Below are 56,225 nucleotides of genomic sequence, written 5' to 3'. Positions count from 1 at the left end.
CGACTGGGCCCTGCGCCCGCTCGCACCCGAGGACTGCGACGAGCTGGGCCGGGTGCACATGGCCATCTGGCGCGACGCGTACGCCGACCTCATGCCGGCCGACTACCTGGCCGGGCTGAGTGACGAGCGCTGCGCGGACCGCTGGCGTGAGCGGGTCGCCCTGCCGCCGGACGCGCCCCAGCGCACCCTCGTGGTCGTCGATTCTGACGGCCGGCTCGCGGGTTTCGGCAGCGCCGGCCCCAGTCGCGACGAGGACGCACCCTCCGAGTGGGAGCTGTATGCCGTCAACCTCGCCCCGCACGCCCGTGGCACGGGCGTCGCCGGCCGCCTCGTCGACGAGCTCCTCGGCGACCGTGACGCGACCTTGTGGGTCATCGAGGGCAACGCGAGGGCCAGGGCCTTCTACACGCGGCGCGGGTTCGTCGACGAGGGCCGGCGCGAGCTGCACCCGCCGACCGGCACCCCGGAAATGCGGATGGTCCGCCGTCTCGCCTGACACGCGCAGGACAATCTGCGCATAACGGGCATAGGTCGCCGGCGGGCGAGCGTGACCTGTCTGACATGGGCGCGTGTCGCTGCACGAACTGCGTCAGGAGTGTCCGGAAATGTCCTCGGCGAGCCGTTACCGCGGATTGGGGATGCAGCACGGTCCGTGCGTATCGTGGGTCGCGGCCGAACGCGCTCGGCCCGTCCCCCTGCGTCACCGAAAGGCTTTTCCATGCCCCGCACCGCGACTCGTCGACGTGCTCTTGCCGCCGCGCTCGCCTGCGCTGCCATGCTCTCTGCCTGCACCGGCAACTCCGACGACGGCACCGCCGGGACCGGCGGCTCGGCGACCCCCGTGGTCGCGGCCGATGCCGCCGACACGACCGCCGCTTCCGCCGTCGGTGCCGCAGCGACGTCCTCGCTCGACGCCTCGGCCGCCGGTACGGCTGCTCGCAGCAAGGCCTTCGTCGGTGCCGCGCTGCAGTCGGCGAACGCGTACGCCAAGACGCTGCCCGGGCGCACCGCCGCGGAGAAGGCCGACGCCGAGCTCGCCACGACCGGCGTCAAGGTGCTCGCGCTGTCCCGGGCTGGAGACGCCCCGGCGCAGATCCTCGCCCAGACGACGCTGAAGAAGACCGGTGCGGCCGTCCTCGTGCTGCTCGTCGGTGGCCAGTCCGGTGCGCCGTTCAAGGCGGCCGCGGTCACCCCGATGCTCCCGGACGCCAAGCTCGACGCCCTCGACCCGACGTCCGACGGCTCTGCCGCCGTCGCCGACGGCACGGGCCTGAGCGCCAAGCCCGACGACGTCGTCTCGGCTTTCGCCGCATCGGTGAAGTACCCCGACCCGACGGCGACCAAGGTGCTGGCCGACGACCCGCTCTCGGAGCAGCTGCGCCAGTCGGCCCGCGCGCAGTCGCAGGCCCTTAACAACCAGGGTGCCTTCACCCAGGAGCACGAGCCCAAGGGCGTCATCGGCGGCCTGCGCCTCAAGGACGGCAACGGCGCCATCGTCTTCGCCCACCTCGTGCGCAATGACGCCATCGCCATGCGCACCCCCGTCAAGCTCACCCCGGCCAAGGACCTGACGCTCCTGACCGGCATCAAGCAGATCACGACCGAGGCCAACCTCACCTCCAACGAGATCGTCGCCATCGTCATCCCTGCGTCCGGACAGGCGCGCATCGTCGCCGCTTCGGACCAGCTCGTCGCCGGCTCGGGTCGGTGAGGCAGGATTGATCTATGAGTCACCAGCCATTCACCGCAGCAGCACTTCGCGGTGCCGTCGACCTGTCATCGCTCAAGCGTCCGGCCCAGCCGGCTGGCCCCGCATCCGGCGCGGCCTCCACCTCCGCGGACGGTGCTGGCCTCGTCATCGAGGGCACTGACGCCTCGATCCGTGACGTCATCGCGGCGTCCGACCGGCACCCCGTCGTCATGGTGCTGTGGTCGCCGCGGCTCCAGGAGTCGGCCGACTTCGTCACGACCTTCGGTGCGGTGGCCCGCCGCTACGCGGGCCGCTTCCAGCTCGTCACCGTCGACGTCGACGCGAACCCCACGATCCTGCAGGCCTTCCAGGTCCAGGCCGTGCCGGTGAGCTTCGCCTTCGTGCAGAGCCAACCCGTGCCGCTGTTCGAGGGCGCGCAGCCTGAGGCCCAGGTCACGGCCGTCATCGACCAGGTGCTCCAGCTCGCGGCGCAGCACGGGGTCACCGGCACCGTCACGGTCGGGGACGAGGCCGAGGCACCGGCCGACGAGGCCGAGCAGGAGCAGCCGCTGCCGCCACTGCACCAGAAGGCCTTCGACGCCATCGAGGCGGGCGACCTCGACGGGGCCGCCTCGGCCTACCGCGAGGCCCTCGCGCAGAGCCCTGCCGACACGGACGCCAAGCTGGGCCTCGCCCAGGTCGGGCTCATGCAGCGCACCCAGGGGGCCGACCTCCAGGCCGCCCGTGCCGCTGCGGCCGCCGCACCGACCGACGTCGACGCGCAGATCCTCGTCGCCGACCTCGACCTGCTCGGTGGTCACGTCGAGGACGCCTTCATGCGGCTCATCGACACGGTGCGCGTCACGGCCGACGCCGACCGCAACAAGGCGCGGGAGCACCTCGTCGAGCTCTTCGAGGTCATCGGCGTGACCGACGAGCGCGTCGCGAAGGCACGCAAGTCCCTGATGAGCGCCCTCTTCTGAGGGTCCGGACACGAAGCGGGTCATCCTCCACGTCGGAGGGTGGCCCGCGGTGCTGTGTGGGTGCCGTCGCGTGCCCGGCGGTGTCAGGTGGCCGACGTGGCGACGAGCGCGTCGGCCAGCCGGGTGACGACGTCGTCGGCCGTGGCATCGACCGGGTCAGTGCCGTCGACCCACAGGCCCCAGTGCGGCGTGGTGGGGTCGGCGCCGTCACGGACGACGACCACGTGGACCGGCTCGGGCTCCACGAGGTCGAGGAAGTCCTCGAGCCGGTCACCGAGCGCGTCCTCGGCGACGACCGCGTCGAGGCCCTCGAGCTGGTAGGTCTCGGCCACGGCCAGGGCCGCTGACCAGCGCAGCAGCCGACTCCGCAGCTGTTCCGACGTCGGCGGCTCGTCCCACCCGGGGACGGCGCCGCCCGTGACGGCCGCCTCGAGTGCCGCACCGTCGACGACGACGGCCCGTTGGAGACGAGCAGCCACGGCCGACGCCAGGGCGGCCCGAGCGTCGGCGCGGACCGCCGTCACGAGCACCAGCCGGCCCCGCGGACCAGACTCGTCGAGCTCGCTCATCCGCCGAGGGCCGCCGACACGACGTCCTTCGCCTCGGCCTGCACGCGGGCGAGGTGCTCGGCGCCCTGGAAGGACTCGGCGTAGATCTTGTAGACGTCCTCGGTGCCCGACGGGCGTGCGGCGAACCACGCGCTCTCGGTCGTCACCTTGAGACCGCCGATCTTGGCGCCGTTGCCCGGGGCCTCGGTCAGCTTGCCTGTGATCGGCTCTCCCGCAAGGGTCTCCGCCGTCACGTCGCTGGGGGAGAGGGCCCCGAGCTTGGCCTTCTCCTCACGCGACGCCGCCGCGTCGATGCGGGCGTATGCCGGGTCGCCGTGTCGCGCTGTCAGCTCGGCGTAGTGCTGGCTGGGCGTCCTGCCGGTCGCGGCGAGGATCTCGGACGCCAGGAGGGCGAGCAGGATGCCGTCCTTGTCGGTGGACCAGACCGTGCCGTCCTGGCGCAGGAAGCTCGCTCCGGCGGACTCCTCCCCGCCGAACCCGACCGAGCCGTCGAGCAGCCCGGGCACGAACCACTTGAAGCCCACGGGGACCTCCAGGAGCGTACGACCGAGGTCGGAGGCGACGCGGTCGATCATCGAGGAGGACACGAGGGTCTTGCCGATGGCGGTCGTCGCGGGCCAACCCGGTCGGGCCCCGCCGTAGAGGTACTGGATGGCCACGGCGAGGTAGTGGTTGGGGTTCATCAGGCCGGCGTCGGGCGTGACGATGCCGTGCCGGTCGGCGTCGGCGTCGTTGCCCGTCGAGATGTCGTAGGCGTCCTTGGCGTGGATGAGCGAAGCCATCGCGGACGGCGAGCTGCAGTCCATCCGGATCTTGCCGTCCCAGTCGAGGGTCATGAAGGCCCACTGCGGGTCGACGCGCGGGTTGACGACGGTGAGGTCGAGCCCGTGACGCTCGCCGATCTCGCCCCAGTAGGCGACGGACGCGCCACCCAGGGGGTCGGCTCCGATGCGCACGCCGGCCTCGCGGACCCGGGCGAGGTCGACGACGTTCGGCAGGTCGTCGACGTAGGTGCCCATGAAGTCGTAGGAACCGGCCTCGCCGCGGGCCTGCTCGAAGGCCACGCGGCGGACCTCGCGCAGCCCACCGCGGATGAGGTCGTTGGCGCGCTCGGCGATGACCGACGTCGCGTCGGTGTCGGCCGGGCCGCCGTGCGGCGGGTTGTACTTGAAGCCGCCGTCGGCCGGCGGGTTGTGCGACGGCGTGACGACGATGCCGTCGGCCAGTCCGGTGGCGCCCGAGGCCTTGCCGCGGTTGGCGCGGAGGATGGCGTGCGAGACGGCCGGGGTCGGGGTGAACCCGTCGCGGTCGTCGACGAGCACCTGCACACCGTTGGCCACGAGTACCTCGAGCGCCGAGCGCCAGGCGGGCTCGGACAGCGCGTGCGTGTCGCGGCCGATGAAGAGGGGCCCGTCGAAACCCTGCGAGACGCGGTAGTCGACGATGGCCTGCGTCGTGGCGAGGATGTGGTCCTCGTTGAAGGCCGTGCGCAGGCTCGACCCGCGGTGTCCCGACGTGCCGAACGCGACCTGCTGGTCGGGGTCGTCGACGTCGGGGTGACGGTCATAGTAGGCCCCGACGAGGGCGTCGACGTCGACGAGGTCCTCGGCCTGTGCGGGCTGACCGGCGCGCGGGTGGGTCATGAGGGGTCTCCGTTCGGGGTCGGGTCGGCGTCGCTGCTCGCGAGGGTCCCGGAGACGACGGCCGGGACGGAGGGCTCGTCGACGGGGACGAGCCAGACGGTTGACAGGCGCGGGACGGTGAGGTCGGCGGCATACGGCTGCTGGTGCCAGGCCTCCTCGCGCGCCTCGACGACGGTGCCGGTGCTGCTCGGGGCGTCGGGGTGGTAGCCGGCCGTGTCGAGGACGACCGTCCACCGCCCGCCGCGCGGCAGCCCGATGCGGTAGGACTGCTGCGTCTCGCCGCTGAAGTTCATGACGCACGCCACGACCGGGGCGTCGGTCGCTCGGTCGCCCGTGCCGAAGCGCAGCCACGAGAACGTGTTGTGGGCTGCGTCGTCGGCCTCGAGCCACTCGAAGCCCGAGCGGTCGGAGTCGAGCTCCCACAGCGCCCGGTTGCCGCGGTAGATGCCGTTGAGGTCCTTGACGAGGTTGTGCACGCGGTAGTGCAGCGGCTGCTCGAGCAACCACCAGTCGAGGCTGCGGCCCTCGGACCACTCGGACTCCTGGCCGAACTCGCAGCCCATGAAGAGCAGCTGCTTGCCGGGGTGGCACCAGAGGTAGGCGAGGAAGGCGCGAAGGGTCGCGACCTGCTCCTCGCGCGGGCCCCGCGACTTGCGCAGCAGCGAGCCCTTGCCGTGGACGACCTCGTCGTGGCTGATCGGCAGCACGAAGTTCTCGTCGAAGGCGTACATCAGGGAGAACGTGAGCTTGCCGTGGTGGTAGCTGCGGTAGATCGGCTCCTCGCCGAGGTACTTCAGCGAGTCGTTCATCCAGCCCATGTTCCACTTGAAGCCGAAGCCGAGACCGCCCTCGTTGGTCGGCTTCGTGACCCCGGGCCACGTCGTCGACTCCTCGGCGATCGTGACGATCCCGCCGACCCGCTTGTAGGCGGTGCCGTTCGTCTCCTTGAGCAGCTCGACGGCCTCGAGGTTCTCGCGCCCGCCGTCCTTGTTGGGCACCCAGGCCCCGGCGTCGCGGGCGTAGTCGAGGTAGAGCATCGACGCCACGCCGTCGACGCGGAGGCCGTCGAGGTGGAACTCCTCGAGCCAGTAGATGGCGTTGGCGACGAGGAAGTTGCGCACCTCGGGCCGGCCGTAGTCGAAGATGTTGGAGCCCCACTCGGGGTGCCAGCCCTTGCGGGGGTCCGGGTGCTCGTAGAGCGGCAGGCCGTCGAAGCGGGCGAGGGCCCACTCGTCGGTGGCGAAGTGCCCGGGCACCCAGTCGAGCAGGACCCCGATGCCGGCCCGGTGCAGCTCGTCGACGAGGAAGCGGAAGTCGTCGGGGCGGCCCCAGCGCGAGCTCGGGGCGTAGTAGCCGGTCACGTGGTAGCCCCACGACGGGACGTACGGGTGCTCCATGACGGGCAGGAACTCGACGTGAGTGAAGCCGAGGTCGCGCACGTAGTTGACGAGGTGCTCGGCGAGACCGCGGTAGCCGAGCTCCTGGCGCCACGAGCCGAGGTGGACCTCGTAGATGCTCATCGGCCCCTGGTGGGCGTTGCTCGTGCGGCGGCGCTCCATCCAGTCGTCGTCGCGCCAGTCGTAGTGGGTCTCGGTGACGATGGCCGCCTGCTTGGGCGCGACCTCCGTCATCCGCGCCATCGGGTCGCTCTTGAGCCGGACGAGCTCGTCGGGCCCGCGCACCGCGAACTGGTAGTTCATCCCCTCCTGGGCGCCGGGCAGGAAGAGCTCCCAGATGCCGCTCTCGCCGAGCGCCCGCATCGGGTGCGAGCGGCGGTCCCAGTCGTTGAAGTCGCCGATGACGTGGACGGCCTTGGCACGCGGCGCCCACACCGCGAACGACACGCCCCAGACGTCGCCGAGCGGGCCGGGGTAGTGGCGCACGTGCGCGCCGAGGACGGTCCACAGCTGCTCGTGGCGGCCCTCGTTGATGAGGTGGCGGTCGATCTCGCCGAGGGTCGGGGCGAAGCGGTAGGGGTCGTCCTGCTCGTGCTCCACGCCGTCGCCGTACTCGACGAGGAGGCGGTAGTCGTGGGTCGTGCCGAAGTCGGGCGAGGTCATCGACCAGATGCCGTCGCGGACGTGCTGCAGCTCGACCCGCTCGCCCGAGTCGAGACGGGCGCCGACCCGGGTCGCGAACGGGCGGTAGGCGGTGATCGTCAGGCCGCCGGGCCCGACGTGGTGTCCGAGCAGGTCGTGCGGCTGGCCGTTGCGGCCCTGGAGGAAGGCCGTGATGGCGGCGTCGTCGAGGGAGGGACCGTGGGCGGTCTCGGTGGTCATGGCGTGCCTTCCTCGGTGGTGAGTCGCTCGACGGCGCCGAGCGGGATCGGCAGCCACGAGGGCCGGTTGCGGGCCTCGTAGACGACCTCGTAGAGCGCCTTGTCGAGCTCGAGCGCGCGGGTCAGTGCCTGCGCGTCGGCGTCGAGTGCCCCTGCGACGGCGGCGTACCCGTCGAGGAAGGCGGCTCGGCAGGCTGCCGCCCAGGCGGTCGCGTCGACCGGTGACTCGGCCAGCGCCACCGAGCCCGCGGCGTAGTCGAAGGAGCGGAGCATGCCTGCGACGTCACGCGCCGTGAGGTCGGGGAGTACGCGTTCGGCGAGCGGGCGCAGCGGCTCACCCTCGAAGTCGAGGGCCACCCACCCGCGCTCGGGCACGTCGAGGACCTGGCCGAGGTGGTAGTCGCCGTGGATCCGCTGCAGCGACGGCCAGTGCACGTCGCGCACGGACGCGACGACGCGCTCGACGGCGCCCGAGCGGGAGGCGAGGTCGGGCACGAGGGCCACGGCGGCGGCATACCGCTGGCGCATCGACGCGACGACGGCCGCGCGCGCCTCGGGCGTCACCTCGTGCGTGCCGAGAGCGTGGGCGAGCGCCATGTGGATCTGGGCGGTGACGACGCCGAGGTCTCGGGCCCGGTCGGTGAAGTCCGTGCCCGACGCGGCGGCGACGAGTGCGACCCGCCACGCGTCCTCGACCCCGGGGATGAACTCCTGCGCGAAGGCGAGGTGCCCGTGCATCGTCGGGCCACCGGCCGGGGCGTCCCAGGCACCCGACAGGTGGCCGATGGCCATCGGGACACGGTCGGAGCCCTCCTCCGTCAGGGCGGACTGCACGACGACGTCGGGGTTGTCGCCGTCCTGGAGGGTGCGGAAGACCTTGACGATGACCGGCTCGGCCGGGCCGCCGTCAGGAGCGGTCATGCGGCAGATGACCGACGTGTTGGACTGCTCGCCGCTGAGCACCGTCGACGACGACACCGAGCCGTCGGCGTGGCCGGTCGAGGAGCCGGTGGCGAGCGCGTTGCTGCCGACCGAGGCCTGCGCCTCGTCGGAGGCGCCGCCGCCGAGGATCGTCGCCATGAGCTGGCCGACGTAGACCGGGTCGTGGGGTCCGTCGTAGACCCACCGTGTGCCGAGGACGCTGTGCTCCATCGTGCCGAGCAGCGCGTGCTCGGCGCCCTCCAGCGGGGCCGAACGGTAGGTGAGGGGCACCTGGTAGACCACGGCCGGGGCCACGGCCTCGTCGGCGAGGAGCAGCGTCTCGCAGCCCACCTCGCCCTCGGGGTCCTCGAAGCGGAACCCGCCGACGCGGCGCAGCTGCGGGACGTGGCCCTTGCCGTGGTACCACCGCTGGTGCGGCATCCACTCGGTGACCATCTCGGTCTTGGTCGGCACGATCGACGCGCCCTTGTGCACGATGGCCATCAGCCGCGGTCCTCCCCGCCCCGCACGCGGAGCCAGAAGAAGTCGCGCGAGCCGAGCGTCAGGGTGACCCGTCCGTCGCTCGCCACCCACGGGAAGCCGCTGCCGCCGAAGAGGTCGATGAGCTCGCGGCCGGCGAGCTCCTCCGGCAGCTGGATCGTCGCGGCCTGGGGGCGGCTCGAGAGGTTGTTGACGCAGAGCACGGCCTCGCCGGGCTCGTTGCCGTCGGCCTCCAGGGTGCGCGTGAACGCGAGGATGGACTCGTTGTCGGCCTCGACGACGGTGAAGTCGCCGAGCCCGAAGACCGGATGCCGTCCGCGGATCTGGAGCATCCCGCGCACCCAGTGCAGGAGCGAGGCCGAAGAGGCCATCTGCGCCTCGACGTTGATGTTGTTGTAGTGGTAGACGAGGCTGCTGATGACGGGCAGGTAGAGCTTGCCCGGGTCGACGCTCGAGAAGCCGGCGTTGCGGTCGGGGGTCCACTGCATCGGCGTGCGCACCGCGTCGCGGTCGGTGAGCCAGATGTTGTCGCCCATGCCGATCTCGTCGCCGTAGTAGAGGCACGGCGACCCCGGCAGCGAGAGGATCAGCGCGTGGATGAGCTCGATCTCGGGCCGTGAGTTGTCGAGCAGGGGAGCGAGCCGCCGGCGGATGCCGACGTTCGCACGCATCCGGGGGTCGGGGGCGTACCAGCCGTACATCGCGGCGCGCTCCTCGGGCGTCACCATCTCGAGCGTCAGCTCGTCGTGGTTGCGCAGGAACGTGCCCCACTGCGTGCCTGAGGGGATGGCCGGCGTGTCTGCGAGCACGTCGATGATCGGGGCGGCGGTCTCCTCGCGCAGCGAGTAGTAGAGCCGGGGCATGACCGGGAAGTGGAAGCACATCTGGCACTCCGGCGCCTCCTCGGTGCCGAAGTAGTCGACGACCTCGGCGGGCGGTTGGTTGGCCTCCGCGAGCAGGATCCGGCCGGGGTACTCGGCGTCGACCATGGCGCGCAGCTTGGCGAGGAACTCGTGCGTCCTCGGGAGGTTCTCGCAGTTCGTGCCCTCCTCCTCGAAGAGGTAGGGGACCGCGTCGAGACGGAAGCCGTCGATCCCGAGGTCCATCCAGAAGCGCACGATGTCGAACATCGCCTCCTGCACGGCCTCGTTCTCGAAGTTGAGGTCGGGCTGGTGGCTGAAGAAGCGGTGCCAGAAGAACTGTCGCCGCACCGGGTCGAAGGTCCAGTTCGACACCTCGGTGTCGACGAAGATGATGCGGGCGTCGTCGTAGCCGTCGTCGGTGTCGGACCAGACGTAGAAGTCGCCGTAGGGCCCGTCGGGCTCGGCACGGCTCGCCTGGAACCACGGGTGCTGGTCGCTCGTGTGGTTCATGACGAAGTCGGTGACGATGCGGATGCCGCGGGCGTGGGCCTGCGAGACGAGCTCGGTGAACTCCGGCAGCGTGCCGAACTCGGGCAGGACCGCCTTGTAGTCGGCGATGTCGTAGCCGCCGTCGCGCAGCGGAGACGCGTAGAAGGGCGGCAGCCAGAGGCAGTCGACCCCGAGCCACTGGAGGTAGTCGAGCCGGTTGATGAGACCGGTGAAGTCACCGGCGCCGGAGCCCTTCGAGTCGGCGAAGGCCCGGACGAGCACCTCGTAGAAGACTGCCTTCTTGAACCACTGCGGGTCGTGCTTGAGGCCGGGCTGGGACAGGTTGAGGCCCTGCATGCGTCAGTGGCTCCTCACGTGGATGATGTGGACGGGTTCGGAGTCGGGACCGAGCCGCACGAAGTTGTCCTGCCGCCACTCCCACGTCTGGTTCGTGATGTGGTCGTGCGCGTCGAACGTCGACCACGTGGCCATACCCAGTGCCTCCATGTCGAGGTGCACCCACGTCTCACGCGTGGCGTGCGGGTCGAGGTTGGCGATCACGAGGACGGTGTCGCGCTCGCCCGTGGCCCGGTCGACGACACGGGACTTGCTGAAGACCAGGACGTTCTCGTCGTCAGCCGCGTGGAAGCGCAGGTTGCGCAGCCAGTGCAGCGCGGGGTGCCAGCCGCGGATGTCGTTGAGCCGCTTGAGGTACCAGGCGAGCGAGCGGCTCTCGAGGGGGCCGCCCGGCTCGTAGAGGTACCACTGGCGGTCCTTGTACTCGTACTTCTCGTTGTCGAGCTGCTCCTCCGCCCCGGGACGCGCCACGTGCTCCATGAGCTCGTAGCCGGCGTAGATGCCGTAGGTCGGGGCCATCGTCGCGGCGACCGCGGCGCGCAGCTTCCACGCGGTCGGGCCGCCGTACTGCATGTAGGGGGTGAGGATGTCGTGCGTCGTCGGCCAGAAGGCCGGGCGCATGTACGCCGACCCGGTGTCCTCTCCCGCGAGCTCGGTGCCGTACTCCTCGAGCTCCCACTTCGCGTTGCGCCACGCGTAGTAGGTGTAGCTCTGTTGGAAGCCGGCCTTGGCGAGGTGGTGCATCATCGCCGGCTTGGTGAAGGCCTCGGACAGCCAGATGGTGTCGGGGTGGTCCTGCGCGACATCGGCGATCAGCCACTGCCAGAAGGCGACCGGCTTGGTGTGGGGGTTGTCGACGCGGAAGATGCGGACGCCGTGGTCGAGCCACACCTGGATGACCCGGCGCACCTCGGCGTAGGACCCGGCCGGGTCGTTGTCGAAGTTGAGCGGGTAGATGTCCTGGTACTTCTTCGGCGGGTTCTCGGCGTAGGCGATGGTGCCGTCGGCCCGCGTCGTGAAGAGGTCGGGGTGCGTCTGGACCCACGGGTGGTCGGGGGAGGCCTGCAACGCGATGTCGAGGGCCACCTCCATGCCGAGCCGTCGCGTCTCGGCGACGAAGTGGTCGAAGTCCTCGAACGTGCCGAGGTCGGGGTGGATCGCGTCGTGCCCGCCGTCGGGCGAGCCGATGGCATAAGGGGATCCGGGGTCGCCGGGCTGGGCCGTGAGGGTGTTGTTGCGGCCCTTGCGGGCCGTCGTCCCGATCGGGTGGATCGGCGTCAGGTAGACGACGTCGAAGCCCATGTCGGCGATGGCGGGCAGCCGCTCGGCCGCGGACCGGAACGTGCCCGACACCCACTCGCCGGTCTTCTCGTCGCGGTGGGCGCCCTCGGACCGGGGGAAGATCTCGTACCAGGCGCCGTAGAGCGCGCGCTCGCGCTCGACGAGCAGGGAGTATGCCGGTGACGCCGACACGAACTCCCGCAGCGGCACGAGGGCGGCGAGGCCGGCGATCTCCGGCGAGGTCGCCGCGCCGAAGCGGTGCGCGGCTGGGGCCCGGTTGTCGCCCAGGGCGACGACCCCCTTGTCGATCTCGGCGGCGTCGACGCCGAGGCCGCGGACGGCCGCGGCGAAGCGCTCGAGGACGCGGACGCCCTCGGCGCACATGAGGTCCTCGTCGACGCCGGCGGCGATCTTGATGCCGGCGTCGTGCACCCAGGTCGCGTAGGGGTCGGACCAGCCCTCGACGCGGTAGGTCCACCAGCCCTCGCGGTCGGCGACGACGGTGGCGGCCCACTCGGAGAGGCCGGGGTTGACGCTGTGCATGGCGAAGTAGTGGTCGGTGCCGTCGGGGTCGGTGAGCACGGCCGTCGCGTTGACGGCGTCGTGGCCCTCGCGGAAGACCTTGGCCCGGACGGTGAACTCCTCGCCGACGACCGACTTGGCCGGGCGGGTCCCGCCGTCGACGAGCGGACGCACGTCGCTCACGGGGATGCGTCCCATCGGGAGCGCGTCACCCGGCATGCCCTCGACGGTCGGCGGGGCGCTCACGGGGTGGTCGGGGGCGAGGTGGACGGCTCCTGCCTCGGTGTCGTCGACGAACGCGGTGTCTGCGGTCGGGGTGGCATCGTCGCGTCGTGGTGCTTGGGGGGCGGCGCTGCGCACACGGTTCGGCTTGCTGGAACGGGGCTTCTTCGCTGAGCCAGTCACGTGATCGACCGTATCGAAGTTGCAGCGTTTGGCCCATGACGCGCCGAGGCCCCGTCCGATGGGTGAAACCCCGCTGCAAGGGTTGCAAGAAGCCGTCATCGCGACCCCTATGCTGTCCCCTTGTGAAGGCCATCCGTCGCTTCAGCGTCCGTACCGTCCTGCCGAGCCGCATCGAGGGACTCGGCGTCCTCGCGAGCAACCTGCGCTGGTCCTGGCACCCGCCGACCCGCGACCTGTTCGAGAGCATCAGCGCCCGCAAGTGGGCCCAGGCCGGTGAGGACCCCGTCAAGCTCCTCTCCCGCCTGTCCTCCGACGAGCTGGCCGCGCTGGCCGCCGACGACGAGTTCGTCGGCAGCGTCGTGGCCGCCAACGAGGACCTGCACCACTACCTCTCCGACGAGCGTTGGTACCAGTCGTGGAGCCGCGAGCAGGAGGCCGCCGGCAAGGCCGCCCCGGCCGCGATCGCGTACTTCAGCCCGGAGTTCGGCATCACGTCCGTGCTGCCGCAGTACTCCGGCGGCCTCGGCATCCTCGCCGGCGACCACCTCAAGACCGCGTCGGACCTCGGCGTGCCGATCGTCGGCGTCGGGCTCTTCTACAAGACCGGCTACTTCAAGCAGTCGCTCAACCGCGACGGGTGGCAGGTCGAGACCTACCCGGTCCTCGACCCCGACGGCCTCCCGCTGTCGCTGCTGCGCGAGGAGGACGGCACGCCCGCCGTCGTCACGGTGAGCCTGCCCGCGGGCCGTCAGCTGCACGCCCACGTCTGGAAGGCGCAGGTCGGCCGCGTGCCCCTGCTGCTGCTCGACTCCGACGTGCCCGGCAACGACGAGCAGACCCGCAAGGTCACCGAGTCGCTCTACGGCGGCGGCGGCGACACCCGCCTCGAGCAGGAGCTGCTCCTCGGCATCGGTGGCGTTCGCGCCCTGCGTCTGTGGTCCCGCCTGTCCGGCGACCCGACGCCGGAGGTCTACCACACCAACGAGGGTCACGCCGGCTTCCTCGGCGTCGAGCGCATCACCGAGCTGGTCCGCGACCACGGCCTGACCTTCGACGAGGCCCTCGAAGCCGTGCGCGCGGCGACGGTCTTCACGACCCACACGCCCGTGCCCGCCGGCATCGACCGCTTCGACGCCGCGAAGATCAACCTCTTCTTCGGCGGCGCCAACGCCATCCCCGGCGTGCCGGTCGAGCGCCTGCTCGCCCTCGGCGCAGAGGACTACGAGGGCGGCCAGTCGGGCATCTTCAACATGGCTGTCATGGGCCTGCGTCTGGCGCAGCGCGCCAACGGTGTTTCCCAGCTGCACGGCGTCGTGAGCCGCGAGATGTTCGACGGCCTGTGGCCGGGCTTCGACGACGTCGAGGTCCCGATCTCCAGCATCACCAACGGTGTCCACGCCCCGACGTGGGTCGACCGGGCCGTCTACGACGTGGCCCGCAAGCACCTCGGCACGACCGACATCTCCGGCGAGAACGCCTGGGAGCGCATCGACGAGGTGCCCGCCGACGCCGTGTGGTCGACCAAGCGCGTCATGCGCGAGAAGCTCGTCGCCGACGCCCGACGACGCGTCAAGGCCTCGTGGCAGAAGCGTGGCGCGAGCGACGCCGAGCTCGGCTGGGTCGAGGACATCCTCGACCCCGACGTGCTGACGATCGGCTTCGCCCGGCGCGTGCCGACCTACAAGCGTCTGACCCTGATGCTGCGCGACCCCGAGCGCCTCAAGCGCCTCCTGCTCCACCCGGAGCGGCCGGTGCAGCTCGTCATCGCCGGCAAGTCGCACCCGGCCGACGAGACCGGCAAGCGCCTCATCCAGGAGATGGTCCGCTTTGCCGACGACCCCGAGGTGCGCCACCGCATCGTCTTCCTGCCCAACTACGACATCGCGATGGCCCAGCACCTCTACCCGGGCTGCGACGTCTGGCTCAACAACCCGTTGCGACCGTTCGAGGCGTGCGGCACGTCGGGCATGAAGGCGGCCCTCAACGGCGGCCTCAACCTCTCGATCCTCGACGGCTGGTGGGACGAGTGGTTCGACGGTCGCAACGGCTGGGCGATCCCGACCGCCGACGGCGTCGAGGACGCCGACCGGCGTGACGACATCGAGGCCTCGGCGCTCTACGACCTCATCGAGAACGACGTCGCCGCGAAGTTCTACGACCGGGACGCCGCGGGCCTGCCGCAGGGCTGGATCGACATGATGACCCACACCCTCAAGACGCTGGGCCCGAAGGTCCTCGCCAGCCGCATGGTGCAGGACTACACGGAGCAGCTCTACAGCCCCGCGGCCGGAGCCGGTCGCTCCGTGTCCGGGTCGGAGTTCGCCGGTGCCATTGACCTTGCTGCCTACAAGACGAAGATCCGCAGCGCCTGGCCCAAGGTCAAGGTCGAGCACGTCGAGCCCTCGGGCCTCTCGGACTCGCCGCAGATCGGCGACGTCCTCGACCTGCGCGCCTACGTCGCCCTCGACGGGCTCACCCCCGACGACGTCGAGGTGCAGCTCGTGCACGGACACGTCAACGACGTCGACGAGCTGTGGGGCATGGAGGTCGCCCCGCTCGCCCTCGTCGAGTCCTACGCCGACGGCCGGCACCAGTTCGCCGGCTCGCAGCCGCTGCGCCGCACCGGGTCGTTCGGCTACAGCGTCCGCGTCGTCCCGAARCACCCCGGGCTCGCCGGCCCGGCCGAGCTCGGACTCGCGCGCAACGCCTGACGCTCGTCGACCGAGAGCCCGGACCCCGCTGGGGCCCGGGCTCTCGTCGTCCGAGGACGCATGCCGTGTGCCGGGGTCCCGACCTCAGCCGGCGGTCGAGCGCCAGACGCGCATCGACGCGGCCTCCATCGCGACCGCGGTGCCCGCGTCGGCTGCTCCGGCCGGGGTGGCGGGCCGATCCTGCGCGCTGTCCCAGAGCAGCTCGTAGGCCGTGGCACCCGGCGCCTTCGGCAGCGTGACCTCGGCCTTCTGGGCCGACCCGTTGACGACGATGAGCACCGACTGCTGCTCGAGTCGCGCACCGTCGTAGAGGGCCTGGAGGACGTGGGTGGAGGGGCCGTCCCAGCGGTCTCCCATGGGGTGCCCGTCGGACGCGAACCATGCGAGGTCGGTCGAGCCGTCCGCATGGATTTGCCGGCCGGAGAAGAATGCCCGCTGCCGGAGCACGGGGTGCTCGTGCCGAAGGCGGACGAGGTGCCGCGTCGTCTCGAGGAGGTCGTCCTGCCACGGCTCGAGGTCCCACGACATCCAGCTGATCTCGTTGTCCTGGGAGTAGGGGTTGTTGTTGCCGCGCTGGCTGCGACCCACCTCGTCGCCGGCGTTGAGCATCGGCACGCCGGTCGACAGCAGGAGCGTGCCGAGCAGGTTGCGGATCGACCGGCGTCGCGCTGCGGTGATGTCGGGGTCGTCGGTGCGACCCTCCACGCCGTGGTTCCACGACCGGTTGTCGTTGGACCCGTCGGCGCCGCTGTGGCCGTTGGCGCCGTTGTGCTTGGTGTCGTAGGTCGTGAGGTCGGCGAGCGTGAAGCCGTCGTGGGCCGTGACGAAGTTGACCGAGGCGATGGCGCCGCGGTCGTGGCGGTCGAAGAGGTCCTGTGACCCCGCCAGGCGGGTCGCCAGCTCGCGGACGCCGTGGCCGACCCCTCCCGACGCGGAGGCGGCGAGGTCGCGCAGCCAGAAGGTCCGGGTCGCGTCGCGGTAGCGGTCGTTCCACTCCGAGAACGGGGGCGGGAACTGGCCCGTGCGCCAGCCGTGGATGCCGAGGTCCCACGGCTCGGCGACGAGCTTGGCGCGGGACAGGACGGGGTCGGTGCGCAGGGCGACGAGGAAGGGGTGGTCGCGGTCGTAGCCGTCGTCCCTGCCGCGGCCCAGCGCGACGGCGAGGTCGAAGCGGAAGCCGTCGACGTGGCACTCCTGCACCCAGTACCGCAGCGAGTCGAGCACCATCTTGGCCACGACCGGGTGCGTGAGGTCGAGCGTGTTGCCGCACCCGGTGACGTCGATGTCGCGGCCGCGACCGTCGACGCGGTAGTACGCCCGCTGGTCGAGACCGCGCCACGACAGCGTCATCCCCTCGCGGGCGTTCTCGGCCGTGTGGTTGTAGACGACGTCGAGGAGCACCTCGATGCCGGCGGCGTGGAGGTCCTTGACCATCGTCTTGAACTCGTCGAGGGCGCCCTGCGGGTCGGCCGTCGACGCGTACGCAGCGTGCGGCGCGAAGAACCCGAGCGTGTTGTAGCCCCAATGGTTCGTCAGGCCGCGCAGCACGAGGTCGGGCTCGTGGGTGAACGTGTGGACCGGAAGGAGCTCGACCGCGGTGACCCCCAGTCCGAGCAGGTGGTCGACGAACGCGGGGTGGGCGAGGCCGGCATACGTCCCCCGGAGCTCCTCGGGGACGCCCGGGTGCAGCTGGGTGGCGTTCTTGACGTGGACCTCGTAGATCAGCGACTCGGTGAGTGAGCGCCTCGGGAAATCGTCTGCACCCCAGTCGAACTCGTCCTCGACGATGACGCAGCGAGGCAGGTGCGGGGCCGAGTCGCGGTCGTCGCGCACCCAGAGGTCACCGCGCAGGTCCGGGCCGACGTGATGGGCGTAGACGGCGGGGTCGAGGAGCACCCCGCCCTCGATGGCCCGGGCGTAGGGGTCGAGGAGCAGCTTGGCGGGGTTGTGCAGCAGGGACCGGTCCGGGTCCCAGTCGCCGTCGACGCGGAAGCCGTAGCGCTGCCCGGCCCCGACCCCGGGCACGGTGTCGAACCACGTGCCGTGCGCGCGATGCCGGAGCGGCACCCGGCGCTCGGTCTCGGTGCCGTCGGCGGCGGTGTCGAAGAGGCAGACCTCGACGGCCCTGGCGTGGCCGGCGTAGACGGAGAACTGGGCTCCTTCGGCGGTGAGCCGGACCCCGTGCTCGGGAGGCAGGTCTGGCGTCGCGGCAGGGGGCGGGCACATGTGTCTGAGCGTAGGGGGTGGCCGGTCGCACCCCCGGGCCGGATCGACCTCGTCGCGCAGGCTCGTTACGGTTGGCGCATGACCGATCCGACTTCGCTGCCCAACTTCATGCCGAGCGCGCCCGACGCCGGCCCCAACGGAGCCCCTGTCAGTGACGCGCCCGTGCGTGACCGCATCCTCGACGTGCTCAAGGGCCTCGGCATCGAGGCGAGCATCGACGGAGACGGCGACCTCGAGTTCGCCATCGTCGACGACCAGGGCACCAGCACGACCCTCTTCGCCCGCATCGCCGAGGGCGACCTCGCCCTCGTCCGCTTCTTCGGCCAGTGGCAGCTCGCCGAGCCCGTCTCGTCCGACCGCAACGAGCGCCTCGCCCGCTGCAACGACCTGACGATGCAGCTCAACATCGTCAAGCTCTCCCTCGTCCAGGAGAGCCTCGTTGTCTCGGCCGAGCACGTCGTGACCCCGAACGCCGACCTCGACATCCTCGTGCCGCTGTCGGTCAACCACATCCTCCAGAGCGTCGGCTTCTTCTTCCAGTCCTGGCTGCCGATGGACGACGCGCCCGCTCCCGGCGACGCCTGATGGGTGAGTTCGTCCGGCTCGAGGTCGAGGACGGCGTCGGCACGATCCGTCTCGACCGGCCGAAGATGAACGCCCTCAACGTCCAGGTCCAGGAGGAGATCCGCGAGGCCGCCGCCGAGGCGACCGCGCGCACTGACGTCAAGGCGGTCATCGTCTACGGCGGTGAGCGGGTCTTCGCCGCCGGGGCGGACATCAAGGAGATGCAGACGATGTCGTACACCGACATGGTCGAGCGCTCTGGTCCGCTCATGAGCTCGATCAGCGCCGTGGCGCGCATCCCCAAGCCGGTCATCGCCGCGATCACCGGGTATGCGCTCGGTGGAGGCTGCGAGCTGGCGCTCGCGTGCGATTTCCGGGTCGTCGCCGACGACGCGAAGCTCGGCCAGCCCGAGATCCTCCTCGGCATCATCCCGGGCGCCGGCGGCACGCAGCGCCTCTCGCGTCTCGTCGGAGCCTCGCGCGCCAAGGAGATCATCTTCAGCGGCCGCTTCGTCGACGCCCAGGAGGCGCTCGCCATCGGCCTCGCCGACAAGGTCGTGCCGGCCGCCGACGTCTACACCGCCTCGCGTGAGTGGGCCTCGACCTTCGTCGGCGCCGCGTCGTATGCCGTCCGCGCCGCCAAGGAGGCCATCGACCGTGGTCTCGAGGTCGACCTCGAGACCGGGCTGGAGATCGAGCGCCTGCTCTTCGCCTCCCTCTTCGCGACGAAGGACCGGGAGATCGGCATGTCCTCGTTCGTCGAGCACGGCCCGGGCAAGGCGCAGTTCGAGGGTCGATGACCCTCACCCGTACGCCGCTCGAGGCGGACCCGCGGCGCCCGTGCCGGTGGGTCCGCCTCGGGCATCTCCGGGAGCTCGGGAGGAACTTGCCGTGACCGCTGTGCCGGGCCGCGGTCCGCTCGACGTCCTCGTCGTCTACGTCCCCGTCGGCGACACCGATGCAGTGCTCCGGGCGCTCTTCGCCGCCGGGGCCGGGGCGGTCGGCGACTATCGCGAGTGCGCCTTCGTCGCCCGCGGCACGGGACAGTTCCGGCCGGTCGAGGGCGCGACCCCGACGATCGGAGTCGTCGGGGATCTCGAGAAGGTCGCCGAGAACCGCGTCGAGCTCGTCCTCGAGCGGCGGCTGCGGGCCGACGTCGTCGCCGCGCTCCGGGCCGCGCATCCCTACGAGGAGCCGGCCTTCCACGTCCTCGAGACCGCCGACGTCGACCCGGCCTGACCAGCGCCGGCCCCCGTCGCGGTGCTGCCCCCGACGGTTTGGGGGCCGTGGCGCGGTTCTGGTCGCGGCCGGGCCGGATCGGGGTCGGAACTGCGCCGTGGCGCGATCGCCTCAGGAGGTCTTGAAGCCGCCGTTGCTGAGGAGCAGCTGGCCGTTGATCCAGCCGCCCTGCTCCGAGAGCAGGAAGCGCACGAGGTCGGCCGTGTCGCGCGGCGTGCCGAGCCGGCCGGCCGGGGTGTCGGCGGTGCCGAGCGCCCGGATCCGGTCGTCCATCCAGCCCGTGTCGATCGGACCGGGGTTGATGACGTTGGCCCGCACCCCGCGGTCCGCCAGCTCGAGGGCCGCCGCGATGACGATGCGGTCGAGGGCACCCTTGCTCGAGCCGTAGGGCAGGTTGTGGGCCGTGTGGTCGCTCGTCAGGGCCACGACGTGAGCGGCCGCGGGTCCACCCGCCGCCTGCTCGGGGAGCCGCTCGGCGAACGCCCGGATGAGGAGCCACGTGGCGCGGGCGTTGACGGCGTAGTGCCGCTCCCAGCTCTCGAGCGAGGTCGTGAGGATCCCGCTGTCGACCGACTCGCAGTGCGACATGACGAGGCCGGTCACCGGTCCGAGTCGCTCCGTCGCCGTGGCGACGAGGGCCTCGGGGACGGCCGGGTCCGAGAGGTCGCCGGGCAGGAGCTCGACGCGGCTACCCAGGGCTCGGCACTCGTCGGCGACGGCCGCCGGGTCGTCGGTGCCGCGCTCGTAGCCCAGCCGCTCGTCGTAGGGCTGCCAGTGCCCGAGGGCGAGGTCCCAGCCGTCCGCGGCGAGTCCGAGGGCGAGCTCGGAGCCGATCGAGCGACGCCTGCCGACCCCGGTGACGAGGGCGACCCGGGGGCGCGTGGACGGGACGGGGGAGGCGGACGACATGGCGCCCATCCTCCGCAGTTCGGACAACCCTCGACAACCGGTTTTGCCTCGTCCCAGCCCTGCCGGCAGGCCCGCCGCGTGCGCGCGGACGACAGGGGACGGCATACCCCAGGGGTCTGGTGGTGAGCGTCACGCCAGAGCCGTGCGGACTGAGCGGGCGCTCAGTGAGAGGATGGACGGCAGTGCCGGAGCGACCTCCGGCAGTTCCATGAGCACCACCACCAGCAACGGAAGAGGACGTTCACCCATGAACATCGTCGTCTGTGTCAAGTACGTGCCGGACGCCCAGGCCGAGCGCACGTTCAACGCATCTGACAACACGACCGACCGCGAGAACGTCGACGGCCTGCTGTCGGAGCTCGACGAGTACGCGGTCGAGGAGGCCCTCAAGATCGTCGAGGCCGGCGAGGGTGAGGTCACCGTCCTGACGGTGGGCCCCGACGCCGCCGCCGACGCCATCAAGAAGGCTCTGCAGATGGGCGCCGACAAGGGTGTGCACGTCAACGACGACGCCATCCACGGCTCCGACGCCATCGCGACCTCGCTCGTCCTCGCCGAGGCCATCAAGAAGATCGGGGACGTCGACCTCGTCGTCACCGGCATGGCCTCGACCGACGGCACCATGGGTGTCGTGCCCGCGATGCTCGCCGAGCGGCTCGGCCTGCCGGCCGTGACGTTCGCGTCCGAGCTGACCGTCGAGGGCACCACGGCGACGATCCGCCGCGACGGCGACGCCTCCACCCAGACGATCACGGCCACGCTGCCGGCGCTCGTGTCGGTCACCGACCAGATCAACGAGCCGCGCTACCCCTCGTTCAAGGGGATCATGGCCGCGAAGAAGAAGCCCGTCGAGCAGTGGAGCCTCGCCGACCTCGGCGTGGACGCCGCGCAGGTCGGCCTCGACGCCGCGTGGACGAAGGTCGAGTCCTTCGCCGCCCGTCCGCCGCGCTCGCAGGGCGAGATCGTCGCCGACGAGGGCGACGGCGGCAGCAAGCTCGCCGCGTTCCTCACCGAGCGCAAGTTCGTCTGACCTGCCCCTGACCTTCCCAGCCAGCAAAGGAGATCCGCACCATGGCTGAAGTACTCGTGCTCGTCGACCACGTCGAGGGCAAGGTCCGCAAGACCACGTCCGAGCTGCTGACGATCGCCCGCCGCCTCGGCGAGCCGTCCGCCGTCTTCGTCGGCCCCGGTTTCGATGCCGCCAAGGAGACCCTCGCCCGCTTCGGCGCCGAGAAGATCTACCGCGTCGAGTCGCCCGAGGTGCTCGATCACCTCGTCGTCCCCCAGGCCGAGCTGCTCGCCCAGCTCGTCTCCTCGACGTCCCCGGCCGCGGTCCTCGTGCCGTCCTCGCCGGAGGGCAAGGAGATCGCCGCCCGCCTCGCCGTCAAGACCGAGTCGGGCCTCATCACCGACGCCGTCGACGTCCAGGCCGCCGACGGTGGCGTCGCGACGACGCAGTCGGTCTTCGCCGGCTCCTACACCGTGTCGGCCACCGTCACGAAGGGCACGCCCATCGTCGCCGTGAAGCCCAACTCGGCCACCCCCGAGGAGGTCGCGGGTGCGGCCGCCGACGAGGTCGTCGACTTCAGCCCGTCCGACGCCGCCAAGGGCGCGAAGATCACCGAGTCCAAGCCGAAGCAGGCCACCGGCCGCCCCGAGCTGACCGAGGCCGCCATCGTCGTCTCCGGTGGACGTGGCACCGGCGGCGACTTCTCCAAGGTCGAGGACTTCGCCGACTCGCTCGGTGCCGCCGTCGGTGCCTCGCGTGCCGCGGTCGACGCCGGGTGGTACCCCCACACGTCGCAGGTCGGCCAGACCGGCAAGCAGGTGAGCCCGCAGCTCTACGTCGCGTGCGGCATCTCCGGTGCCATCCAGCACCGCGCCGGCATGCAGACGTCCAAGACGATCGTGGCCGTCAACAAGGACAACGAGGCCCCGATCTTCGAGCTCGTCGACTTCGGCGTGGTGGGCGACCTCTTCAACGTCCTCCCGCAGGCGACCGAGGCGATCACGGGCGCCAAGGACTGACCGCCCCGTCGGGCCGAGTGCCCGACGCCGCTCGGCGGCGGCCCCCGACCGCGAAGGTCGGGGCCGCCGTCGTGCGAGCACGAGGCCGACCCTCAGGCCGCCTCGGAGTCGAGGTCGACCCGAGACGACAGCCGGATCCAGCTCTCGAGCCGCTGCCGGTTGAAGGCGTATGCCGAACGCCCCGTCCCGAGGGTCCACCACCCACCGCGCAGCGCCTCCGACGGCAGGCGCACCGGTCGGCCCGCCCCGTGACGCCACTCGAGCCGTCCGCTCGACGACACGCGCCGTACGTCGCGCCGGTCGATCGTCGTCGTCATGAGGGTGTTGTGCACGCGCAGGCGCTTCGTCCCGAGGTCGATGCGGGCCGACCACGCCCGCCAGGCGAGGGCGAGCGCGAGGGCCAGGCACACGGCATACGTCATCGTCGCGGGCAGCGACGGGACGAGGCGCACGAGCAGGCGCGCCACGAAGTAGCCGATGGCAGGAGAGGCCAGGGCCGCGACGGCCCGGTGGCCGGTGGGCGCGCGCAGCCGGCTGCCGCCGGTGCCCTCGTGCCTGCCACCCATGGGGCCGATCATAGGCAGACCGGCCCCACGGGTGGGGTGGACGGGTGATGCGTGTGGTGCTGGGTGCCCCCGGCGTCAGGGACGGATCGCGGTGGCCGCCGCCACGACGTCGACGAGGCCGTGACCCTTGTCGAACGACGTCGTGCCGTTGCCGGCCGGATCGCTGACGTAGGCGGCTCCGTCGGCGTACTTCGAGGCCGTCGACTTGATGGCGGCCTCGACCTGGGCCGGCGTCGCGCTCGGGTTGGCCTGGAAGAGCTGGGCGACGATGCCCGAGATGTGCGGCGTCGCCATCGAGGTGCCGCTGATCGTGTTGTAGTCGCCGTTGTTGCGCGGGTCGCCGCCCGTCGTGCAGATCGGCAGGTAGATGCGGCACGACGACGTGATGCCCTCACCCGGCGCCGAGATGTCGGGGTAGGTGGCGAACTGGCCCGAGCGGCCGCGCGAGCTGAAGTCGCTGACCGTGCCGCCCCGGGTGCCGGTGTCCTGGTCGTTGTACGACGCGACGGAGATGATGCCGCCCGTCGGGTCCTGGCCGGGAGGGTTGGAGAGGTTGGCGGACCCGTCGCCGCCGTCGTTGCCGTTGGCCCAGACCGAGACGACGCCCTCGCCGACGAGCGCGCGCTGGAGCTTGACCGTCGCCGAGTTCGGGTCGAACTCGCCGCCGCCCGTCGGTCCGTAGGAGTTGCTCGTGACCTTGATCGGCGGGCAGGTGCTGGCCGGGACGCCCGCGCCGCAGGGCGCGGCGTGATGCTCGAGGACCCAGTTGAGCGCCGAGTCGGCGCCGACGATGAGCAGCACGGCGCCCGTGCTCAGGCTGACGATGCTCGCGCCGGGGGCGGCCCCGTGCATCTTCGTGCCGTCGGACAGGGTGACGTCGCGCCCGGCGACGATGCCGGAGACGTGCATGCCGTGACCGCCTGCGGCGAGCAGGTCGGTGTTGAGGCTGGCGGCGTCGACGGGCTGGCAGGGGAGCGGCTCGAGCGGATCGCACACCATCTTGAGGTTCTTGACGACGGCAGAGGTGCCGTCGGCGTTCTGGAGGAACGGGTGCGTCGGGTCGACGCCGGAGTCAATGACGGCCACGCTGACACCGGAGCCGTCGAGGGCCGTGCCGTTCGCCCCCGTGAGGGTCGCCCGGGCCTCGGAGCCGCGGGTGGCGGTGTTGGACGTCGACAGGAACATGTCGATGGGCTGGTTGCCCTCGACGTACGTGACGCCGGGGACGGAGCGCACGGCGTCGATCTGCACGGGGAGCCCGGCCGCGACGACGACACCGATCTTGTCGTAGGTGTCGCGGACCGTGAGCCCGGACGCGGCGGCGGCCCGGCGTGCGGCCCCGATGTCCGTCGCGTGGACGAGCACCGTCGTCGGCGTGACGGCGGACAGGGTCGACCAGTGCTGCCCGAGCCACGTCGACAGCGGTGCGCGGGCCTGGCCGGTGCCCAGCAGGCCGGCAGCGACGCCGGACGGCGCGGACTGCGGACCGGACGAGGCCGGCGCCGCGGCGGCGGCGGTGGTCGAGGTCAGGGCGGTGGCTGCTGCCAGGGTGACCGCTCCGAGACGGAGGCGGCGTGAGGCGGTCAATCGCATGAGATCCCTCTCTGCTGGGCCACCCCACGTCAGTGGAGGGTGGCGACGTGACTGGCCAACGAGGGGGCGCGGTGTGAGGTTACGCACGGGTAGCCGGCGGGACGGCATACGCCATCGCCCACGGGAGTGGGTGGACGCCTCGTCCTGCGGCCGTCCGGCCGGGGTGTCCGGGCGTCCTAGAATCGGTGGGTGACTGCCTATCTCGACCATGCGGCGACCACGCCGATGCTCCCCGCCGCCCTCGCGGCGATGACGGAGCAGCTGGCGGTCGTGGGCAACGCCTCGTCCCTGCACCGCACGGGTCGCGCCGCGCGCCGGGCCGTCGAGGAGTCGCGCGAGAGGATCGCCCGCTGCCTCGGTGCGCGACCCTCCGAGATCGTCTTCACCTCCGGTGGCACGGAGTCGGACAACCTCGCCGTCAAGGGCACGTACTGGTCCCGCCGGGATCGCGACCCGGCGCGGGTGCGCCTCCTCGTCGGCGCGACCGAGCACCACGCCGTGCTCGACTGCGTCGACTTCCTCGTCGCGCACGAGGGTGCCAAGGTGACGTGGCTCGACTGCACGCCCGAGGGTGTCGTCGAGCCCGCGACCGTGCGCGCCGCCATCGAGTCCGACCCCGACTCTGTCGCCCTCGTCTCGGTGATGTGGGCCAACAACGAGGTCGGGGCCGTCCAGGACGTCCGTGCCATCGCCGACGTCGCTCACGAGTTCGGGGTGCCGTTCCACACCGACGCCGTGCAGGCGGCCGGGCACCTGGCCGTCGACTTCGAGGCGAGCGGGGCCGACCTCATGTCGGTGACCGCACACAAGCTCGGCGGTCCCATCGGCGTCGGCGCCCTCGTGCTGCGCCGTGACGCGAAGCTCGTCCCGCTGACGCACGGCGGCGGGCAGGAGCGGCAGGTGCGGTCCGGCACCCTCGACACCCCCGCCATCGTCGGCTTCGCCACCGCGCTCACCGAGGCCACGGCCTCGATCGAGGCCGAGTCGGCGCGCCTCGTCGCGCTGCGCGACGAGCTCATCGAGCGCGCCATGGCGATCGCCCCGGACATCCGGCCGTCCGGGGTCTGGCGCCGCGGCGACGGCGTGAGCCGGCTCCCCGGCAACGTGCACCTGCTCGTGCCCGGGTGCGACGGTGACTCCCTGCTCTACCTGCTCGACGCTGCAGGGGTCTCCTGCTCGACGGGTTCGGCGTGCCAGGCCGGCGTGCCCCAGCCCAGCCACGTGCTGCTCGCGATGGGGGTCGCCGAGAGCGACGCCCGGGGCGCCCTGCGCCTGACGCTCGGGCACACCTCGACCCAGGCTGACGTCGACACGTTCGTCGACGCACTGCCCGCTGCCATCGAGCGCGCTCGCCGCGCGCGGGAGGCGACCGCGTCGTGAGGGTCGTGGCGGCGATGAGCGGCGGCGTCGACTCGGCGGTCGCCGCCGCCCGCATGCTCGACGCCGGTCACGAGGTCGTCGGCGTCCACCTCGCCCTGAGCCAGAGCGCGGCGACGCTGCGCGAGTCGGCGCGCGGCTGCTGCACCATCGAGGACGCCGGCGACGCCCGTCGAGTGGCCGACGTGCTCGGGATCCCCTTCTACGTCTGGGACATGGCGGCCCGCTTCAAGCGCGACGTCGTCGACGACTTCCGCGCCGAGTACGCTGCCGGGCGCACGCCCAACCCGTGCCTGCGCTGCAACGAGAAGATCAAGTTCGCCGCCCTGCTCGACAAGGCGCTGGCCCTCGGCTTCGATGCCGTGGCCACGGGTCACTACGCCCAGGTCGTCGAGACCGACGACGGGCACGGGGGAGTGCGGCGCGAGCTGCACCGCGCCGTCGACATGGCCAAGGACCAGAGCTACGTCCTCGGCGTGCTCGACGCCGACCAGCTGGCCCGGTCGTTCTTCCCGCTCGGTGACACGACCAAGCCGCGGATCCGCGAGGAGGCGGCCGAGCGGGGCTTCTTCATCGCCAGGAAGCCCGACAGCCACGACATCTGCTTCATCGCCGACGGCGACACCAAGGGGTGGCTGACGCGCGAGCTCGGCGAGGCCCCCGGAGACATCGTCGACACGTCCGGTGAGGTCGTGGGCCAGCACGCCGGGGCCTTCGCCTACACGGTCGGACAGCGCCGCGGGCTCGCCCTCTCGCGGCCCGCTGCCGACGGCGAGCCGCGCTACGTCGTCGAGGTCCGCACCGAGACCAACCAGGTGGTCGTCGGCGCCGCCGACCTGCTCGGCGTCAACGCGATCACCGGCGACCATGCCCGCTGGTGCGGTCCGGCGCCGCAGGGCGTCGTGCACGTCGGCGCGCAGGTGCGTGCGCACGGCGAGGAGTATGCCGCGACGGCCTGGGCCGATGGCGACCGCGTCGAGGTGCGGCTCGAGGGCCGCGTGCGTGGCGTCGCGCCGGGACAGTCCGTCGTGCTCTACGAGGGCACGCGGGTCGTCGGCTCGGCCACGATCTCCGCCTCTCGGCTGGAGCGAACCCCCGTCGGGTAGCCGGGAGGCGACCTCAGTCCAGCGAGCGGCGCCACGTGACGGTGCGGGCGCGCGGTCGGAAGCCCAGGGCGCGGTAGAGCCGCTGGGGACCCGGGTAGTCGTCGTCGCCGCGCGGGCTCACCTGTGCGACAGAGGCGCCCACCTCGGCGAGCCGGTGCAGGGCGGCGAGCGTCACGGCTCCTGCGAGTCCGCGACCGCGGTGCTCGGGCACGCACCCCACCGGCTCGACGAGACCCGCGCCGTGGGCCGGGTCGAGCCACACGAGGGCCGAGGCCACCATGGTGTCGTCGGCGTCGACGGCGACCCAGTCGAGGTCGTGGCGGTAGGGCCACGCGCCCATGAGCTGCTCGTAGGCCCGCTCGTCGACCTTCGACGGGCCCACGTCGGACCACGAGGCGGCGTGGACGGCAGCGCGGGAGCGGGCCTCGTGCGGCTCGATGTGACGGAAGGTGTAGCGCGGGACGTCCGGCACCGGCGGTAGTTCGGCGAGGTCGAGCTCGTGGTGCGTGAAGAAGGGCTCGTCCGCGTGCGGCTCGAATCCTGCTGCGGTGAGGGCCTGCTCGGCGACATCTCCCTCCATGACGAGGGCCGACTGCGTCTCTGCGTCGCTCACCTCCTCGAACCAGTCGACGACCTCCGCGGCGACGTCGGGCCGCGCGGGGTCGACCTGGAGCTCGAACCAGTCCGGTGCCTCGGCCCAGCCGAAGCCGACGACCTCGCCGCCGTCGGTCCAGAGAGCGATGGCCTCGTCGTCGTCGAGACCCATCGGGTCGACCGGCCGGTAGTAGCGGCTCCACGCGAGCTGACCGGGGTGGAAGCGGGAGGTGGGTGTCCAGAGCCGCGAGGCGAGGCCCTGCATCGCCCGCAGGTCTGCGGGTCCCGAGAAGTCATGGCGGCGCACCGGCATCACGCTACTGCCGTCGGACTCCGGTGGGGCGTCGACCACACCTCGCGGTGCGGGGCCCGTTCCGGGTGCGCCTAGGCTGGCGCGGTGACTCTCGCTTCCGGCATCGGCTCCTGGCCCGGCACCTCGGTGCGCGACGCGGTGCGGCAGGTGCGCGAGATCCTGGACGGCCACGCGCCCTACCTCCCCGAGCTGCCCGCACGGGGGCCGGGAGCCGACATGGTCGGGCGCACGGCAGGCCTGCTCGTCGAGCTGCCCGTCGACCTCCAGCCCGTCGGGTGGCGGCTCGTCGACCGCCCCGGACGCGACGCGTCACGCACGGCGGCGATGCTCCGCGAGGACCTCGACGAGCTCGCCGAGGCCTACGACGGGCACACCGGCCCACTCAAGCTCCAGGTCGTCGGGCCGTGGACCCTCGCCGCCAACGTGTGGCTCTCGCGCGGCGAGCGCGTCATCGTCGACGACGGCGCCAGCCGTGACCTCGTCGAGTCGCTCGCCGAGGGCGTACGCGTCCACGTCGCCGCCGTGCGCAGCCTCGTCCCCGGGGCGCGGATCGTGCTCCAGGTGGACGAGCCCAGCCTGCCGACTGTGCTCGCCGGCCGGCTACCGACCTCGTCGGGGTTCGGTCGCCTGCCGAGCCTCGACCCCCAGGTCGCCGCGGCTGGCCTGACGACGGTGCTCCGGGCACACGACGGCGAGACGGTCGTGCACTGCTGTGCGGCCAGCCCACCCCTGCCACTCCTGCGCGCCACCGTGCCGACCGCGTTGTCGCTCGACACCTCCCTGCTGCGCCCCCGCGAGTGGGAGGGCGTGGCCGTCGCGGTCGAGGACGGCATACGCCTCCATGCCGGCGTCGTGCCCACCGACGGGAGCCGGACGCGACCGCAGGACCTGGCCGCCGACCTCGTCGGGGCGTGGACGCGGACCGGCCTCCCGCTCCGGTCGCTCGCGGACGTCGTCGTGACGCCAGCGTGCGGCCTGGCCACTGCCTCACCGGAGGTCGCGAGGGCCGTGCAGCGGGCAGCCGTGGAGACCGCCCGCGAGCTCGAGGAGCGCAGCGCCGGCTGACCGTCCCCGGCGGCTCCCCGTCCTGAACGGCAGAGGCCGGCCACCCCGAAGGGTGGCCGGCCTCTGCTCGGTGAGCTCGGTGGTCAGCTCAGAGCGCGGAGCCCGCGGTCCACTTGGCCCAGCTGAGGTTCCAGTCCGAGTAGCCGTTGCCCATCGTCATCGGACGGCTGGTGCCGGTCGTCTCGACGACGTCGCCGATCTGCATCTGGCCGAAGAGCCACTGGCCGTTGGCGTCGCTCATGCCCGTGCAGCCGTGGCTGACGTTGCGCTTGCCCTGGTCGGCGACCGACCACGGGGCCGTGTGGAGGAACTCGCCCGAGTTCGTGACGCGCATGGCGTACTTCACCGGGGTGTCGGCGTAGTAGTTGGGGTCGTCCTTCTTCAGGCCGATGGTCTCTGCACGCATCGTGATGTTGGTCTGCTTGTCCATGATGACCTTGACGCCCGAGCGGGTGACGAAGCCGGGACGACCACCCGTGACGGGGATGCGCTTGGTCCACTTGCCGTTGATGAAGAGGTCCAGCTTGTCCGTCTTGAGGTTGRCCTTGGCCACGACGGCACGCCCGATGGTGAAGTCGGAGGTCCGGCTCATCTGTCCGTAGCGGTTGCCGCCGGCGGGGACGCCGTTGAGGTTGGCCTCGACGTGCACCTTGGTGCCGGCCTTCCAGTACGTCTTGGGACGCCAGTGCGCCTCGCGCGAGCTGAGCCAGTACCAGGAGCCGGCCTGGGCGGGGGTCGAGGTCACCTTCATGTGCTTCTCGAAGCTCGCCTTGTCGACGACCGGGAGGTCGAAGCGGGCGACGACCGGCATGCCGATGCCGACGGTGCCCCCGTCACGCGGGGAGACGGCGACGTAGACCTGGTCGTCGAGCGTGAGGTTCGCGGTGCGGAACGTCTGCGTCGACTCGGTGGTCTTGCCGTCGGAGTCCTCGGCCGTGAGGTCGAGGGTGTACTTGACGCCGGGCTCGAGCAGGTCGGACGCGGTCCACGTGCCGCCGTCGAGGGTGCCGTCGACGGGGATGCGGTTGCCCTTCTTGCTCTTGTACGAGAGCGAGGCCTTCTTGAGCGTGCCCTTCTCGGCCGAGGCGGTGACCCGCGTGTCGACGGACACGTCCTCGGACTCGTCGCCCGGGGTCGTCTTGAAGACCACCGGGTCGGTGGTCGGCGTGGGTGCCGCCGACGTCGTGCCACCAGCGGTCGCCGAGGAGGTGCCCGCGGGCTTGCCGTTCTCGGCCGTGGCAGTTGCATTGCAGGCCGTGACGCCGAGCATGGCCAGGACGGCCATCCCCGAGACTGCGGCGGAACGGATGCTCAACTTCACGCGTGAATACCCTTCGCAGACGTGACGCCGGGCGTCCCAGGGCGGGACGGGGTGCGGCACGTCGATAGTGACCCTGCTCCAGTGTCACCGATCCGGCGCAATACGCCAAAACGTACGGCGAGTCCAAACTCCTGCGTGTCGCAGGGTCGGGCGGCGCGTCAGGACGTGGTCCGCGGACGCACCTCGCGACGCAGGATCTTGCCGGTGGGACCCTTCGGCAGCTCGTCGAGCGACCAGATGCGGCGGGGATACTTGTAGGCCGCCAGGCGCTCCTTGACGAACGTCTGGACGTCCTCGAGCGTCGCCGTCGAGCCGGGCCGCAGCACCACGGCGGCACCGACCTCCTCGCCCATGAGGTCGTCGGGGACACCCACGACCGCGGCCTCGAGCACGTCGGGGTGCGTGTAGAGGACCTCCTCGACCTCCCGCGGGTAGACGTTCAAGCCGCCGCGGATGATCATGTCCTTCTTGCGGTCCACGATCGTGTAGTAGCCCTCGTCGTCGACGGTGGCGAGGTCGCCCGAGCGGAACCACCCGTCGGGGATGGCCTCCTTCGTGGCCTCGGGCCGGTTCCAGTAGCCCTTCATGATGTTCTCGCCGCGGATCGCGATCTCGCCGATCTCGCCCGCCGGGGTGTCGTTGCCCTCGAGGTCGACGAGCTTCATCTCGCAGCCCGGGATGGCCCGGCCGATGGTGCCCGGCTTCGTCGGCTTGTCGGGCATGTTGAACGAGGCGACCGGGGAGGTCTCGGACAGGCCGTAGCCCTCGAGGATCTGGCAGTGGAACTTCTCCTCGAACGCCTTCATCACGGCCTCGGGCATCGCCGAGCCGCCCGAGGCGCACGTGCGCAGGCTGCTCGTGTCGGCCTCGTCGGCGTTCGGGTGGTTGAGGATCGCGGCATACATCGTCGGGACGCCCTGGAAGATCGTCACGTGGTCTCGGCCGAGGACCTCGATGGCCTTGGCCGGGTCGAACCGGGGGATGAGCGTCAGGGTGGCGCCGCGTTGGACCGACGTGTTGAGCCCGCACGTGAGGCCGAAGACGTGGAAGAGGGGCAGGCAGCCCATGATGACGTCGTCCTCGGTGATCTCCATGATGTCGGTGGCCGAGCGCTCCGCGTTGCGGTGGAGGTTGAAGTGCGTCAGCTCGGCGCCCTTGGGCTTGCCGGTGGTGCCGCTCGTGTAGAGGATCACGGCGGTGTCGTCGTCGGCGCGCTCGACCGGCTCGAGCACCGGGGCGCCCGCCGTCTCGGACGCGTCGAACTGGCCGTCGGCCGGCCCCATCGGACCGCACACGACCAGCCGGGTCCCGGTCTCGGCCGCAGCCTTCCCGGCCTCGTCGGCGAAGTCCGGCCACACGAAGCTGAAGCGGGCTCCGCTGTCCTCGTAGAAGTACTGGATCTCGCCCGACTTGAGCAGCGGGTTCATCGGCACGACGACGCCGCCCGCGAGCAGGGTGCCGTAGAAGGCGACGGGGTATGCCGGCACGTTGGGGAGGATGAGTGACACCCGGTCGCCGGGCTCGAGTCCAGCCGCACGCAGCTGGCCGGCCACGGCCGCCGCCGCGCGGTGCAGCGCCGACCACGACAGCTCGACCCGGTCGAGCTTGATGCCCACCTTGTCGGGGACGCGTGCCGCGGTGGCGGTGAGGTTGGCGGCGAGGTTGGTCATCTCTGCTCCTTCGCAGGGGGCGGGCTCGGGCCCATTGTCACTGCTGGGTCGCCCGGTGAACAGACCCGCCGCCACGTGAGGAGTGTCATCGGGCGGGTGACCGTCGGAGCCGGCTGGCAGGATGAGCGCGTGAGCGAGAGCAGCGGCCCCACGCCCGTCACCGACGACGTCCCGACCGAGGTCCACCAGGAGTGGGCCGAGCTCGCCGAGCAGGCCGCGGCGGCCCAGTTCGCCTACCACGTCAAGGATGCGCCGACCATCAGCGACGGTGAGTACGACGCGCTGATCCGCCGGCTCAACGCCATCGAGGACGAGCACCCCTCGCTGCGCACGCCCGAGAGCCCGACCCAGAACGTCGGGGGTGCGTCGTTCGCGACCGGCTTCGAGACGGTCGACCACGTCGAGCGCATGCTGAGCCTCGACAACGCCTTCTCCTTCGAGGAGCTGCAGACGTGGGCCGAGCGCGTCGAGCGCGAGGTCGGCGACGGCGCCCACTTCCTGACCGAGCTGAAGATCGACGGCCTCGCCATCAACCTGCTCTACGAGAAGGGCCGTCTCGTGCGCGCCCTGACCCGCGGCGACGGCCGCACCGGCGAGGACGTCACCCACAACGTCCGCACCATCGAGGGCATCCCCGAGCGGCTCGCGGGCGACGACGTGCCCGACCTCGTCGAGATCCGCGGGGAGGTGTTCTTCCCGACGGCGGCGTTCGCCGACCTCAACGCGGGCCTCGTCGAGGCGGGCAAGGCCCCCTTCGCCAACCCCCGCAACGCCGCTGCCGGCTCGCTGCGCCAGAAGGACCCCAAGGTCACCGCCACCCGGCCGCTGCGCATGCTCGTCCACGGCATCGGAGCGCGCCGCGGCTTCGACATCGAGCGCCAGAGCGAGGGGTATGCCGCCCTCCGCGCCTGGGGTCTGCCCACCTCCGACGAGGTGCGCGTCCTGCCCGACATCGCGGCCGTGCAGGAGTTCGTGACCTTCCACGGCGAGCACCGCCACGACCGGGCCCACGACATCGACGGCATCGTCGTCAAGGTCGACGAGGTGGCCCTCCAGCGCCAGCTGGGCGCCACGTCGAGGGCGCCGCGGTGGGCCATCGCCTTCAAGTACCCGCCCGAGGAGGTCAACACCAGGCTCCTCGACATCCGGGTCAACGTCGGGCGCACGGGCCGGGTGACCCCGTACGGCGTCATGGAGCCTGTCGTGGTCGCCGGCTCCACGGTCGAGCAGGCGACGCTGCACAACGCGTACGAGGTCGAGCGCAAGGGTGTGCTCATCGGCGACACGGTCGTGCTGCGCAAGGCGGGCGACGTCATCCCCGAGATCGTCGGCCCCGTCGTCGACCTGCGCGACGGCAGCGAGCACGCCTTCGTCATGCCGACCGACTGCCCCGCCTGCGGCACGCCGCTCGCCCCCGAGAAGGAGGGCGACAAGGACATCCGCTGCCCCAACACACGTTCGTGCCCGAGCCAGCTGCGCGAGCGGGTCTTCGCTCTCGCCGCACGCGGCGGTCTCGACATCGAGGCCCTCGGCTGGGAGGGCTCGATCGCCCTGCTCGAGTCGGGCGTCATCACCGACGAGGGCGACCTCTTCGCGCTGGCCCCCGACAGCCCCCACGCGGGGGAGTACGGCCTCACCCGCGAGAAGCTCGCGCAGGTCCCGCTCTACACGAGGGCCGCCAAGAAGACCGACCCGGACGAGGCCGTCCTCGACGGGCGCGTGCTCTCTGCGGGTGGCGACAAGCTGCTCGCCGAGCTCGAGAAGGCCAAGACCCAGCCGCTGTGGCGCGTCGTCGTGGCCCTCTCCATCCGGCACGTGGGACCCACGGCGGCCCGGGCGCTGGCCACCCACTTCGGCTCGATGGAGGCGATCCGGTCGGCGTCGACCGAGGAGCTCGCCCAGGCCGAGGGTGTCGGCGGGGTCATCGCCGAGGCCGTCACCGCGTGGTTCGAGGTCGACTGGCACCAGGAGATCGTGCGCAAGTGGGGCGATGCCGGCGTCCGGATGGCCGACGAGGTCGACGAATCCATCGAGCGGACGCTCGAGGGCAAGACCGTCGTCGTCACCGGCTCGCTCGAGGGCTTCTCCCGTGACGAGACGAAGGAAGCCATCATCAGCCGAGGCGGCAAGGCCTCCGGCTCGGTGTCGAAGAAGACCGACTTCGTCGTCATCGGCGCCAACGCGGGCTCCAAGGCGGCCAAGGCCGAGGAGCTGGGGCTGACGATCCTCGACGAGGACGGCTTCCGCCGCCTGCTCGAGACGGGCGCGGCCGACTGACCCGTCCGACCCCGTCGGACCTGATCGCACCCGTCGAGCCCAGGTGACCGCACCAGCGACCGCCCGGTCGGAGGCTGGCTCGCATGTGTCGCGAGCCCACAGAACCGTGTCAGGTGTGTGGGTCCCCACCGTCCTTTCGGCGTGCAGCCCTCCTAGGCTTTGCCGAAGTTTCCCGGATTTCCGGAGTCGTCGCCCGCCCGTCACACCGACCGGCGCGGCCCGACACCACGCTCACCCGAGCGCGACGCACGAGGAGGTGCAGGTCTTGACGGGTACCCCGTTGCTCGAGACCAGGGCCCTGACCAAGGAGTTCCGTGGCTTCCGGGCCGTCTCGGAGGTCGACCTGACGGTCGCCCGCGGCACCGTCCACGCGCTCGTCGGACCCAACGGTGCGGGCAAGACCACGCTCTTCAACCTGCTCACCGGCTTCCTGACCCCGACGTCCGGCGCCGTGCTCTTCGACGGTGAGGACATCACCGGCAAGGCCCCGGAGCAGATCGCACCGCTCGGCATCGCGCGCTCCTTCCAGATCACGAGCCTCTTCGAGGCGATGACCCTGCGCGAGCACCTCGAGCTGGCCCTCGCCAGCCCGACCGGCATGGGCAAGCAGTGGTGGCGCTCGGTCACCCGCATGGCCACGTTCAAGGACCGCGCCATGGAGCTGCTCGAGCAGGTCGGCCTCGCCGACCGGGCCGGGGCACCCGCCTCGTCGCTGGCCTACGGCCAGAAGCGCGCGCTCGAGCTCGCGATCGCCATGGCACTCGACCCCAAGCTGCTGCTCCTCGACGAGCCGACCGCGGGCATGGGCATCGAGGACGTCGACCGCACCATCGCCCTCGTCAAGCAGCTCGCCGAAGGCCGGACCGTCGTCTTCGTCGACCACAACATGCACGTCGTCGGATCGCTCGCCGACCGCGTCACCGTGCTCCAGTCGGGGCAGGTGCTCGCGGAGGGACCGTACGAGCAGGTGCGCGCCGACGAGCGGGTCATCACGGCATACCTCGGAGCAGCCCATGAGTGACGACACGACGGCCACGACGACGGAGCAGCCGGCGCCCGACCGCGCCGGTGCGCCGGAGGTCAGGAGCCTCGGGCGTGACGCCGCACGGATGCTCGAGGTGTCTGGGCTCTCCGCCTGGTACGGCGAGGCCCGCGTCCTCACCGAGGTCAGCATCGACGTGGCCCCCGGTGAGGTCGTCACCCTCGTCGGGCGCAACGGAGCCGGCAAGACGACCCTGCTGCGCTCGGTCATGGGCCTGCACCGGCAGATCGAGGGCACGATGACCCTGGACGGCGCCGACCTCGCCAAGCGGTCGGCCGACGCCCGGGCCCGCGCGGGCATCGGCTGGGTCCCCGACGACCGCGGCATCTATGCGAGCCTCACCGTCGCCGAGAACCTCCTGCTCCCGCCGGTCGTCCACGCGGACGCGTGGCCGCTCGAGCGGGTCTACGAGTTCTTCCCCGTGCTCCACGAACGCCGCGACTTCCCCGGGACGAAGCTCTCGGGCGGCGAGCAGCAGATGCTCGCGATGGCCCGGGTGCTGCGGATGGGTTCACGGCTGCTGCTGCTCGACGAGCCGAGCGAGGGCCTGGCCCCCGTCATCGTCCAGCGCATCGGCGAGATCATCCGCGAGATCAAGGGCCAGGGGGTCGCCGTCCTCCTCGTCGAGCAGAACGTCAAGTTCGCCTCGACGGTCGCCGACCGGCACTACCTGCTCGCGCAGGGGACGGTCGTCGAGCACCTCGACAACGAGGACTTCCGCGCCCGCGAGGGCGAGCTGCTCACCTACCTCGGGATGTAGCACCCACCCGTCGCCCGGCCGCGTCGCCCGGGCGCACCGGCTCCGTCGTCACGACGCCCTCGCGTCATCTCGTCACACCGCACACACCGCACACACCGTGGCACCCCGTCACACCCGCACCACACGTCACCACTCGTCACAACCCCAGGAGGGGACATGCGTAGCAGGACAGTCCAAGGCACCGTCGCCATCGCCGCGACCGCGTCGCTCGCGCTCGCCGCGTGCGGAGGGGCCGGCGGCCCCCAGTCCGGCGGCTCGAGCAAGCTCACCGACGACAAGGTCGTCATCGGCCTGCTCAACGACCAGTCGGGCGTCTACAAGGACCTGTCGGGTCCCAACAGCAAGGTCGCCATCGAGATGGCGATCGAGGACTACAAGGCCAAGTACGGCGACAAGGCCGTGGCCAAGGACATCGAGATCGTCACGGCCGACCACCAGAACAAGGCCGACATCGCCAACTCCAAGGCGCAGGAGATGTACGACCGCCAGAAGGCCGACATCATCCTCGACGTGCCGAACTCGGCCGCCGCGCTCGCCGTCGCCACGCAGGCCAAGAACAAGAAGAAGCTCTACATCAACATCGGCGCCGGCACGACGGCGCTGACGGGCGCGAGCTGCAACAAGTACACCTTCCACTGGGCGTACAACACGAGCGTCCTGGCGCGCGGCACGGCCGGCACGATCACCAAGGCCGGCGGCAAGAAGTGGAACATCGTCTACCCCGACTACGCCTTCGGCCAGGACATGAACAAGTCCTTCACCAAGGAGATCACCGCCGCGGGCGGCACCGTCGGCCAGTCGATCGCCTCGCCCTTCCCGAGCGACAACTTCGCCACCTTCATCACCAAGGCCGGCGAGGGCGACCCCGACGTCATCGGCTCGATGCACGCCGGTGGCGACCTCATCAACTTCGTCAAGCAGTTCAACCAGAGCTCGCTCAAGGGCAAGGTCCAGCTCGCGGTCGGCCTGATGTTCATCACCGACATCCACTCGCTCGGCGTCGACCAGTTCGCCGGTACCCAGTTCACCGACGCCTGGTACTGGAACTTCGACGCGCAGAACAAGAAGTGGGCCGACCGATTCAAGGAGAAGACGAACACCCGTCCGTCGTTCGCCCACGCCGCCAACTACTCGGCCGCGTTGAACTACCTCGAGGCCGTCCAGGAGGCCGGCACCGACGACGCCGACACCATCGTCGGCAAGCTCGAGGGCAAGAAGATCAACGACGTCTTCCTGCGCAACGGCGAGATCCGCAAGGCCGACCACGCCGTCATCCACGACGTGTACCTCGCCAAGGTCAAGAGCTCCGCCCCGGAGGAGTGGGACTACGAGGACATCGAGAAGACGATCCCGGCCGCCGAGGCCTACGGCGAGGCCAACCCCGCCTGCTCGATGAGCTGACACCCGGTGCGTATGCCGTCCGGTCGCGTCCCACGCGGCCGCGCCGGACGGCACACGACACAGCGCGACTGTCGAGGCAGCCGCACCCAGCCCGATCGACCGCGAACCGAGCGAGAGACATGAGCGAATTCATCCAGTACACCCTCCAGGGGCTCGCCGCCGGGGGCTTCTACGCGCTCTCTGCGCTGGGCCTCGCCGTCATCTTCGGCGTCCTCGGGGTCGTCAACTTCTCCCACGGCGCCTGCTACATGCTCGGCGCCGTGCTGTCCGCCGTCCTGCTCGCCGAGCTGAACGTCGGCTTCTGGGCCGCGCTCGTCATCGTCCCGATCCTCATGTTCGGGTTCGGCGTGCTCATGGAGCGCCTGCTCGTGCGCTGGTTGCTCGAGCTCGACCCGCTCTACAACTTCCTGCTGACGTTCGGCCTCACGCTGGTGATCGTCGAGGCGGTCAAGCAGCGCTACGGCGTCTCGGGCCTGCCCTACCAGGTGCCCGCCGGACTCGGCGGCCAGGTCTCCGTCGGTTCGGTCAACCTCTCGGTCTACGCGATCTTCGCCTGTGTCTTCTCGGTCGTCGTCTGCGTGGCGGTCGGGCTGCTGCTGACGAAGACGCGCATCGGCATGATCGTGCGCGCCGCGACCGAGGCGCCCGACCGGACGCGGGCCCTCGGCATCAACGTCGGGCTCTGGGTCACGCCCGTCTTCGGCTTCGGCATCGCCCTCGCCGGCCTCGCCGGAGTGCTGGCCGCCCCGACCCGCGCCATCACCGCCGAGATGGGCAGCAACTTCATCATCATCCTGTTCGCCGTCGTCGTCATCGGCGGCCTCGGATCCATCCTCGGGGCGGTGGTCGCGGGCTTCCTCGTCGGACTCGTCGAGGCCTACGGCATCGCCTACGCCCCCACGTACGCCCAGATCGTCATCTTCGTGCTGATGGCGATCGTCGTTCTCGTCCGGCCCTCGGGGCTCTTCGGACGGGAGGAGGTCGCATGAGCGAGCAGATGACCGCCAAGGTCGACGTCGACCTGGCCCAGCCCTCGATCCTGTCGCGGCGCAACCCGCTGCGCTACGTCATGCTCCTAGCCGGCCTCGCCGTGCTCGTGATGCTGCCGTACTGGATCTACCCGCCCGTCGCGATGGACATCCTCTGCTGGGGTCTCTTCGCGATCAGCGTCGACCTGCTCCTCGGCTTCACGGGGTTGCTCAGCTTCGGCCACGCCGCGTTCTGGGGCGGCTCGGCCTACTGCACGGGGCTCATCGCCACCCACTGGGGCGTGCCCTTCCCGGTCGCCGTCATCGGCGGCGCCGTCTTCGCCATGCTCATCGCCTGGCCGATCGGCTACCTCTCGGTGCGGCGGACCGGCATCTACTTCGCCATGGTCACCCTGGCCTTCGCGCAGATGCTCTACTTCATCGCCAACCAGGCGCGTGACCTCACGGGCGGCGAGAACGGCCTGCAGGGCATCCCGAGGAACTTCTTCGGCATCGAGGCGGTCGAGACCGACCCGTTCTACTTCTACTACGTCGGCGCCGCGATGATCCTCGTCGGGATCCTCGTCGCGTGGCGCGTCGTCAACTCGCCCTTCGGTCGGGTGCTGACGGCCGTGCGCGACAACCCGGCCCGGGCGCGCGCCCTCGGCTACGACGTCGAGCGCTACAAGATCACGGCGTTCATCATCTCGGCCGGGCTCGCCGGCCTCGCCGGCGGCGTCTTCGCCGTGAGCCACCAGTTCGCGTCGCTGCAGGAGCTGATGTGGACGACATCGGGCAAGGTCGTGCTCATCACGGTCCTGGGCGGCATCGGGACGCTCTGGGGCGGCCTCGTCGGCGCCGGCGTCGTCGTGACGCTCGAGGACTATCTCGCGAGTTCGGGCTTCGAGGGCATCGGCCTCATCACGGGCACGATCTTCGTCGTCATCGTCCTGCTCTTCCGGCACGGCATCTGGGGCACGGCGCGCAACGTCCTGCGCCGCTACGTCCTCGAGAGGCGCGGCAGGCAGCGCGACTGAGAGACCTACCGGTTGGAGGTATCCGCGCGGCGGTTCCGTCGGCGCGGATACCTCCAACCGGTCAGGACCGGGGCGTCAGGACGCGGAGGGCGACGCGGCCGACGACGAGCCAGGCGACGGCGGCGAGTCCCCAGTTGGTGATGGCGTTCTTGACCGTGGCGCCGTCGCCGGTGAACTGCTTGATGCCGGCGGTGCGGCTGAAGACGCCGAGGTCGGCCCAGTCGGCAGCGCGCAGCACGGCCGCCACGAGGGCGTTGCGCGTGTTGGCGTCCAGCACGACGAGGACGGCTCCGAGCAGGAGCGCCGTGGCGGCGAGCAGGCACGCGAACCAGACGATGCCGCCGAGCAGGGTGCGCACGCGCCTGATGCCGGCCCCGGTGAGGGTCGCGGCGCGGCGGGCGCCGGCCCGCACGTCGGGGGAGCGGCGCGCCCGAGGCGCGACCTCGGCCATCTCGGCCTTGGCGGAGGCCCGGTCGGCCGGTGCGTCGGTCGACGTCTCGGTCGCCGTCCCGGTCGCCGTCTCGTTCGCCGTCGGGGTGGGTGCTGGGCCGGCCGAGGCGGTGGGGGTCGGGTCGGCAGCTTCGGCCGCGGGAGGCGCTGGCACGTTCTCCCTGGGAGCGGTCGTCGTCGTGGTCGGGCTGGCGGGGCTCGTCATCGAGGGTTCTCCTTGGGTGGTTCGTGGATCCGCCGTGGTCAACGAGCGACACCCGCGGCAGGACACGCCTCGCACCGGAGGACTTCGCGGCACGGGGCCCGCGATGCCGTGCCCGGGCCCGGACGCGTGGTCCGGGCCCGAGGGGCTGCCCCATAGACTGGCCCGCATGTCATCCCTGTCCCGCGACGACGTAGCCCACCTGGCCGGCCTCGCCCGGATCGAGCTCTCGGACGCCGAGCTCGACCGCATGGTGGGTGAGCTCGGAGTCATCCTCGAGTCCGTGGCCAAGGTCCAGCAGGCCCCGACCGACGGCGTCGCCCCGATGTCGCACCCGATGCCGCTCACCAACGTGACCCGCCCCGACGTGGTGCGCCCCAGCCTCGGCGCGGACGCCGTGCTGGCCGGGGCGCCCGAGTCCGAGCAGCAGCGCTTCTCGGTGCCGCGCATCCTCGACGAGGACTGAGCAACCCTGAAGCCTGCGTATGCCGCCTCGCCGAGTACCCGGCATACGCCCCGCCCGTGACGGGCACCACGAAAACTCCTGTCGCAGCTACGAACCGAAGGCACTGACGTGACCGACCTGCCAACTGACCTGACGAGGGCCACCGCCGCCGACCTGGCCGGCGCGCTCGCGAGCGGGGCCATCAGCTCCGTCGAGGTGACCCAGGCGCACCTCGACCGGATMGCCGCCGTCGACGGCCAGGTGCACTCCTACCTCCACGTCGACGAGGCCGGGGCGCTCGCCCAGGCCCGGTCGATCGACGACCGGCGTCGGGCCGGCGAGACCCTCGGCGCTCTCGCCGGGGTGCCGATCGCCGTCAAGGACGTCATGACGACGAAGGGCCTGCCGACGACGTGCGGCAGCAAGATCCTCGAGGGGTGGGTCCCGCCCTACGACGCGACCGTCGTGTCGAAGCTGCGCGAGGCCGGCCTGCCGATCCTCGGCAAGACGAACATGGACGAGTTCGCGATGGGCTCCTCGACCGAGCACTCGGCCTACGGGCCGTCGCACAACCCGTGGGACCTCGACCGGATCCCCGGTGGCTCGGGTGGTGGCTCGAGCTCGGTGCTCGCCTCCTTCCAGGCACCGCTCGCGACCGGCACCGACACCGGCGGCTCGATCCGCCAGCCCGCCGCCGTCACGGCCACGGTCGGCACCAAGCCGACCTACGGCGGCGTCTCGCGCTACGGCCTCGTGGCGCTCGCGAGCTCGCTCGACCAGGCCGGCCCGTGCGGTCGCACGGTCCTCGACACCGCCCTGCTCCACGCCGTCATGGGTGGCCACGACCCGATGGACTCGACCTCCATCGACGCGCCTGTCCCGCCGGTCGTCGAGGCCGCCCGCGCCGCCAGCGTCAAGGGGATGCGCGTCGGCGTCGTCAAGGAGCTCGGCGGCGAGGGCTACCAGCCCGGTGTGCGCGCCCGCTTCGACGAGTCCGTCGCCCTGCTCGAGGAGCTCGGTGCTGAGGTCGTCGAGGTGAGCTGCCCGAACTTCGAGTACGCCCTCGCGACCTACTACCTCATCCTCCCGAGCGAGGCGTCGAGCAACCTCGCCAAGTTCGACGCCATGCGCTACGGCATGCGGGTGCTGCCGGAGGGCGTCGACGCCCCGAGCGCCGAGCAGGTCATGGCCGCGACGCGCGACGCGGGCTTCGGGCCCGAGGTCAAGCGCCGTATCATCCTCGGCACGTACGCCCTCAGCTCCGGCTACTACGACGCGTACTACGGCTCGGCCCAGAAGGTCCGCGCGCTAATCGCGCAGGACTTCGACAACGCGTACGCCCAGGTCGACGTGCTCGTCAGCCCGACGGCGCCGACGACGGCGTTCAAGCTCGGCGACAAGCTCGAGGACCCGATGGCCATGTACCTCAACGACATCGCCACCATCCCGGCCAACCTCGCCGGCGTCCCCGGTATGTCGATCCCGTCGGGTCTCGCCGACGAGGACGGCCTGCCCGCGGGCATCCAGATCCTCGCGCCGGCCACCAAGGACGAGCGTCTCTACTCCGTCGGTGCCGCCCTCGAGGCAGCGCTCGTCGACCGCTGGGGCGGTCCGATCCTCGACCGCGCGCCCGTGCTGGGCGCCGCTGCTGCGAAGGGAGCCTGACATGACCACCGTCGCGACCGATGCCGTCATGGACTACGACGAGGCCATGACGAAGTTCGACCCTGTCATGGGTCTCGAGGTCCACGTCGAGCTGCACACGGCCACGAAGATGTTCTGCGGCTGCCCGACCGAGTTCGGCGCCGAGCCCAACTCGCAGGTCTGCCCGGTGTGCCTGGGCCTCCCCGGCGCCCTGCCTGTCGTGAACGAGAAGGCCGTCGAGTCGGCCATCCGCATCGGCCTGGCGCTCAACTGCGAGATCGCCGAGTGGTGCCGCTTCGCCCGGAAGAACTACTTCTACCCGGACATGCCGAAGAACTTCCAGACGTCGCAGTACGACGAGCCGATCGCCTTCGAGGGCCACCTCGACGTCGAGCTCGAGGACGGCAGCGTCTACCGCGTCGAGATCGAGCGCGCGCACATGGAGGAGGACACCGGCAAGTCGCTGCACATCGGCGGCGCGACCGGTCGCATCCACGGCGCCGACCACTCGCTCGTCGACTACAACCGCGCCGGCATCCCGCTCATCGAGATCGTCACCAAGCCCATGGTCGGGGCGGGCGAGCGCGCGCCCGAGGTCGCCAAGGCGTACGTCTCCGCGCTGCGCGACCTGTTGCGCGCCCTCGACGTCAGCGACGTCAAGATGGAGCAGGGCTCGATGCGCTGCGACGCCAACGTGTCGCTGCGCCCGCGCGTCGGTGAGCCCCTCGACGAGGCCCAGCTCGAGGTGCCGCTCGGCACGCGCACCGAGACCAAGAACGTCAACTCGCTCCGCTCCGTCGAGCGGGCCGTGCGCTACGAGATCTCGCGGCATGCGGCGATCCTCGAGGGCGGCGGCTCGATCCTCCAGGAGACCCGGCACTGGCACGAGGACACCGGCATCACGACGTCCGGTCGCGTCAAGTCCGACGCGGAGGACTACCGCTACTTCCCCGAGCCCGACCTCGTGCCGGTCGCGCCGACGCGCGAGACCGTCGAGACGCTCCGGGGCACCCTGCCTGAGCCGCCCGGACTCCGTCGCAAGCGGCTCCAGTCCGACTGGGGCTACAGCGATCTCGAGATGCGCGACGTCGTCAACGCCGGAGCGGTCGAGCTCATCGAGGAGACCGTCGCTGCCGGCGCAAGCGCCGGCGCCGCGAAGAAGTGGTGGCTCGGTGAGCCGTCACGGCGCGCCAACGCCGAGGGCCAGGACATCGTCTCGTATGCCGCCGGGCTGGGTCTGACGCCCGCGCACATCGCCGAGCTCGACGGGCTCGTCGCAGCGGGGCGCCTCAACGACTCGATGGCGCGGCGGGTGCTCGACGGCGTGCTCGTCGGCGAGGGGACCCCGACGGCCGTGGCCGACGCCCGGGGGCTCGAGCTCGTCCAGGACGACGGTGCCCTCGAGGCCGCCGTCGACAAGGTCATCGAGGCCAACCCCGACGTCGCGGCCAAGATCCGCGACGGCAAGGTGGCGGCCGCGGGCGCGCTCATCGGCCAGGTCATGAAGGAGATGAAGGGCCAGGCCGACGCCGGCAAGGCCCGCGAGCTCATCCTCGCCAAGCTCCAGTAACCCCGCACCACCCGTCGAAGGGCCACGTTCCTGCCGGTCCCAGAGGTCCGTGACCTCGGGGAGGCCCGGAACGTGGCCCTTCGACGGTGACATGGGCGTCGGCGGAGGGTCAGCGCTTGCCGCCGCCGAGGAGACCACCGAGCAGGCCGCCGAGGATGTCACCCGCGCCGCCGCTGCCAGCGGACGAGCCGGAGCCGCCACCGAGCACCTGGCCGAGGATGTCCTGGAGCGGGTTCGAGCCGCCGGACGCGGCACCCGTCGACGTCGCGCTGCCCGGGGCCTGGACCGGCCCGCTGTCGGCGCCCACGCCACCGGGGAAGAGCGGGCCGCCGTCGGTCGACCCGCCGCCCGCCGGGGCCGACGGGGCCGACGTGCCGGTCGAGCCCGACCCGCCGCCGAGCATCCCGCCCAAGCCGCCCTGACCCATCTTGTTGGCGAGCCACGACATGACGATCGGGGCGAGGATCGGCAGCAGCTTCTGCACGAGGCTGCCGGACGACCCGCCGAGCCCGCCGAGCTGGTTGACCACCTGGTCGGTGCTGCCGCCGAAGATGTTGCCGACGATGGCCTTCCCGTCCTGCTCGTCGACGTCGTCGAGGCCGTTGATCGTGCCCTGGTGGTCCGAGAGGGCCGTGAGCAGCGAGTCGGCGCCGGCGGGGTCCGAGGCGTTGGCCTGGAGCCCGCCGAGCAGGGCTGGCAGCGCACTCTCCGCCGCCTGGCGGACCTCGTCACTCCCGACCCCGAGCTGGCCTGCCAGCTGGTCGATCGGTACCTGGTCGAGGATCTCGTCGTACGAACCCATGGGTGCCCCTCCTGCTCGTGGGTGGCGCCGGTGCCGACCCCTGCTCGTCAGGCTAGCCACGTCCGGTCGTCGGTGGCGGGCCACGCGGCGCGAAGCCTGCTGCGAAGGGTCACACGGCTCCCACCGCGGAGAGGGGCAGCGAGATGAGCCGGTCGGCGCCGTCGTTGTTGCTCGTCGTGATCCAGACCCGGCTGCCGACGAAGTGGATGTCCCGGATGCGACCGTAGGTGCCCTGGAGGTGGCGGGTCGGGGTGCCGGCGGAGCCGTCGGCGTCGACCGGCACCCGCCACACCGACTGCCCGCGCAGGGCTGCCAGGTAGACGGCCCCGTCGGGCCCGACGGCGATGCCGCTCGGTGACATCTCGGAGGTCGGCCACTCGGCGACGGGGTCGACGTAGTCGGGGTTGTCGGCGCGGCCCTCGACCTCGGGCCAGCCGTAGTTCCTGCCGGGCTCGACGAGGTTGAGCTCGTCGAACGTGTTCTGTCCGAACTCGCTGGCCCACAGGCGTTTGCGACGGTCCCAGGCCAGACCCTGGACGTTTCGGTGTCCGTAGGACCAGATCGGGGAGCCGCCGAACGGGTTGCCCGGGGCCGGGTCGCCGTCCGGGGTGATGCGCAGGATCTTCCCGCCGAGGGAGTCGAGGTTCTGTGAGAGCGAGGTGTCGCCGGCCTCGCCCGTGCCGACGTAGAGGTAGCCGTCGGGCCCGAAGGCGATGCGGCCCCCGTTGTGGTTCCGACCACGCGGGATTCCGGAGAAGATGACGACGGGCTCGCCGATCGTGCCGTCCCGCCACGGCACGGCGGCGATGCGGTTGTCGCTCTCGGTCGAGTAGTACGCGTAGAAGACGGGATCGGCGTCGAAGTCCTCGGGCACGGCGAGCCCGAGGAGTCCGCCCTCGCCCTCCGTGCGGGTGATCGGCAGCCTCCCGGCGACCGTCGCCCTGCCCCCGGAGCCGGGCTTGGGCACGTGGTGGATCAGACCCGTGTTGCGCTCGCTCACGAGGGCGCTGCCGTCGGGCAGCACGGCCACCGACCAGGCGATGTCGAGCCCGCCCATCAGGGTCACGGGGCCGACCGGCTGGGCTGCGGGTGGACGCGTCGGGGTCCTGGGGGCCGACGACGCCGAGGTGCTCCCCGTCGCGGTGGTGGCGCTCGAGGTCGCCGAGGTGGTCGTGCCGGCACCCGTCGCGGGGGCAGAGGGTTCGGCCGTCGAGCACGCGGTCGTGACCAGGGCGACGACGACGCCGCCCACGAGCGCGCGGCCGATCGGTCGGGAGGTGTGCGGCATACCTCATTGTGTCCCACGTGGCGTCTGGGACCGCGGCGTCTCAGCCCCCGCGTCGTTCGAGCGTCTCGACGAGCCCGTCGCGCACCTCGGGATGGACGACATCGGCGTCGACGACCCGTCGTGCTGCGGCGAGGTCGCCGGTGAAGGCGCGGAAGAGCACGAGCAGGTCGATGTCGTGGGAAGGTCGCTCGATCTCGATGGTGGCGCCGGTGTGCACGGTGCCGGGGGTCACGACCGAGAGGTAGGCGCCGGTGCGCCCGGCCTCGGTGAAGCGGCGCACCCAGCGGGGCTCACCCATGTGCGCGGCGAAGGTGCTGCACGGGATGCGCGGCACCTCGACCCGCAGCACGACGTCGCCGATGCGCCACCGCTCGCCGACGAGCGCGTGTGTCGTGTCCACGGCGAGCGTCGTGATGTTCTCGCCGAATCCCCCTAAGGGGATGGAGCGCCCGATCTGCTGCTCCCAGAGCTCCTGGTCCTCGCGCGGGTAGGCGTAGACCGCCTGCAGTGCGCCGCCGTGGTGCTTCGGGTTGCCGATCTCGTCGCCGACGACCCCGCTGCCGAGACCGCCGTGCTTCGGCCCCGGGTCGCGGACCGCGAACGACTCGACGGGCCGCTTGTCGATCGCGGTGGGTCGGCCGCCGCGCTCGGGGGCGGTGCGTCGGCCCGAGCCGAGGGCGAGGACGTGGGGATGGTGCGTCACCCGGCGAGCCTAGCGGCGTCGCGCCGGACCTTTCCCCGACCGGTCCACGACCGTTCCCGGTCCCCTCCGGGTCGGGCCGCCCGTCTTGGCTAGCGTGGACGCCATGGCTACCCAACCCGTCGTCGTGTCCGTCCCCGACCCCGAGTTCGCCGAGGCGCTCGCCGACCTCGACGGCGTCGACACGGTCGTGTGGGACATGGAGGGGCCGCACCCGCGCGGTCCCGAGATCCGGTACGCCGTCATGCCCTACATGACGAGCCTCGACCTCGCCGACGTCACCCGCGGGCTCGACGCCCTCGAGGTCGTGCAGCTGCAGAGCGCCGGCTACGAGCAGTTCGTGGCCCGGCTCCCCGAGGGCGTGACCCTCTGCAACGCGGCGGGCGTGCACGACGCGTCGACGGCGGAGCTCGCGCTGACCCTGACGCTGGCGTCGATCCGCGACATCCCGGAGTTCGTCGGGTCCCAGCACCAGGGGCGCTGGGAGCCGCTGCGCCTGCGCGCGTCGCTGGCCGACCGGCGGGTGCTCGTCGTCGGCTACGGACGGATCGGCCGGGCCATCGCGCGGCGCTTCGCCCCGTTCGAGGTCACTCTGACGGCGGTGGCCTCTCGAGCCCGGGAGGGCGACGAGCTCGTGCCGCGGGTGCACGGCATCGACGAGCTGCCCGACCTGCTGCCCGACCACGACGTGGTCGTCGTCATCGTGCCGCTGACGTCCGCGACACGTCGTCTGTTCGACGCGGCGCTGCTCAGCCGTGTGCCGGACGGCGCCCTCCTCGTCAACGTGGCCCGGGGGCCGGTCGTCGACACCGACGCCCTCGTGGCCGAGTGCGCCTCCGGCCGGCTGCGGGCGGCGCTCGACGTGACCGACCCCGAGCCGCTGCCGCAGGACCACCCGCTCTGGACGACGCCGGGCGTCCTCGTCACACCGCACGTCGGGGGAGCGACGGACGCGATGCGCCCGCGGGCCGTCGCCCTGGTGCGCCGACAGGTCGAGGCGCTGCTCGCCGGTGAGCCGGTCGACAACGCCGTGGCCGGACCCTTGTCTGCCCCTCGGACATAGTGGACACTGTCAACATGACCGAGACCATCGTCGCCATCGGCACGCGCAAGGGGCTCTGGATCGCCCGCAGCGCCGACCGGCAGGACTGGACCCTCGAGGGTCCGCACTTCCTCATGAGCGAGGTCGCCTCCGTCGCCGTCGACACCCGCGAGGGACGCTCGACCGTGCTGGCGGGCGTCAAGTCGTGGCACTGGGGACCCACGGTCCAGGCCTCCACCGACGGTGGCCGCACGTGGACCGAGAGCGCCGAGCGGGCCCTGGCCTTCCCGGCCGACACCGACACCGCGCTCGAGCGCGTCTGGCAGCTGACGCCCGACCCCAACGACACCGACGTCGTGTGGGCGGGGGTCGAGCCGCACGCCCTCTTCAAGAGCACCGACCGCGGCGAGCACTACGAGCTCGTCCGCGGCCTCTGGGACCACCCCCACCGCCCGACCTGGGAGCCCGGCTTCGGCGGTGGCGCCGTGCACACGATCGTCCCCGAGCCCGGACACCCGGAGTCGGTGCTCGTCGCGATGAGCGCGGGCGGCGTCTATCGCTCGGGCGACGGCGGGCAGACGTGGGCTCCGAGCAATCCCGGCATCCGGGCCGGCTTCATGCCCGACAACGAGTACCCGGAGTACGGCCAGTGCGTGCACAAGGTGGCTCGCGGCCAGGGCGAGGGGGAGCTCTTCGCCCAGAACCACAACGGTGTCTACCGCTCGCACGACAACGGCGCGACGTGGGACTCCATCGCCGAGGGGCTGCCGACCGACTTCGGCTTCACGGTCCTCGCCCACCCGCGCCGTCCCGGTGTCGTCTGGGTGGTGCCCGTGGCCGACTCCGGTGAGCGCATCCCGCCGGACGCCCAGCTGCAGGTCCAGCGGTCCGAGGACGCCGGCGCGACGTGGCGTCAGCAGGCGAACGGTCTGCCCGGCCACAGCTACACGTGCGTGCTGCGCGACGCGGCCTCCCTCGACGCGGCCGACCCGGTCGGCGTCTACCTCGGCACCCGCAACGGCGACGTCTTCGCCTCGGCTGACGAGGGTGAGACCTTCCAGCGCATCGCGACCCAGCTGCCCGACGTGCTCGTCGTGCGCGCCGCCCAGCTCGCCTGACACGCAAGGGATTCCGTATGCCGTCCGCCCCCGTCCGCGTCATCCTCCCCGGCATGCTCCGCGACCTCGTGGGTGGCGTCGCCGAGATCGAGGTCGAGTCGCCGTCCGAGTCGCAGACGGTGGCCGAGCTGCTCGACCGGGCGTTCTCCGGTCATCGCATCCTCGACGGCAAGGTGCGCGACGAGCGCGGCCAGATCCGTCGGCACGTCAAGGTCTTCGTCAACGGCGAGGACGCCACGCGCGGCGAGGGCATCGACGCACCGGTCCCGGCCGGAGCCCGCGTCCACATCATCAACGCCGTCTCAGGAGGCTGACGGCAGCCCGGACATCGGCCCGAGCACGGGGRAGTCGGCCCGCAGTACCGCCCCGCCCGGGGTCTCGCGGCCCAGTGTCAGGTCGCCACCCAGTGACCTCAGGGTGTCGCGCAGCAGCCGGAGCCCGAGGTGCCCTCGGTTCGAACCGGCCGGAGGCTCGTCAACCGTGGCCGAGGGCCCCACGCCGTCGTCGCGCACCTCGACGACGACGCGCTCGCCCCGGAGGGCGGCCGACACCGCCACGGTCGAGGCGTCCGCGTGCTTGTCGACGTTGCGCAGCCCTTCGCGGACGACCCGGAAGGTCAGCTGGGCGACGGCGAGCGAGTCGTCGAGCCGGGGGTCCACCGAGACGTCGACGTCGGTTCCACGCCGGCGCTGCCGGTCCGCCAGCTCCTCGACGGCAGCCACGAGGCCCCCGCTGCGCAGGTCCGCCGGGTAGACGTCGGTGAGCAGCTCGCGCGCCCCCGTGGCGCTGCGTGCGAGGTCGGCCGACGCCTGCTCGAGCAGGTGTCGCTCCGCGGTCGCCTCCTCCGGCAGGGCGGCCGCCACGGTCGGCAACGCGTACCCGAGCCCCACGATGTCCTGCACGAGTCCGTCGTGGAGGTCCTGCGAGAGGCGACGGCGCTCGAGGTCCGAGGCCGACAGCGCGTGGGCCATCATCTCCTCCCGCTCGGCGAGGCCGCGGTCGACGCGGCGGGCGAGGGACAGCGCGAGCGGGAGCAGGGCGAGGGCGAGCAGCAGGAGCGAGACCAGGCCCAGCGTGGTGAACTGCCAGCGGATGTCGGCGACGTCGTGCTGGATGCGCTCGGTGGGCCAGTAGGCCTCGAAGACGAGGGGATGGCCGTCGGCGGCGCGGAAGCCGACGTAGACCTCGATGAGCTCCTCATGGGACTGCTCGGCGGCGTTCTCGGGCTTGTCGAGATCTGACAGCTCCGCGGTTGCGCCGGTGCCCCCGAAGAGGGCTGCGACGTCGGGATCGAGCTCGTACGTCCTGCCGGTCATGCCCGCCTCGTCGGTCCACAGCACGAGCCCGTCGGCGGTCCAGATCTTCATGTGGGCGATGGACCCGTCGGCCATCCGTGCCCGCATGAGGCGCTCGAGGGGTGCCATGGCCTCGGGCCGGCCCGCCCGCACCCCCTCGTCGACGAGCGGTGCCACGACCGAGTTGGCGAAGGCGACGCTGCGCACGTCGGCCTCGTGGAGGGACAGGGACTCGGCCAGGGGTTGGGACAACAACAGCGTGCCCGAGGCGACGACGAGCAGCACCGCCACGCTCCAGACCACGAACCGGGTCACGGCGCTGCGCACGACGGTCGACCGGCCGGGTGCGAGCGGCCCGCGGCTCGCCCTGCCGGAGGTGCGGTCAGATCTCATCGTCGAGCCGGATCAGCTTGCGCCGCAGAGCGATCATGACCGCCTCGAGCTGGCTGTGCGCGTCGAGCTTGACGAGGATGTTCTTGATGTAGCCGCGGCAGGTGAGCACCGAGATGCCGAGGGTACGGGCGATGGCCGTGGGGTCCCGCCCCTGGGCGAGCAGGGCGAGGACCTGCTGCTCCCGAGAGGTCAGCAGCTCCGGGGTGCCCTGTCTGCCGGACCCGTTGCCGACGAGCGCCCGCAGCAGCACCGGGTGCACGGCGAAGGTCCCGCGACTGGCCTCGCGCACCGCCTGGATCAGCTCGGCGAGTGGGCCGCCCTTGGGCAGCAGCGCCGAGGCTCCGGCCTCGGCGGCGCGGGCCAGCAACGCGTGGGTCACGTGGGCGGTGAGGACGACCACGCGCACCTGCGGGTGGGCGTCCGTGACGCGGCGGGTCAGCTCGATGCCGTCACCGTCGTCGAGGTGCACGTCCATGACGATCGCGTCGGGCCGCGCACGGTCGATGATCGCGAGCGCGTCGACGACGCCGCCCGCGGTGCCGACACTCTCCATGTCCGGCTGGGCGGACACGGCGAGCGACAGGGCGTCGGCGACAGTTCGGTGGTCGTCGACGACCAGCACACGCATCATCTCGGACGACATCGAGCCCCCTCGTCGTCAGGACAGTGCGCTCCCCGGCGCACCGTTCCGCGAACCAGTATCACGGCTGGAGGCCTCGCGTGCGGAGAAACGGCCCTCGAAAAGTGGGGGTCGGGGCACCCGCCGCTGGGTGGTCCGGCGTCATCCGGAGGCGCCCACCATGGGAGGAGTTCTGCAAGGGGGGATCCGGATGAACGGAACTGCTGGGCTTCGCGTACGCCTGTGTGGGGGACTCGTCGTGGGAGACGGGGACCTGGTCCTCGGCCCGCGCGACGTCGGAGGGGCCAAGGCGCGTCAGGTGCTCATGGCGCTGCTGTTCGAGGCCGGTGCGAGTGTCTCTAAGGGACGCCTCATCGAGTTCCTCTGGGGTGGAAGACCGCCCGCCGGTGCACTCGGCACGCTGGAGGCCTACGTCAGTGTGCTCCGGAAGCGGCTCGCGACGGTGTTCCCGGGCGGGACGCCGGTCGTCACGGTCCCGGGCGGCTACCGCTGGGACGTGGACCGGGCGCCCGTCGACGTCGTCGAGTTCACCCGGCTCGTCGCCGCCGCACGCGCGGTCGACGTGTCCGGGACGGATGCGCTGGACGCGTATGCCGCTGCCCTCGCCCTCGTCGAACGTCCTCTGGCGCCCGTGGACGGCGACCTGCCCTGGCTCGAGGAGCACGTCTCCGGTCACCACTCCCGGGTGCTCCGCGTGCTCACCGACGCCGCACGCCTCGCGCTGGACGAGGGCGACCCGTCCCGCGCCGAGACCTGGGCCCGGGACGCGATCGAGCGCGACCTGCTCGTCGAGGCGGCCTGGCAGGTGCTGCTCGAGTCGCTGGAGCGCCAGGGACGCCAGGCCGAGGCGATGCGGGAGTACGAGACCTGTCGCTCGGTCTTCGCCGAGGAGCTGGGCTGCGACCCGGGACCGGGACTGCGCACGGTCTTCACGCGTCTGCTCGCGGCGACGTCGTCCGACGACGACGGGCTGCGCGACCTCGTCGACGCCGTCGTGCGCCTGCACGTGCGGCTGCTCGCCCACGGGGGTGCGGGTCGCGGGGCGGGTCGGCTGCCCTCCGCGCACGCGGCCGGAGGTCGTGGGGCCGGGGGCATCGCACAGCCCGAGGCGCTCGCCTCCCTCGAGGAGGACTGCCGGCGGCTCCGGTCACTGCTCCGCGCCGCGAGCGGAACGGTGCCGTCGGGTCTCCCGGGTGGCCGACCGGCCGGAGACGTCAGGAGAGCGGCCACGGCGTGACGACGCGTCCGTCCAGGTCGTCGAGGAGAACAGGCCCGAGGACCCGGGAGTCCACCGAGCGGGAGCGGTCGTCGCCCATGACGAAGACGGCACCTGCGGGCACGGCGACGGGGCCGAACCACACACTGTCCATCGACTCCTCGTCGACCCACGGCTCGGTCACCGGCACGCCGTCGACGACGAGCCGCCCGTCCTCGAGGCCGACCACGTCGCCGCCGACCGCGACGACGCGCTTGACCCACGACGTCCCGGTGGGCACCTGGGCGCCGGCGTTCGTCGTGGACGCCGCCCGCTCGGCCCACCCCGGGCCGACGACGACCACGTCGCCTCGGGACACGGTCCCCGCCCACGGCGTGCGGAGCAGGATCACGTGGTCGCCCGCCGAGAGCGTCGGGCTCATCGAGTCGGAGGTGACACGGACCGGCTCGACCACCCAGTGCGACCCGACGGCGAGACCGACGGCGAGCACGGCGAGTGCCCGGCGCGCGCGGCGCGAGCCGTGGTGGAGGCCACGACCCCGACGACCCGCGACTGGCGACTGCACGTCCGGCCTCCGAGGGGAGCGCACGGTCCCGGCTGCCGACGCGCCCTCCCCGGGCGGTCGCCCCGACGCGGACATCGGCAGGCTCACGTGAACCTGGCCACGGCCCAGACGATCCAGCCACAGACGCCCACCGCGAGCAGCAGGTTGGTGACGGAACGGCGCTGGGCGGGGGCCATCAGGCCGACGAGGAGGGCCAGCGCCGCGAACTCGGCGGTGACGCAGACGGCATCGGGCAGCCCCAGGGCCTCGACGGTCGAACCGCCCTCGGACCCCGGGATGACGGGCATCCCGTTGCCGTGGCCGCCGGGCACGAGCAGGGGACCGTGGTGCCCGCCACCGGACACGGCCGCACCCTCGCTGTGGAACGGCAGTCCTGCGGTGCGGGACACGACGTAGAGGGCGATGAGGCCGGCCGTCGAGAGCACCGCCGCGGGCAGGACCCGCCTCGCGGTGCCGCGCCACAGCGCCTGGCCCAACCACAGCTGGGCGGTGGCGACGACAGCGAAGAAGACACCGGCCGGTGCCCACTCGTCGACGTGCTCCGGCGTCACGACCACGTGGACGAGCCCGGCCACCCCGAGGAGGGTGCCGGCCGCGCGGGCCTCGGCCGACGGCGTACGCCAGCGGTGTGCCTGCTGCGGCGTGCCCTCGTCGTCGACCGCGGCACCGTGAAGGCCCTCGTGGGCCGTCGCGTTCACAGCTCGCCGTCCTCGGGCAGCGACCTGCACGGATCACTCATCGGGTCGGTCGACTCCCCGGCCACGACCTCGAACTGGCTCATCATGTCGTGGTCCTCGTGGACGAGGTTGTGGCAGTGGATCATGTACTTGCCCCGCCCCTCGAAGCGCATGACGACCCGCACCGTCTCGTTCTCGCCGACGTAGACGACGTCCTTGGGCCCGAGCTCGTGGGCCATCGGCGCCGCGCCGTTGCGGTCGAGCACGCGGAAGTCCACGAGGTGGATGTGGACCGGGTGGAACCAGCCGCCCGACGAGTTGCGGATCTCCCACACCTCGACGTCCCCCTCTGCGGGGTTTGCCTCGACGAGCGCGAACCGGCTGCGCACGACGTCGTCCCACGTGTGGCCGTTGATCGTCCACTGGCTGTTCTTGCGCACGAGGTCGAGCTTTCGGGTGCGCACGGCGTCCGCGGCGGTCAGCGCCATGACCGGGTTGGTCGGGTTGAGCTGGTCGGGAACGGCGTTGTCGGCCGGGTCGAAGTCGTCGCCGACGACGTCGAAGGCCATGACCTTGTTCGTGCTGTCGTAGTCGATGTTGTTCTTCGGGCTCGAGTTGCCGAGCACGACCCGCCGGCCCACGGGGTAGCGGCTGAAGTCGACGACGACCTCGTAGCGCTCGGCCATGCCCTGCCGGAAGCTCCTGACCCGCTGGGGTGCCGGCATCAGGCCCCCGTCCGTCGCGATGACGACGAACGGGTCGCCGGAGTCGAGCGACCACTGGTAGGACCGTGAGATCGAGGCGTTGAGCAGCCGGAAGCGGTAGCGCCGCCGCTTGACCTTCATGACCGGCCACGGCACCCCGTTGACGAGGACGACGTCGCCGAACATCCCGGACTCGTCGTGGTTGTCGAAGTAGAGCTGCCCGTCCGTCGCGAACATCGCGTCGCTGACGACCAACGGGACGTCGAACTCGCCGTGTGGAATCGGCAGCGACTGCTCCAGCGGGTCCGTGAGGTGGTACTGCGCTGCCAGGCCCATGAGGACGTTCTCCGCCGTGTGGTGCAGGCCGTGGTCGTGGTACCAGAGCGTCCGGGCCGTCGGGGTGTTCGGGTAGACGTAGTCCTTGTACTGACCAGGGTTCGTGATGTCGCTGGCGTACCCGTCGTACTCCGGGGCCGACGGTGACCCGTGCAGGTGCACCGAGGTCCATGGCGTGTAGCGCAGGAGCGGGTGGGTCGCCGGCAGGTTGTTGACCTGGCGCATGACGGTGCGGCGGCCCTGCGCGACCTTGACCGTCGGCCCGGGCACGCTGCCGTTGTAGCCCCACAGTGGCGTCTTGAGGCCCGGGACGACGTCGGCCATGACCGGCTTCATGTAGACCTTGTAGTAGTCGGTCGTGCTGTCGACCCGGCTGGGCTGGAGCACGGGCGGCACCCGGAAGGGCAGCGTGAACGGCCTCGGCAGCCTGCTGCTCGCGAGCCGGCTCTGCGTGCTCGAGCCCGCCCTGACGGTGCGCTCCAGCGGCAGGGCCAGGGCGGCGCCACCCACGACGCCCAGCTTCATCAGGTCACGACGCGACAGTGACATGGTTCCTCCTCGATCGACTCCAACTTCCTCTAGGACAGCGGGGCGACCTTGGGATCTCCTTGTGGGTCAGGGGAGCCCGTGCCCAAGGTTTCCGCAAGGCCGCGCGCGGAGCCTGACGGGAACGCCCGTACCGGGCGCCCGTCACCGGACCTACGCGTGAGAAGGCAAGTCATGAGACGTCCAACCGCAGCGGCGCTCGCCGCAGTCATCGGCCTCCCGGTCGTCATCGGTGTCAGCGCATCCGCCGCCGTCGTCGGCGGTACGCCCGGACCGGGCCTGGCGGCCGTCGGTCCCGTCAGCGCGACCAACGGCTACCCCACCTGGTACAAGGACAAGAACGGGCTGCGGCTCGAGCTGTGCGTCGCCGCCGCCGACCCCCTCTGCCCCGCTCGAGGCGACCTGCCCGACGAGACGGCGCCCGTCGCCTTCCCTGACAACTACCCGGACGAGGCGTTCTACTCGCTGACCGGCGCCCAGGTCGACACGGCGAGCGCCGGCGTCGCGCGCCTCGACATGGCCCTCGAAGGAGCGTTCTCCGCCGGGCCGGTCGTCGACGGCGAGCAGGTCGTCTTCGCGCGGATGCGGATCAAGATGACCAACGTCCGCAACGCCACCGACTACACGTTCACGACACCCGTGGGGACGAAGACCCTCAAGGCCAACCGCGACGGGCTGATCTTCGACACCGAGGACATCGGCATCGGTGCGCCGGGCGACTTCTCCGGCGCCCTCGGCGGCCGCATCGGGCCGTTCCTGACGTGGGACACGTTCGGCACGCGGACGGACCCCGCTCTCAAGGGCGACACCTACGTCGGCGACGGCATCACCGACCACCGGATCAAGGGCAGCCCCTACGGCACGAACGTCTTCCGGATCCAGGGGCCGGGCGTCAACCCGTCCGCGACGACCGACGCGTGCCCGACCGTGACCGGGCCCGTCACCGACTGCATCGAGACGGACCTCTTCACCGTCCAGGGGAAGGTCGCGACGACCTCCGGCGTGTCGGCCGACGCCGCGACCTACGCCCGCTCGTCCGGCGGTACCTCGCTCGTCGACGTCTTCGCCTCGTCGGAGCCGGGGGAGCTGCAGGCCATCGAGGTGGGCGACGCCTCGAGCGTCGTCGGCTTCGCCACCACGGCCCTGACCGGGGGCGACGGGAGGTACTTCGCCCGGGTCGCCGCCGACGGGCTGCCGAGCCGAGTCCAGGTCTCGAACGTCGGCGACCTGCCGCCGTCACGCAAGACCATCGCCGTCGTCGACCGGGTGTCGGGCACCGCCGTCTTCGATGCGGGCCGGCGCGTGCTGTCGGTCGGGGCCAGC

Annotated in this window: 48 protein-coding genes (2 of these 48 cut by a window edge); 26 read left to right on the top strand and 22 right to left on the bottom strand. The window is 71.6% G+C overall.

The genetic code is table 11. The features are described 5' to 3' along the window. The 3 genes from AB4Y83_RS02340 to AB4Y83_RS02330 all read left to right on the top strand — a co-directional run. Positions 1–496: the 3' portion of a GNAT family N-acetyltransferase gene (locus AB4Y83_RS02340; RefSeq protein ID WP_442274964.1), read on the top strand. The gene continues 11 nt to the left of window position 1, outside the view; the window shows 496 of its 507 coding nt (coding positions 12–507); its start codon lies beyond the left edge, outside the window; the stop codon is at positions 494–496. A gap of 279 nt (positions 497–775) precedes the next feature. Further along, positions 776–1,711, top strand: coding sequence for a hypothetical protein (locus tag AB4Y83_RS02335; RefSeq protein WP_442295928.1), 936 nt, complete (start codon positions 776–778; stop codon positions 1,709–1,711). Positions 1,712–1,725: 14 nt separating this feature from the next. Then, a complete protein-coding gene (locus tag AB4Y83_RS02330; protein WP_442274962.1) occupies positions 1,726–2,673 on the top strand; it encodes a co-chaperone YbbN in 948 nt (315 codons plus the stop codon). 83 nt (positions 2,674–2,756) lie between these two features. Here AB4Y83_RS02330 and AB4Y83_RS02325 read toward each other — a convergent pair whose 3' ends face one another. The 6 genes from AB4Y83_RS02325 to AB4Y83_RS02300 are packed head-to-tail and all read right to left on the bottom strand — an operon-like array spanning position 2,757 to position 12,316. Beyond that, on the bottom strand, positions 2,757–3,242 hold the full coding sequence (locus tag AB4Y83_RS02325) for a hypothetical protein (RefSeq protein ID WP_442274961.1): 486 nt from the start codon (positions 3,240–3,242) through the stop codon (positions 2,757–2,759). Further along, on the bottom strand, positions 3,239–4,885 hold the full coding sequence (pgm, locus tag AB4Y83_RS02320) for a phosphoglucomutase (alpha-D-glucose-1,6-bisphosphate-dependent) (RefSeq protein WP_442274960.1): 1,647 nt from the start codon (positions 4,883–4,885) through the stop codon (positions 3,239–3,241). The genes AB4Y83_RS02325 and pgm overlap by 4 nt, the downstream gene beginning before the upstream one ends. After that, the gene (glgB, locus tag AB4Y83_RS02315; RefSeq protein WP_056770381.1) at positions 4,882–7,164 is read right to left on the bottom strand and encodes a 1,4-alpha-glucan branching protein GlgB; all 2,283 of its coding nucleotides are present in this window, start codon (positions 7,162–7,164) and stop codon (positions 4,882–4,884) included. Before glgB ends, pgm begins: the two co-directional genes overlap by 4 nt. Then, positions 7,161–8,588 carry a maltokinase N-terminal cap-like domain-containing protein gene (locus AB4Y83_RS02310; RefSeq protein ID WP_442274959.1) on the bottom strand — a complete coding sequence of 476 codons (1,428 nt, stop codon included), beginning with the start codon at positions 8,586–8,588 and terminating at the stop codon, positions 7,161–7,163. Before AB4Y83_RS02310 ends, glgB begins: the two co-directional genes overlap by 4 nt. Continuing rightward, on the bottom strand, positions 8,588–10,294 hold the full coding sequence (treS, locus tag AB4Y83_RS02305; protein WP_056770373.1) for a maltose alpha-D-glucosyltransferase: 1,707 nt from the start codon (positions 10,292–10,294) through the stop codon (positions 8,588–8,590). The genes AB4Y83_RS02310 and treS overlap by 1 nt, the downstream gene beginning before the upstream one ends. A 3-nt stretch (positions 10,295–10,297) precedes the next feature. Beyond that, complete coding sequence (locus tag AB4Y83_RS02300; protein ID WP_442275373.1) at positions 10,298–12,316, bottom strand: alpha-1,4-glucan--maltose-1-phosphate maltosyltransferase; 2,019 nt, start codon at positions 12,314–12,316, stop codon at positions 10,298–10,300. A 308-nt stretch (positions 12,317–12,624) separates the two neighbouring features. On the opposite strand from AB4Y83_RS02300, the gene glgP reads away from it, so the two are divergent. Then, positions 12,625–15,213 carry an alpha-glucan family phosphorylase gene (gene glgP / locus AB4Y83_RS02295; protein WP_442274958.1) on the top strand — a complete coding sequence of 863 codons (2,589 nt, stop codon included), beginning with the start codon at positions 12,625–12,627 and terminating at the stop codon, positions 15,211–15,213. 84 nt (positions 15,214–15,297) lie between these two features. Here glgP and glgX read toward each other — a convergent pair whose 3' ends face one another. Beyond that, positions 15,298–17,439: a glycogen debranching protein GlgX gene (glgX, locus tag AB4Y83_RS02290; RefSeq protein WP_442274957.1), complete on the bottom strand. Its 2,142-nt coding sequence runs from the start codon at positions 17,437–17,439 to the stop codon at positions 15,298–15,300. Positions 17,440–17,517: 78 nt separating this feature from the next. On the opposite strand from glgX, the gene AB4Y83_RS02285 reads away from it, so the two are divergent. The 3 genes from AB4Y83_RS02285 to AB4Y83_RS02275 all read left to right on the top strand — a co-directional run bounded on the left by AB4Y83_RS02285 (position 17,518) and on the right by AB4Y83_RS02275 (position 19,242). Then, positions 17,518–18,024, top strand: a complete 507-nt coding sequence (locus AB4Y83_RS02285) for a YbjN domain-containing protein (RefSeq protein WP_020142900.1) — start codon at positions 17,518–17,520, stop codon at positions 18,022–18,024. Next, a complete protein-coding gene (locus tag AB4Y83_RS02280) occupies positions 18,024–18,803 on the top strand; it encodes an enoyl-CoA hydratase/isomerase family protein (protein WP_020142899.1) in 780 nt (259 codons plus the stop codon). Before AB4Y83_RS02285 ends, AB4Y83_RS02280 begins: the two co-directional genes overlap by 1 nt. A 91-nt stretch (positions 18,804–18,894) precedes the next feature. Then, positions 18,895–19,242 (top strand): hypothetical protein, encoded by a 348-nt coding sequence (locus AB4Y83_RS02275; RefSeq protein WP_442274956.1) that lies wholly within the window; start codon positions 18,895–18,897, stop codon positions 19,240–19,242. Between the two features lie 111 nt (positions 19,243–19,353). On the opposite strand, the gene AB4Y83_RS02270 is transcribed toward AB4Y83_RS02275, so the two are convergent. Next, positions 19,354–20,151, bottom strand: coding sequence for an SDR family oxidoreductase (locus tag AB4Y83_RS02270; protein WP_442274955.1), 798 nt, complete (start codon positions 20,149–20,151; stop codon positions 19,354–19,356). A 247-nt stretch (positions 20,152–20,398) separates the two neighbouring features. Between AB4Y83_RS02270 and AB4Y83_RS02265 the strand changes: the two genes are divergently transcribed. Beyond that, the gene (locus AB4Y83_RS02265) at positions 20,399–21,181 is read left to right on the top strand and encodes an electron transfer flavoprotein subunit beta/FixA family protein (RefSeq protein ID WP_056770359.1); all 783 of its coding nucleotides are present in this window, start codon (positions 20,399–20,401) and stop codon (positions 21,179–21,181) included. A 41-nt stretch (positions 21,182–21,222) separates the two neighbouring features. Beyond that, entirely contained in the window at positions 21,223–22,179 is a 957-nt protein-coding gene (locus tag AB4Y83_RS02260) for an electron transfer flavoprotein subunit alpha/FixB family protein (RefSeq protein WP_442295927.1), read from the top strand. Between the two features lie 92 nt (positions 22,180–22,271). Here AB4Y83_RS02260 and AB4Y83_RS02255 read toward each other — a convergent pair whose 3' ends face one another. Beyond that, on the bottom strand, positions 22,272–22,745 hold the full coding sequence (locus tag AB4Y83_RS02255; protein WP_442274953.1) for a hypothetical protein: 474 nt from the start codon (positions 22,743–22,745) through the stop codon (positions 22,272–22,274). A 75-nt stretch (positions 22,746–22,820) separates the two neighbouring features. Then, positions 22,821–24,338: a S8 family peptidase gene (locus tag AB4Y83_RS02250; protein ID WP_442295926.1), complete on the bottom strand. Its 1,518-nt coding sequence runs from the start codon at positions 24,336–24,338 to the stop codon at positions 22,821–22,823. 189 nt (positions 24,339–24,527) lie between these two features. Here AB4Y83_RS02250 and AB4Y83_RS02245 point away from each other — a divergent pair, with 189 nt between their 5' ends. Next, positions 24,528–25,718, top strand: coding sequence for a cysteine desulfurase family protein (locus tag AB4Y83_RS02245; protein WP_442295925.1), 1,191 nt, complete (start codon positions 24,528–24,530; stop codon positions 25,716–25,718). Then, entirely contained in the window at positions 25,715–26,821 is a 1,107-nt protein-coding gene (mnmA, locus tag AB4Y83_RS02240; RefSeq protein WP_442274950.1) for a tRNA 2-thiouridine(34) synthase MnmA, read from the top strand. Before AB4Y83_RS02245 ends, mnmA begins: the two co-directional genes overlap by 4 nt. 13 nt (positions 26,822–26,834) lie before the next feature. Here the strand turns inward: mnmA and AB4Y83_RS02235 are convergent, their stop codons facing one another. Beyond that, positions 26,835–27,728: a GNAT family N-acetyltransferase gene (locus tag AB4Y83_RS02235; RefSeq protein ID WP_442296183.1), complete on the bottom strand. Its 894-nt coding sequence runs from the start codon at positions 27,726–27,728 to the stop codon at positions 26,835–26,837. 84 nt (positions 27,729–27,812) lie between these two features. Between AB4Y83_RS02235 and AB4Y83_RS02230 the strand changes: the two genes are divergently transcribed. After that, positions 27,813–28,793, top strand: a complete 981-nt coding sequence (locus tag AB4Y83_RS02230) for a methionine synthase (protein ID WP_442295924.1) — start codon at positions 27,813–27,815, stop codon at positions 28,791–28,793. An 88-nt stretch (positions 28,794–28,881) separates the two neighbouring features. On the opposite strand, the gene AB4Y83_RS02225 is transcribed toward AB4Y83_RS02230, so the two are convergent. Together AB4Y83_RS02225 and AB4Y83_RS02220 are read right to left on the bottom strand one after the other, a co-directional pair. Further along, positions 28,882–30,114, bottom strand: a complete 1,233-nt coding sequence (locus tag AB4Y83_RS02225; RefSeq protein WP_442295923.1) for an Ig-like domain-containing protein — start codon at positions 30,112–30,114, stop codon at positions 28,882–28,884. Positions 30,115–30,272: 158 nt separating this feature from the next. After that, the gene (locus AB4Y83_RS02220) at positions 30,273–31,784 is read right to left on the bottom strand and encodes a long-chain-fatty-acid--CoA ligase (protein ID WP_442295922.1); all 1,512 of its coding nucleotides are present in this window, start codon (positions 31,782–31,784) and stop codon (positions 30,273–30,275) included. A 129-nt stretch (positions 31,785–31,913) separates the two neighbouring features. Here AB4Y83_RS02220 and ligA point away from each other — a divergent pair, with 129 nt between their 5' ends. The 6 genes from ligA (at position 31,914) to AB4Y83_RS02190 (ending at position 39,269) form a co-directional block, all read left to right on the top strand. Beyond that, positions 31,914–34,061 (top strand): NAD-dependent DNA ligase LigA, encoded by a 2,148-nt coding sequence (gene ligA / locus AB4Y83_RS02215; RefSeq protein WP_442295921.1) that lies wholly within the window; start codon positions 31,914–31,916, stop codon positions 34,059–34,061. A 256-nt stretch (positions 34,062–34,317) separates the two neighbouring features. Further along, positions 34,318–35,082: an ABC transporter ATP-binding protein gene (locus AB4Y83_RS02210; protein WP_235508594.1), complete on the top strand. Its 765-nt coding sequence runs from the start codon at positions 34,318–34,320 to the stop codon at positions 35,080–35,082. Continuing rightward, the gene (locus AB4Y83_RS02205) at positions 35,075–35,863 is read left to right on the top strand and encodes an ABC transporter ATP-binding protein (RefSeq protein WP_442295920.1); all 789 of its coding nucleotides are present in this window, start codon (positions 35,075–35,077) and stop codon (positions 35,861–35,863) included. The genes AB4Y83_RS02210 and AB4Y83_RS02205 overlap by 8 nt, the downstream gene beginning before the upstream one ends. Positions 35,864–36,019: 156 nt before the next feature. Further along, positions 36,020–37,264 (top strand): ABC transporter substrate-binding protein, encoded by a 1,245-nt coding sequence (locus AB4Y83_RS02200; protein ID WP_442295919.1) that lies wholly within the window; start codon positions 36,020–36,022, stop codon positions 37,262–37,264. Between the two features lie 119 nt (positions 37,265–37,383). Continuing rightward, the gene (locus AB4Y83_RS02195) at positions 37,384–38,253 is read left to right on the top strand and encodes a branched-chain amino acid ABC transporter permease (RefSeq protein WP_442274943.1); all 870 of its coding nucleotides are present in this window, start codon (positions 37,384–37,386) and stop codon (positions 38,251–38,253) included. Continuing rightward, the gene (locus AB4Y83_RS02190; RefSeq protein WP_442295918.1) at positions 38,250–39,269 is read left to right on the top strand and encodes a branched-chain amino acid ABC transporter permease; all 1,020 of its coding nucleotides are present in this window, start codon (positions 38,250–38,252) and stop codon (positions 39,267–39,269) included. Before AB4Y83_RS02195 ends, AB4Y83_RS02190 begins: the two co-directional genes overlap by 4 nt. 61 nt (positions 39,270–39,330) lie before the next feature. Here AB4Y83_RS02190 and AB4Y83_RS02185 read toward each other — a convergent pair whose 3' ends face one another. Continuing rightward, on the bottom strand, positions 39,331–39,924 hold the full coding sequence (locus AB4Y83_RS02185) for a hypothetical protein (RefSeq protein ID WP_442295917.1): 594 nt from the start codon (positions 39,922–39,924) through the stop codon (positions 39,331–39,333). Between the two features lie 166 nt (positions 39,925–40,090). On the opposite strand from AB4Y83_RS02185, the gene gatC reads away from it, so the two are divergent. The 3 genes from gatC to gatB all read left to right on the top strand — a co-directional run bounded on the left by gatC (position 40,091) and on the right by gatB (position 43,580). After that, on the top strand, positions 40,091–40,387 hold the full coding sequence (gene gatC, locus AB4Y83_RS02180) for an Asp-tRNA(Asn)/Glu-tRNA(Gln) amidotransferase subunit GatC (protein WP_442274940.1): 297 nt from the start codon (positions 40,091–40,093) through the stop codon (positions 40,385–40,387). A 117-nt stretch (positions 40,388–40,504) separates the two neighbouring features. Further along, the gene (gene gatA, locus AB4Y83_RS02175; protein ID WP_442296182.1) at positions 40,505–42,031 is read left to right on the top strand and encodes an Asp-tRNA(Asn)/Glu-tRNA(Gln) amidotransferase subunit GatA; all 1,527 of its coding nucleotides are present in this window, start codon (positions 40,505–40,507) and stop codon (positions 42,029–42,031) included. Position 42,032: 1 nt separating this feature from the next. Beyond that, positions 42,033–43,580, top strand: a complete 1,548-nt coding sequence (gene gatB / locus AB4Y83_RS02170) for an Asp-tRNA(Asn)/Glu-tRNA(Gln) amidotransferase subunit GatB (protein ID WP_442295916.1) — start codon at positions 42,033–42,035, stop codon at positions 43,578–43,580. Positions 43,581–43,689: 109 nt separating this feature from the next. Here gatB and AB4Y83_RS02165 read toward each other — a convergent pair whose 3' ends face one another. The 3 genes from AB4Y83_RS02165 to AB4Y83_RS02155 form a co-directional block, all read right to left on the bottom strand. Next, positions 43,690–44,382 carry a DUF937 domain-containing protein gene (locus AB4Y83_RS02165; protein ID WP_442295915.1) on the bottom strand — a complete coding sequence of 231 codons (693 nt, stop codon included), beginning with the start codon at positions 44,380–44,382 and terminating at the stop codon, positions 43,690–43,692. Positions 44,383–44,491: 109 nt separating this feature from the next. Next, positions 44,492–45,670 (bottom strand): PQQ-dependent sugar dehydrogenase, encoded by a 1,179-nt coding sequence (locus tag AB4Y83_RS02160; RefSeq protein WP_442274937.1) that lies wholly within the window; start codon positions 45,668–45,670, stop codon positions 44,492–44,494. A 40-nt stretch (positions 45,671–45,710) separates the two neighbouring features. Continuing rightward, the gene (locus AB4Y83_RS02155; RefSeq protein ID WP_442295914.1) at positions 45,711–46,373 is read right to left on the bottom strand and encodes an MOSC domain-containing protein; all 663 of its coding nucleotides are present in this window, start codon (positions 46,371–46,373) and stop codon (positions 45,711–45,713) included. A gap of 103 nt (positions 46,374–46,476) precedes the next feature. On the opposite strand from AB4Y83_RS02155, the gene AB4Y83_RS02150 reads away from it, so the two are divergent. The 3 genes from AB4Y83_RS02150 to AB4Y83_RS02140 are packed head-to-tail and all read left to right on the top strand — an operon-like array spanning position 46,477 to position 48,844. Beyond that, positions 46,477–47,433: a 2-hydroxyacid dehydrogenase gene (locus AB4Y83_RS02150; RefSeq protein WP_442274935.1), complete on the top strand. Its 957-nt coding sequence runs from the start codon at positions 46,477–46,479 to the stop codon at positions 47,431–47,433. Positions 47,434–47,447: 14 nt separating this feature from the next. Next, positions 47,448–48,530 carry a WD40/YVTN/BNR-like repeat-containing protein gene (locus AB4Y83_RS02145; protein WP_442274934.1) on the top strand — a complete coding sequence of 361 codons (1,083 nt, stop codon included), beginning with the start codon at positions 47,448–47,450 and terminating at the stop codon, positions 48,528–48,530. A 17-nt stretch (positions 48,531–48,547) separates the two neighbouring features. Beyond that, positions 48,548–48,844, top strand: coding sequence for a MoaD/ThiS family protein (locus tag AB4Y83_RS02140; protein WP_442274933.1), 297 nt, complete (start codon positions 48,548–48,550; stop codon positions 48,842–48,844). Here AB4Y83_RS02140 and AB4Y83_RS02135 read toward each other — a convergent pair. Both AB4Y83_RS02135 and AB4Y83_RS02130 read right to left on the bottom strand, forming a co-directional pair. Beyond that, complete coding sequence (locus AB4Y83_RS02135; protein ID WP_442295913.1) at positions 48,833–50,218, bottom strand: sensor histidine kinase; 1,386 nt, start codon at positions 50,216–50,218, stop codon at positions 48,833–48,835. The genes AB4Y83_RS02140 and AB4Y83_RS02135 overlap by 12 nt on opposite strands. Continuing rightward, complete coding sequence (locus AB4Y83_RS02130; RefSeq protein ID WP_056770308.1) at positions 50,208–50,861, bottom strand: response regulator transcription factor; 654 nt, start codon at positions 50,859–50,861, stop codon at positions 50,208–50,210. The genes AB4Y83_RS02135 and AB4Y83_RS02130 overlap by 11 nt, the downstream gene beginning before the upstream one ends. Positions 50,862–51,096: 235 nt before the next feature. Here AB4Y83_RS02130 and AB4Y83_RS02125 point away from each other — a divergent pair, with 235 nt between their 5' ends. Next, the gene (locus AB4Y83_RS02125; RefSeq protein ID WP_442295912.1) at positions 51,097–52,095 is read left to right on the top strand and encodes an AfsR/SARP family transcriptional regulator; all 999 of its coding nucleotides are present in this window, start codon (positions 51,097–51,099) and stop codon (positions 52,093–52,095) included. On the opposite strand, the gene lepB is transcribed toward AB4Y83_RS02125, so the two are convergent. From lepB to AB4Y83_RS02110, 3 genes are all read right to left on the bottom strand, one after another. Further along, positions 52,073–52,639: a signal peptidase I gene (gene lepB / locus AB4Y83_RS02120; RefSeq protein ID WP_442274929.1), complete on the bottom strand. Its 567-nt coding sequence runs from the start codon at positions 52,637–52,639 to the stop codon at positions 52,073–52,075. The two genes, AB4Y83_RS02125 and lepB, sit on opposite strands and share 23 nt — an antisense overlap. Before the next feature lie 83 nt (positions 52,640–52,722). After that, positions 52,723–53,337: a hypothetical protein gene (locus AB4Y83_RS02115; RefSeq protein ID WP_442274928.1), complete on the bottom strand. Its 615-nt coding sequence runs from the start codon at positions 53,335–53,337 to the stop codon at positions 52,723–52,725. Next, entirely contained in the window at positions 53,334–54,905 is a 1,572-nt protein-coding gene (locus AB4Y83_RS02110; protein ID WP_442295911.1) for a multicopper oxidase family protein, read from the bottom strand. Before AB4Y83_RS02110 ends, AB4Y83_RS02115 begins: the two co-directional genes overlap by 4 nt. Positions 54,906–55,076: 171 nt before the next feature. Here AB4Y83_RS02110 and AB4Y83_RS02105 point away from each other — a divergent pair, with 171 nt between their 5' ends. Further along, positions 55,077–56,225 carry the 5' portion of a PKD domain-containing protein gene (locus AB4Y83_RS02105; protein WP_442295910.1) on the top strand. 987 nt of this gene lie beyond the right edge of the window, so only the first 1,149 of its 2,136 coding nucleotides appear in the window; the start codon lies at positions 55,077–55,079; its stop codon lies off the right edge, out of view.

Source organism: Terrabacter sp. RAF57 (genome assembly GCF_052113925.1).
In the GTDB taxonomy this organism is placed as follows: Bacteria; Actinomycetota; Actinomycetes; order Actinomycetales; family Dermatophilaceae; genus Terrabacter.
This window is presented reverse-complemented; position numbering and strand designations above follow the sequence as displayed.

What these genes read in the sequence shown, in the direction of transcription:
- AB4Y83_RS02335 (WP_442295928.1), top strand. Translation starts at nt 776, where the DNA reads ATGCTCTCTGCCTGCACCGGCAACTCCGACGACGGCACCGCCGGGACC.
- AB4Y83_RS02330 (WP_442274962.1), top strand. Translation starts at nt 1,726, where the DNA reads ATGAGTCACCAGCCATTCACCGCAGCAGCACTTCGCGGTGCCGTCGAC.
- AB4Y83_RS02325 (WP_442274961.1), bottom strand. Translation starts at nt 3,242, where the DNA reads ATGAGCGAGCTCGACGAGTCTGGTCCGCGGGGCCGGCTGGTGCTCGTG.
- pgm (WP_442274960.1), bottom strand. Translation starts at nt 4,885, where the DNA reads ATGACCCACCCGCGCGCCGGTCAGCCCGCACAGGCCGAGGACCTCGTC.
- glgB (WP_056770381.1), bottom strand. Translation starts at nt 7,164, where the DNA reads ATGACCACCGAGACCGCCCACGGTCCCTCCCTCGACGACGCCGCCATC.
- AB4Y83_RS02310 (WP_442274959.1), bottom strand. Translation starts at nt 8,588, where the DNA reads ATGGCCATCGTGCACAAGGGCGCGTCGATCGTGCCGACCAAGACCGAG.
- treS (WP_056770373.1), bottom strand. Translation starts at nt 10,294, where the DNA reads ATGCAGGGCCTCAACCTGTCCCAGCCCGGCCTCAAGCACGACCCGCAG.
- AB4Y83_RS02300 (WP_442275373.1), bottom strand. Translation starts at nt 12,316, where the DNA reads ATGCCGGGTGACGCGCTCCCGATGGGACGCATCCCCGTGAGCGACGTG.
- glgX (WP_442274957.1), bottom strand. Translation starts at nt 17,439, where the DNA reads ATGTGCCCGCCCCCTGCCGCGACGCCAGACCTGCCTCCCGAGCACGGG.
- AB4Y83_RS02285 (WP_020142900.1), top strand. Translation starts at nt 17,518, where the DNA reads ATGACCGATCCGACTTCGCTGCCCAACTTCATGCCGAGCGCGCCCGAC.
- AB4Y83_RS02280 (WP_020142899.1), top strand. Translation starts at nt 18,024, where the DNA reads ATGGGTGAGTTCGTCCGGCTCGAGGTCGAGGACGGCGTCGGCACGATC.
- AB4Y83_RS02270 (WP_442274955.1), bottom strand. Translation starts at nt 20,151, where the DNA reads ATGTCGTCCGCCTCCCCCGTCCCGTCCACGCGCCCCCGGGTCGCCCTC.
- AB4Y83_RS02265 (WP_056770359.1), top strand. Translation starts at nt 20,399, where the DNA reads ATGAACATCGTCGTCTGTGTCAAGTACGTGCCGGACGCCCAGGCCGAG.
- AB4Y83_RS02260 (WP_442295927.1), top strand. Translation starts at nt 21,223, where the DNA reads ATGGCTGAAGTACTCGTGCTCGTCGACCACGTCGAGGGCAAGGTCCGC.
- AB4Y83_RS02255 (WP_442274953.1), bottom strand. Translation starts at nt 22,745, where the DNA reads ATGGGTGGCAGGCACGAGGGCACCGGCGGCAGCCGGCTGCGCGCGCCC.
- AB4Y83_RS02250 (WP_442295926.1), bottom strand. Translation starts at nt 24,338, where the DNA reads ATGCGATTGACCGCCTCACGCCGCCTCCGTCTCGGAGCGGTCACCCTG.
- AB4Y83_RS02235 (WP_442296183.1), bottom strand. Translation starts at nt 27,728, where the DNA reads ATGCCGGTGCGCCGCCATGACTTCTCGGGACCCGCAGACCTGCGGGCG.
- AB4Y83_RS02220 (WP_442295922.1), bottom strand. Translation starts at nt 31,784, where the DNA reads ATGACCAACCTCGCCGCCAACCTCACCGCCACCGCGGCACGCGTCCCC.
- AB4Y83_RS02205 (WP_442295920.1), top strand. Translation starts at nt 35,075, where the DNA reads ATGAGTGACGACACGACGGCCACGACGACGGAGCAGCCGGCGCCCGAC.
- AB4Y83_RS02200 (WP_442295919.1), top strand. Translation starts at nt 36,020, where the DNA reads ATGCGTAGCAGGACAGTCCAAGGCACCGTCGCCATCGCCGCGACCGCG.
- AB4Y83_RS02195 (WP_442274943.1), top strand. Translation starts at nt 37,384, where the DNA reads ATGAGCGAATTCATCCAGTACACCCTCCAGGGGCTCGCCGCCGGGGGC.
- AB4Y83_RS02190 (WP_442295918.1), top strand. Translation starts at nt 38,250, where the DNA reads ATGAGCGAGCAGATGACCGCCAAGGTCGACGTCGACCTGGCCCAGCCC.
- AB4Y83_RS02185 (WP_442295917.1), bottom strand. Translation starts at nt 39,924, where the DNA reads ATGACGAGCCCCGCCAGCCCGACCACGACGACGACCGCTCCCAGGGAG.
- gatC (WP_442274940.1), top strand. Translation starts at nt 40,091, where the DNA reads ATGTCATCCCTGTCCCGCGACGACGTAGCCCACCTGGCCGGCCTCGCC.
- gatB (WP_442295916.1), top strand. Translation starts at nt 42,033, where the DNA reads ATGACCACCGTCGCGACCGATGCCGTCATGGACTACGACGAGGCCATG.
- AB4Y83_RS02165 (WP_442295915.1), bottom strand. Translation starts at nt 44,382, where the DNA reads ATGGGTTCGTACGACGAGATCCTCGACCAGGTACCGATCGACCAGCTG.
- AB4Y83_RS02160 (WP_442274937.1), bottom strand. Translation starts at nt 45,670, where the DNA reads ATGCCGCACACCTCCCGACCGATCGGCCGCGCGCTCGTGGGCGGCGTC.
- AB4Y83_RS02150 (WP_442274935.1), top strand. Translation starts at nt 46,477, where the DNA reads ATGGCTACCCAACCCGTCGTCGTGTCCGTCCCCGACCCCGAGTTCGCC.
- AB4Y83_RS02145 (WP_442274934.1), top strand. Translation starts at nt 47,448, where the DNA reads ATGACCGAGACCATCGTCGCCATCGGCACGCGCAAGGGGCTCTGGATC.
- AB4Y83_RS02140 (WP_442274933.1), top strand. Translation starts at nt 48,548, where the DNA reads ATGCCGTCCGCCCCCGTCCGCGTCATCCTCCCCGGCATGCTCCGCGAC.
- AB4Y83_RS02130 (WP_056770308.1), bottom strand. Translation starts at nt 50,861, where the DNA reads ATGTCGTCCGAGATGATGCGTGTGCTGGTCGTCGACGACCACCGAACT.
- AB4Y83_RS02110 (WP_442295911.1), bottom strand. Translation starts at nt 54,905, where the DNA reads ATGTCACTGTCGCGTCGTGACCTGATGAAGCTGGGCGTCGTGGGTGGC.